We start from the raw sequence: 57,671 nt of genomic DNA on the forward strand, positions 1-57,671 counted from the left end.
CCTGCGCTTCGACGGCGGCCAGCGCCCCGACCGCGGCGCGGTGCTGCGCACGTCCGACACCGCGCCGCTCAACGCCCTGAAGTTCGAGGCCGGCTACACCATCGAGACGTTCTTCAAGCTGCCCGACCCGCTCGTCGGCGACCACGCGTGGATGGGCCTGCTCAGCTGGGAAGGCCGCGCCGGCGACGCCGGCAAGAGCAGCGGCTGGTCCGACGACGAGCCGACGTGCAGCCTCAACCTGTCCGGCGAGCGGTTCCTGCAGTTCGTGGTCTACCCGGTGCCCGTCGACGCCGACCCCACCTCCTGGAGCCACGCCGTGCCGGTCGGGCGGTGGACGCACGTCGCCGTGGTCAACGACGGCCGCCGCACCACGATGTACGTCGACGGCGCGAAGATCGCCCGCAACGCGGCCGAGGAGTCGCGCGGGATCTCCACGCTGGGCAGGCCGTTCGCGCTGGGCGGCACCCAGTTCGCGCTGCGCTACGGCCAAGGCTTCCACGGCTGGATCGGCGACACGCGGATCACCGCGAAGGGCCTGCGCCCCGACCAGTTCCTGACCGCCGTGCGGTGACCGTCATCGCCCCAACGAGGCGCGGAGTCCGCGCGTCGAACGCGGAGATCGCCGCCGAGCCGTTCCTCGGCACCGGCACGGTGAAGGCGCACCTGAGCCGGCTGGGCTGCGCGAACCCGGTGCAGGCGGCGATCGTCGCGCACGAAGCCGGGCTGCCCGCCCCACCCCCAGCAGTGACCCGCACCGCTGCCGGCCCACCGGTGCACCCAGGCGTCAGGCGAGGCCGAGCATCCGGGTGCACCGGTGGACGACGTCGGCGTCACCGTCCACCTTCAGCTCACCCGTGACGATCGCGTCGAACGGGGTCAGCAGGCGGGCGCCGATCTTGACGAAGGTGTCCGCCGCACACGTGATCGTCAGGTCCGGCTCGGCCGCGGAGGCGTGGACGAAGGAGACGGCCCCGCCCCGCACCTCGATGGCGAAGCTGTCGTCGTCCACTCGGAACTCGTAGGTCTCGTCCACGTCGGGGATCCGGTCGCGGTCGATCATCGACTGCAGCGCGAGGAAGCCCCACTCGGCGCGGACGACGTCCTTCGCGTCGCTCTCGCGCAGGAAACCCATGCCCCACTTGGCGATCGCCAGCACGGCGGGCCGCAGGCCCTCGCCCACCTCGGTGAGCCGGTACGACTTGCCCCGCCCGTCCTCGGCCACCGGCCGGTGCTCGACCACGCCCGCTTCGACCAGCGCCCTGAGCCGCTCGGCAAGCAGGTTGGGCCCGATGCCCGGCAGGTTGTCGGCCAGGCCGTTGAACCGCTGCGGTGAGATCATCAGCTCGCGCACGATGAGCAACGTCCACCGCTCCCCGATGATGCCGAGCCCGGCGGCCAACCCGCAGAACTGGCCGTAGTTCCGTCGGGACTTCATCGCGTCGCGCCTTCCGCTGGGACCGTCGGCTTCGGTTCACATCCTGAAGCGACCCGAGCCACTCCGCACCATTTCGACTCTCATCGTAGCGCGCTGACCAGCGGCTACCGGCTCTTGACACGTGGATAGACTCACTATCGAATTCGTAGCGATCTGGGGGTCGCGTCGAACCTTCGATGATTCCCCCTGTGCGAACGGGGGAAGCCATGGGGTCCGGAACCGCGCGCAGGGTGAGGGTCGTCGCCAGGGGTGTGCAGGTGATGGCGCTGAGCCTGGCGTGCTCGGGTGCCGCCGGAGTGGAGGCGGTCCGCCGCCGGGCCACCGCGGGCGGGCGAACCACCGGGCGGTCGTTGGCCGAACGGGTCACCGGGCTGCTGGGCGTGCTGGGGCCGTCGTTCGTCAAGGGCGGCCAGATCCTGAGCACCCGGCAGGACCTGCTGCCCGAGCACTGGCGGGCGGAGTTACGGCGGCTGTACGACGACGTGCCGCCGCCGAGCAGGCGCTCGATCGGGCACGCCCTGCGCCGGGCCTACGGCGAGCGGGAGTCCTGGCCCTTCACGGAGTTCGACCCGCGTCCGACCGCCTGCGGCAGCATCGCCTCCGTGCACCGGGCGGTGCTCGCGGACGGCCGCGTGGTGGCGGTCAAGGTCCGCCGGATGGACATCGAGCGGACCATGGGGCTCGACTCCGAGCTCCTGCGCGGCCTGGCCCGCGCGCTGCGCCGGGTGCCCGCGCTCAAGCGCGTCCCGCTGGACGACCTCGTCGGCCAGGTCGCCGACGCGATGGTCCGCCAGCTCGACTTCACCGCCGAGCACCAGGCACTGAAGACGCTGCGCCGCAACCTGGGCGGGCTGCCGTTCGTCCGGGTGCCCGAGCCCGTCGACGACCTGTGCGCGGACGGCGTGCTGGTGATGGAGTACCTGCCCGGTCTGGCGCCGTTCCGGCCGGACTCGCTCAGCCCGGACCGCCGTCGGGAGATCGCGACCCGCACGCTGCAAGTCGTCTACCGGATGCTGTTCACCGACGGCGTCGTGCACTGCGACCTGCACCCGGGCAACCTCTACCTCGACCGGGACCTCGACGTCGTCATCCTCGACGCCGGGTTCGTGGTCGAACTGCCGGACCGGGTCCGCCGGCTGTTCTCGGCGTTCTTCGCCAACATGGTGCTCGGGCGTGGCAGGCGGTGCGCGGACATCGTCATCGAGAGCGCGTCCTCGTGGACCGGCGACGGCAGCCTGGACGGCTTCCGCCGGGAGATGGCCGAGCTGGTCGAACGGGAGACCGGCGCGCGGTCCGGCGACTTCGAGCTCGCGGTGTTCGCCACCCGGCTGTTCGACCTCCAGCGCAGGCACGGCCTGTACGCGGCACCCGAGTTCGTCTTCCCACTGCTGTCCCTGCTCGTCGTCGAGGGAATGATCAAGAGCCTGGCCTCGGACGTCGACTTCCAGGCCGAGGCGCTGCCGATCCTGCTCGCGAGCCGCGCCGCGGGGTGAACCACCGGTCGCACTGGTCGACCGGAGCACGTACCTCCCACCGAACGGAGAACCACGTGAACGACAACCCTGCCCAGGACGACCAGACCGACGGTTCCGGGGACCGGGCGGACCGCCGCGGCTTCCTCAGGATGGTCGGCGCCGGAGCCGCCGCCGTCGGCGTCGGCCAGTTGGCCGGCCAGGCGACCGCGAGCGCCGCGCCGTCCGCCGAGGCGTCGTCGGGTGACCCGCACATCGCCCTCCGGGTCGTGGACTACGTGGACCGGCACTACGTGCTCGCCGCCGTGCCCGCGGGCGTGCGGCCCGGCATGTGGGACGGTCGGAACCCGTTGCGGCTCAGCGACGGGCTGCGCATCGAGCTGACCAAGGGCCGCGCGGAGGTCCGCCAGGACAAGTACACCGGGGCGATCCTGCTCAAGCCCGGTTCGGGTGAGGTGGTCGAGGCCCGCGCGGTCGCCGAGGCGGGCACCACCGCGGCCCGGCTGGCGGGTTCCACCGGCAGTCGCGCCGTCGCCGGCGAGCCGACGGCCGTCGGGTACGACGCCGGGGCGATCCCGGCGTACCAGCTCTCGGTCGTCGCCGCCGGCGGCGGCGCCTGCGCGTCCATGCTGTCGAGCGCGTCGAGCCTGAAGGCCGCCCTGGAACCGATGACCGCCCACCTGAGCGAGGACCGCCGGAAGGCCGTCTTCGACTCCCTGAAGGACGACTACCCGGTGAACCTGCGGGTGCGCGCCACCGTGCTCGGCAACGTGATCCCGGTGTCGCCGACCGAGCGGCAGATCCAGTGGCGGCACGCCCGCTACTACGGCGTCGAGGACATCCTCGGCCTGCTCAGGTTCACGTACGACGCGCAAGCGCCCTCGGTGCTGTCGATGAAGGCGGCGAACGGCGCGGACTTCTTCCCCTCCCAGGGGCTCAACTCGATCCACTGCCGGATCGAGATGCTCGACCTCGGTCTGACCGGGCTCACCTCGGGCCCGATGCTGCTGCCGAGCGAGAGCCTCACCTGGCCGCCCTACTCGACCCCCATGCACCTCTCGCAGCCCGTGACGTTCTACGACGAGCACGACTCGCAGCGCCCCCTGCTGACCGTGAACGAGAACACGATGTCGCTCTACGACTACAACGGCCTGACGATCAAGAAGATCGGCAGCCGGGTGCACGCGAGCGGCAGGATCGACCTCGCCTACGAGGTCACCAACCAGACCGACTCGGTGATGTCGGGCCGCTGGGTGCTCATCGGCGACCACACGGACACCAGCTTCGCCCACACCGACGCCGCGATCGACCTCGGCCCGGCCGGCTCGGCCAACAGCTCGAAGGTCGTCGAGATCCAGGCTCCCGTCCGCAAGTCGGAGCTGAGCCAGACGGTCGCGTTCGGCGTGATGTCGTTGACCGACCCCATGGTCGTGGGGGTCGACCAGACCACCTTCAAGTTCCCGAATGCGTGAAGATCCGAGCATGACCGGCTCGGCCCGGGGCGGGCGCACGACCCGCCCCGGGCCGACCGGCCGGTCGGAGGTGTGGTCGGGGGTGGACAGCGCACCCGGCCCGGAGGCGCTCGTCCTCCAGCTCGACGTCGTGGCGGGAGCGCTCGACGCCTGCCTCGCCGTCATCGGGGACCTCGCCGACGGGTTGCGGGAGATCGGTGTCCGGCCGGGGTTCGAACGCCTGCCGGGTGACGAGTCCATTGTGGACGGCACCTCGCTGATCGGCGCGTCCGTCCGGCTGTTCAAGGGCGAGTGGACCGCGTGGCGCGACGACTCCGACCACTCGCCCCGTTGGGGGCACGACGTGGCGTGCCCGCCGTCGCTGCGCACGATGCAGGCGAAGCGGGACGACGAGTTCCCGGCGTTCGCGACGGAACCCGATCGGGTCGGGCACGAGACCGACCTCTGCGTGGTGGTCGAGTCGCACGACCGCGCCGTGCTCGACGCCGTGCACGACGTCGTGGCCCGCTTGGAAGCCGGTCTGCGCCTGCGCCGGTCCCACCGCGGCACGCGCGACGCCGACGGCCGTGACCCGTTCGGCTTCCGCGACGAGATCAGCAACCTCCAGCACCTCCGCGAGCACGACCCGACCCGCTACCGCGGGCACGTGTTCACCACCGACCCGTCCGGCGAGGTCGACGGCTCGTACCTGGCGTTCCGCCAGTACCGGGCCCGCCCCGAGCGCCTGCCCGCGGACGGTCCGCTGCACCTGCCCGCGGGCCGCGGGCTGCCCGCGCGCTCGTTGTCCGCCGAGCAGGTCATGGGCCGGTGCCGCGCGTCGGGTCTCGTCGTGGAAGCCGACACCGGACGCCTCCTGCACCCCGAGCCGGACGAGGCACAGGGCAGCCGGGCGTTCCCGGTGGCCCACCTGCGCAAGGCCAACCCGCGCGGGCACGGCACGACGCCGTTCGGCGCCGACGTCCGGGTCCGGGACGCCCGCATCCTGCGCCGCAGCTACCCGTACACCAGGACGGTCGACGGGCGCGCGGAAGCCGGGATGCTGTTCCTGGCGTTCCAGGCCGACATCCAGGGCAGAGGCTTCGAGTTCATCCACAACGAGTGGCTGATGTCCGACTTCAACGGCGCGCCCGACCCGCTGCTGGCGCCCGAGTCCGGACTGGTGGAGCCGTTGACCGGCTGCTACTACTTCATCCCACGGGACCAGGCCGGCGTCGCCGGTGTGGTCCACCGCCTGCTGACGGAGCGAGGAGCATGACGGATCACGGCACTGTCGACGTGGTGGACGAAGGCCCGGCCATCCGCGCGACCGTCGACCTCACCGGCGTCGCGCCGCGTCAGGCGCTGCGCGCGTTCACCGACCCGGACCTCGTGCGGCGGTGGTGGGCGGGCGGCGCGCTCACCGCCCGGCTCGAACCCGGCGGCGAGTACGTGGTGCGGTTCGACGCGCTCGACCAGACCCTGCGCGGCTCGATCACCGAGTACGACCCCGAGCGGACCCTGGCGTTCACCTGGGCGTGGGACCACGAGCCGGACGAGCCCGCTTATGCCGTCACGGTCATGGCCGAGGAGACAGCCGACGGCGGCCGGATCACCCTCACCCACGGGACCTACGAGGATTCCGAGGCAGGCCGTGCGGCGGCGGCGTCGCACCGGGAAGGCTGGGAGTACTTCCTCCCCCGGCTGGCCGGTGCGCTGCCGCCGGCGGACGGGCCCCGCTGACGTCCTGTCGTAGGCGCACCGCCCGCTGTTCACCAGCGGGCGAGCGCGTCCACGAGCCTGCGCAGCCACGTTGCGGCGTCGCCCTCGACGCCGGGCCGCTCGGCGCGGAAGTTCTCCCAGTCGACGTGGAGACGGAGGTCGAGCACGGACGCCCAGGTGAAGCTGTCGGCCTCGGCGCCCAATTCGGGGCGGATCAGGTCGCGGACCAGGTCCAGTGACACCGCAGTCCGCTCGGCGAGCAGCACGGCGTCGTACAGGTCCTTGCCCTGCGGGTAGTTGTCGGTCGCCAGCCACTGGAGCTTCCAGGCCAGCGACAGGGCGGGCGACGCGGCGAGCACCCGCGTGCCGAGAGGCGGGACCTCGACGTCGACCGGCGCGTCGGGCAGGTCCTCGTTGAACACCAGGTCCACCTGCACCGCGCCCTGCGGGAGGCCGTCGACGTCGAACGGGAACACCAGCCGCCGACCCGGCACCCGCTCGTAGGTCCAGATGTGCTCGGCCACCACCTGGTCGGCGCGCAGGCCCGGACCGGGCTCGGCGCCGACGGCGGCCACCAGCCCTTCCAGCATCGCCCGCGCCTCCGGGCCGTCCGGGGCGAAGGTCTTCGGCACCACCACGAAGTCCAGGTCACCGGGTTCGCGGGCGACCTCGCCGAGCCAGGCGCGCAGGGCGACGCTGCCGCGCAGCACCAGGTTCCCCGCCCACGGCGAGGCGGCCAGGACCGCGAGCACGTGCGCCATCGCGGCCCGCCGTGCGGCCGACCAGCGGGCGCCTTCGGCCGGGTCGCCGAACACCGGCTCGCCCGCCCGGAAGGCGTGGTCGAAGTGCTTGAGCGCCGGGTCGAACACCTGCTGCTGCCGGACGTCCCGGCCCTCGGCCGCCAGCGGGCGGAAGGTCGACGGCGTGCCGCTGCCGTGGGACACCGCGCTCCCGAGCAGGTCGTCGCGCACGGTCTGCCGATCGCCCCACCGGGTGGGTTCGAGCCACCCGCGGTCGACGTGCAGCGCGTCGTCGTGGACGACGTACTCCTCCTCGACCTCCAGCACCTCGTACCCGCGGTCGCGCAGCACGGCCAGCAGCGCGTCGAGCCGGGTCCGGGCGGTGGCGAGGCCGACCCCGCGGCACCGCTGCGTGACGAACCGCTCCTCGTGCCGGCCGTGTCGCCGCCGGGCGTTGCGCGACACGTTCGCCCCGTTCTCGGCGATCGCCCACCTCAACCGGTCGACCGCGTCGCGGTCCCCGGAGGGCAGCAGCACCTTCACGTGGTGCTCGAAGTACAGCTCGTCGGAGGCGTCCAGGTCGGACGCGGGCACGCCCTCGTTCCACGGCGCGGCCTCGATCTTGACCCGCAGCACCCCCAGCCCTTCCGCGGCCAGGTCGGCCCGCCACCCGTCGACGAGGCGGTGCAGGTCGTCCAGCGTGCCGCTGCCCTGCACCGTCAGCATCGGCTGGGACGGCGTGTCGCCGCCGTCGAGCAGGATGTGGGTGAACTTCCCGCCCCGCCGCGAGGCGAACGCGGCCAGCGCGTCCGCCTCCTGCGCGGAACCGGTCAGGTGCACCTCGAAATCACCGGAGAACATGCCCCGAATACTGTCAGCCCACCTCGAACGGCCGGAAACGCCTTTTCGCCCGTTCCCGTTGGGCGACGGGACTTCGCGATCACAGCAGCCGCGGGTCGACGTGGACCTTCGGTCCGGGGCAGGCGCCCGCGACGGGCTGCCCGGCCAGCACGTCCGCGACCTGGTCCAGGCCGACGGTCGCGGCCACCAGCGGGCGGGGATCGACCGTGCCGGCCGCGTAGGCGGCGATGGTGTCGTCCAGGCCCGGTGAGGCGGACAGGACGCCGACGGCGGTCACGTCCTTGAGCGCCAACGTCCGGGTGTCGACCCTGCTGGGGCTGCCCGCCAGTCCGATGTAGACGATCCGGCCGGCCGGTTCGACCAGGTCGAGCGCCAACGCCGGGAGGTGGGCGGCGTTCGACGCGTCCACGACGGCGTCGAACGGCAGGTCCGGCAGCGCGCCTTCATCCCAGGTGTGCTCGAAGCCGAGGTCGCGCGCGAAGGCGAGCGACTCGGCGGTACGGCCCATCAGGTGCACCTCGGCGCCGGCGGCACGCAGGAACATCGCGGTCAGCAGCCCGATCGTGCCGGGTCCCAGCACCAGCGCCCGGTCGCCGGCGCCGACGTCGGCGGCCCGTGCGGCGCGCAGCGCGTTGCCACCGGGCTCGACCAGCGCGCCGAGCACCGCGTCGACCGGGTCCGGCAGGCCGTGCAGCGACCAGGCGGGGACGGCGATCCGCTCGGCCAGGGCACCGGGCCGGCCGTCGCGGATGCCGACTTCCTGCCGGCGCTCGCAGACGTGCCGCCGCCCGCGCAGGCAGCGGCGGCACGTACCGTCGCCGAGCATGGTGTCGCCCATGACGCGGCGGCCGAGCCAGGACGGGTCGACGCCCTCGCCGATCGCGGAGACGGTGCCCGCCCACTCGTGGCCCAGCCGCAGCGGGTAGGAGCTGTGGCCCTCGTGCAGGTAGGCCATCTCCCCGGTGAAGAACTCGACGTCCGTGCCGCAGACGCCGACCCGCTCGACGTCCACGACCGCTTCACCCGGGACGGCCTCCGGCGCCGGGACCTCCCGCACCTCCGCCTCCCGGGGTGCGGTGAGCACGAAGGCGCGCATGGTGCGAGGTCTCACCGGGGGCCGATCACGTGCTGCCGCTGCCTGCCCAGCCCTTCGATGCCCAGCTCCACCACGTCACCGGGCCGCAGCCAGAGCTGCGGGGTGTGGCCCATGCCGACGCCGGGCGGGGTGCCGGTGTTGATCAGGTCGCCGGGCTCCAGCACCATGAACTGGCTCAGGTGGTGCACGATGAAGTACGGGTCGAAGACCATCGTCGCGGTGGTGCCGGTCTGCCGGCGGATCCCGTTGACGTCCAGCCACAGGTCCAGCGCCAGGACGTCGCCGACCTCGTCCGGGGTGACCAGCCACGGGCCGGCCGGGTTGAACGTCTCGGCGGACTTGCCCTTGCTCCACTGCCCGCCGCGCTCCAGCTGGAACGTCCGCTCGCTCACGTCGTTGACCACGACGTAGCCGGCGATCGCGTCGCGCGCCTCCTCCACCGAGTCCAGGTAGCCGGTGCGCCTGCCGATCACGATCCCGAGTTCGACCTCCCAGTCGGTCTTGGTGGAGCCGCGCGGGATGCGGACGTCGTCGTTCGGGCCGACGAGCGTGTTCGGCGACTTGGTGAACAGGATCGGCTCGTCCGGCACCGCCTGGCCGGTCTCGGCGGCGTGGTCGCGGTAGTTCAGGCCGATGCACAGGATCTGGTGCGGGCGGGCGATGGGCGCGCCGATCCGCTCGCCCGCGAAGCGGGACACCCGGCCCGCCGCGGCGCGGTCGGCGACCACGGGACGGACGCGGTCCAGGCCACCGCCGCCGAAGAACTCCTCGTCGAAGTCCCGGACGACGTCGGACAGGTCGACGTAGGTCTCGTCGTCCAGGCGGGCGACGGGCTTCTCGGCGCCGGGCGCGCCGATGCGCATGAGGTACAAGGGGTTCGCTCCAGGGTCGGTGGTGAGGGGTTCAGGACGCGGCGGCGTTCACCGGGCACCGCCGAGGTTCCCGAGCAGGTCGCGGATCTCGTCCACGGCGTCGATCAAGGCCCGCAACGGCGTGCGGTAGGTCAGCGCGCTGACGCTCAGCGCACCCGAGGGTGTCGTGGGCGAGGTCGCGTACACGGGCAGCGCGACGCAGTTGACGCCGGGCTCGTTCTCCTGGTCGTCGGTCGCGTAGCCGTGCTCGCGGACCTCGACCAGGTCGCGGTGCAGCTCGTCGACCGTGCAGCGGGTCCGCGGGGTGCGGCGTTCGAGGTCCGCGGCACCGACCCACGCCGCGACGTCGTCCCGGGTCGGCAGGTGCTGGGCCAGCAGGAGCTTGCCGACGCCGGTCGCGTGCGCCGGGTTGCGCCCGCCGATGGTCGAGGTCAGCCGGACCGCGCCGGTGGGCGGGTCGACCTTCTCGCGGTAGACGACCTCGCGGCCGTCGAGGACCGCGTAGTGCGTCGTCTCCCCGAACCGGTGGGCCAGCGACTCCAGCACCGGACGCACGCGGACGTGGTCCGGGCGCGCCTCGTGGTGGGCGAACGCCATCCGCAGGAACTCGTCGCCGAGCAGGTAGCGGCCACGCGCGTCCTGGTCGGCCAGACCGGCGCGGCGCAACGACCCCAGCGCCCGGTGGACGGTCGGCTTGGGGCTGCCGATCACCCTGGTCAGCTCCTCCAGCCCGACGCCCTCGGGATACCGGGCCAGCTCCTTGAGGACGGCCAGCACGCGGTCGGAACCGACGAGCCGGCTCTCGTCTAGCGGAGCCACGTCCTCGGTTCGGGGTGCTGTCGCTTTCGCCGACAGGTGGTTATCGTTCATTGCATTCCACAAGTTAGACCATCGTGTCGATAGTTGGAAGGTGGTCGCACGTGACACTCCGGAGCGCCCAGTGGTACGCGGGAGACGACCGCAACGCCTACATCCACCGCGCGTGGATGCGGCGAGGCGTGCCCGACGACGCGTTCGACCGACCCCAGATCGCCATCGCCAACACCGCCTCGGACCTGACCCCGTGCAACGCCCACCTGACCGAGGTCGCCGCGTCGGTGCGCAACGGCATCTACGAGGCCGGCGGGATCCCGCTGGAACTGCCCGTGGTGTCGTTGGGCGAGACGCAGGTCCGCCCCACCGCGATGCTCTGGCGGAACATGGCCGCGATGGCCACCGAGGAGATGCTCCGGGCCAACCCGATCGACGGCGTGGTGCTGCTCGGCGGCTGCGACAAGACCATCCCGTCCCTGCTCATGGCCGCCGCCTCGGTCGACCTGCCCGCCGTGGTCGTGCCCGGCGGCCCGATGCTGACCGGCACGTTCCGCGGCGTTCCGCTCGGGTGCGGCACCGACGTGTGGCGGCTGTCCGAGGAAGTCCGCGCGGGCACGCTGTCGAACGAGCAGTTCACCCGGTCGGAATCGTCCATGATCCGCAGCCGGGGCCACTGCAACACCATGGGCACCGCCTCCACGATGGCCCTGGTCGCCGAGGCCCTCGGCACCGTCGTCCCCGGTGTCGCCGGCACCCCGGCCCCGGACAGCCGCCTGCTGGAGGCCGCGCACGGCACCGGCCGCCTGGCCGTCGACATGATCACCGCCGACCGCAGGCCCAGCACGTTCCTGACCAAGGCGTCCTTCCACAACGCCATCGTCGCCCTGGCCGCGATCGGCGGCTCGACCAACGCCGTCGTCCACCTGCTGGCCATCGCGGGCCGCCTCGGCATCGACCTGACGCTGGACGACTTCGACCGCATCGGCTCGGACGTGCCCGTGCTGGTGGACCTGCAGCCCGCGGGCCGGTTCCTGATGGACGACTTCCACCGCGCGGGCGGCCTGCTCGCCGTGCTGCGCGAGGTCCGCGACCTGCTCGACCCCGACGCGCTCACCGTCACCGGACGGCCGCTCGTGGAGCACCTGGGCGACGCGCCGATCTGGGACCCCGAGGTCATCCGCACCCGCGCGACACCGCTGGTCGAACACGGCGGCATCGCCGTGCTGCGCGGCAACCTCGCACCGCGCGGCGCGCTGATCAAACCGGCCGCCGCCTCACCCCACCTGCTCAAGCACCGGGGCCGGGCCGTCGTGTTCGACTCCATCGAGGACTTCCACGCCCGCGTGGACGACCCCGACCTGGACGTGGACGCCGACTCCGTCCTCGTGCTGCGCGGCTGCGGCCCCAAGGGCTACCCCGGCATGCCCGAGGTCTCCAACATGCCGTTGCCGAAGAAGTTGCTGGGGCAAGGCGTGCGCGACATGGTCCGGGTCTGCGACGGCCGCATGTCCGGCACCGCCTACGGCACCGTCGTCCTGCACGTCGCTCCCGAGGCAGCCGCGGGCGGTCCGCTCGCTTTGGTGCGCACCGGCGACGTGATCAACCTCGACGTCGAAGCCCGCCGCATCGACATCGAGGTGCCCGACGAGGAACTGGCCGCCCGCACGCCCGACGACGCCACGGTCGCCGGCTACGCCAACCCCCGCCGCGGCTGGGAACGCCTCTACGTCGACCACGTGCTCCAAGCCGACACCGGCGCCGACCTCGACTTCCTCCTCGGCTCCAGCGGCTCGGAAGTCAGCCGTGAATCGCACTGACCCGGCCGAGACGACCACCGCCCGGACCGCCCTGATCACCGGTGGCGGCAGCGGCCTCGGCGCCGCCACCGCCGCACGGCTGCGCACCGACGGCCTCCAGGTGACCACGCTCGACCTGACCGGAGCCGACGTCACCGCGGACGTCACCGACGAGGCCGCGCTGCTCCGGCTCGCCTCGCGGATCGGACCGGTCGACGTGCTGGTGAACTCCGCGGGCGTCGTCGGCCCCAACAAGCCCCTGGTGGAGACGACCGCCGAGGAGTGGCGCCGGGTCCTCGACGTGAACGTGCTCGGCACCGTCAACACCATGCGCGCCTTCGTCCCCGGCATGCGCGAGCGCGGCTGGGGCCGCGTGGTCAACATCGCCAGCATGGCGGGCAAGGACGGCAACCCGAACCTGTCCGCCTACTCCGCGTCCAAGGCCGCCGTCATCGCCCTGACCAAGTCCGCCGGCAAGGAACTGGCCACCACCGGCGTGCTGGTCAACGTCATCGCCCCGGCCGTGATCGCCACCCCGATGAACGACGCCACCGCACCCGAGGTCCTCGCCCACATCACCAGCCTGATCCCGATGAAACGCGTCGGCCGACCGGAGGAGGTCGCCGAACTGATCGCCTTCCTCTGCTCCGACCGCCTCACCTTCTCCACCGGCGCGGTCTACGACATCAGCGGTGGCCGCGCCACCTATTGAGAGGACCATCGGCCTACCCACGCGTTCCGGTGCGGCGTCGTGGGCGAGCAGGGCGATCTGGGTCCGGTTGTTGAAGTCGAGCTTGGTGAGCATCCGGGAGATGTGGGTCCGGTTCCGGGCTCCGAGGCGGTGCCAGCGAGGTGGTCTACCCCTGGAGGCACCTCTGGGACGACGACGGCATCGACGACCTGCGGGACAACTACGTGGACCTCGTCGAGTTCTTCCAGGAGACGGCGGCGTCGGGTGGGGCACTGATCCGGGAGATCAGCTTCTGACCGCGCAGGCCGTCGACGGTCACGGCTGCCGCTCGGCCCAGCCCCGTTCAACCGCCCAGTCACCCGTGAACTCGTCGGCGGCGGGCAGGGTGAGGAGCGAGACGGCGGACAGGGCGACGACGAGCCCGATCGACACGGCCCAAGCGCGAGAACGGGTTCCCGACCGTCCGGCGTGGTCCTGGACCGCGTCGGCAGGACGAAGCCGCGTCTGCGGCAGTCGGCGGTCGGCCGGCCTCAGCACCCACGACGCGACGGCGAACGCGGAGAACATCAGCGGCGGCCCCCACGACACGGGCCCGTCACCGACGGCCAGGTGCGACACCACGGCGCCCCACCACCGGAACAGGACGCCCGCGTAGGCCCATTCCTTGAGCACCACGAACGCGGGGACGGCGATGGCGACGGCCGCGCCGAACTGAATCCGCGCGGTCGTCGCGGCGTCGGCGGGCCCGAACCGCTTGCGCCGTGCCTGCACGTGCTCGCGGGCGCGGTGCGCCGCCTGCCGTGCCGTCGCCACGGACTTGCCCACCGCGGCGGCGATCTCGTCGTAGTGGAAGCCGAACACCTCGCGCAGCACGAACACCACGCGCTCGTCCGGTGTGAGCGTTTCGAGCACGACGAGCATCGCCATGGACACGGACTCGGCGAGCACGACGTCGGCCGACGCGTGGTCCTGCTCGATCAGCACGGGTTCCGGCAGCCACGGGCCGACGTAGTCCTCGCGCCGTCGTGCGCTCGCCCGCAACGCGTTGAGCGCCTGACGGGTCACCAGCCGCGCCAGGTACGACTTGGTGTCCCGCACCGTCGCGAGGTCCACCTCGGCCCACCGCAGGTAGCTGTCCTGCAGCACGTCGTCGGCTTCGGTCGCCGAACCGAGCACCTCGTACGCGATCGTGAACAGCAGCGGCCGCAACAGGGTGAACCGCTCGGCGTGGTCGTCGGTGGTCATGGCGACGTGACGCCCCGCTGCCGACCGGGCCGAGGGCCGCCCTTGGGCCAGATCGTGGAGCCGGGCTTGCGCACCTCGCGGCGGATCCTGCCCACCCACAACCTGCCGGCGAACTCCTTGATCGCCGCACCGGCGCGGCCGCCGACGTGGAGGTTCACCGGGTGGTCGTCCCGGGTCAGTGCGCTGTGCTCAGACATGCCTCTCAAGACACCGTGGGCACACCCGAACGTGACATCACGGGCTGTGACCCGACACACAGGTGCGGCCGACAGCGGCGATCAGGCCTCGCGCCGCTTCAGCTGTAGCGGCGTTCGAAGTTGTTGAACGCCGCTTCCTGCGCCCACTGCAAGGCTGCCTTCGCGTTCGCGTCCAGGAACGCCCGGCACGTCGCGCTCGGCTCGGGCGCGCCGAGCTGGTCCCGGGCGCACGGCGTGGCCGGCGTGTAGTCGTCCGGACCTCGCCACAGCCGCTCGCCGTCGAGGAAGGCGTGGTCCAACGACGTGCGGGCCAACGTCTTCAAATCCCCGTAGCGCAGCCGGTAGTCGGTGGTGGCGCGGGCGTACTCGCGGGTCAGGTCGGTGCGGGAGATGCCCTCGTCGTCGGTGGCCAGGGCGATCGGCACGTCGAAGGACCGGTAGGTCGGGAACGGGTGCTCCCAGCCGGAGACCTCCAGGATCTGGGCGTTGCTGGTCAACGGGCTCTCCACCATGACGTGCCGCGCGCGCATCAGGCGCATCAGCTCGGGCCAGTCGTCCTCGTGGAGCACGTCGACGGCGTGACCGACGCGCTCGGCCCGGCCCACCTCCACGGCCTCGCGGATGTGGTAGGTCAGCTCCTCGGGCTTGACCAGGCCGGGCACCAGCTCACCGGCGTGCAGCGTGATGTGCGCCTTGCCGTAGGCGCCGCGCAGGTAGGCCAACATCCGCATGTGCAGCCGGTAGTCGCGCAGCGACACCTCCCCGTCCTCCGGCTGCACGAGGTTCAGCGCGACGTTGCGGCCGTCGGCCTCGGCCAGCTCGAAGCCGTAGACCATCGAGGTGAACACCGCGTTCGGCTCGCTGTTGCGACTGACCTGGTGGATGTAGCGCACGGTCATCCCGCAGCCCGGTGACGCCTGCTCGGTGCCGCAGCCCAGCAGTTCGCGGTAGCGGGCCTCGTCGCGATCGGTCTCGGCACGGGCTGCGGCGACGATGCCCGCCAGCCTGCCCTCGGCCAGGACCTGCCGGTGCATGGCGGCGAAGTCCTCGTTGAACTCCACACCCTGGGCCAGCTCGAACACCGCGCCGCCCTGGCGGGTGGTCATGGTCTCCATGTACGACTCGTGCTGCCGGCCCGCCTTGTCCAGCACGTCGGCCAGCATCTCCGGCCGGTGCCCGCTCGTGATGGCGCCGGTCTTGCCGAACGCGGCGAAGAAGTGGTCGTGCCCGCTCTGCCCGGCGGACGGCCGGAAGCCCTCCATCGACCACTGGCTGATCACTTCGGCGCGGAACGCGGGGTCGGTCTCGGCGTCGGCCGCCGGGCGCTGTCCCGCACCACACGGTCCCGCCACGGCCTTGAAGTCGGCCAGGTTCACGCACATGCCGTCCGCCGCGGCCAGTGCGATCAGCGTCTCGGTGGTGACCGCCCCGGACAGGTGCGTGTGCAGGTCGCCACCCTTGGGCAGCTCCCGCAGGAACGCGTCCAACCGCGCCGGGTCGTCCCGGACGGTGTCCAGGTACCGCTCCACCCCGGACTCCCCCGCCACCGCGGGCGCCACACCGACGAGCAGGCTCGACGCCAGCAGCCCGACGGCCACGACCGACAGCCCGGCCAACCCGGTTCGCAGTGCCCGCACGGTGATCTCCCGAGGCTCTCGTGGCGTCCCGCCGCCGAAACGCGGCCCGATCCATTGAGTCCCAGCCGTGCGGGGGCCGCAATCCGCAACGGGAGGTTCAACAGGACGTGTCATCCGCCGGAGTTCGTCGGTGCGCTGCGTGTCCGACGGCCGTTCCCCGACGGAGGTTCACCACACCGCGGGTGGGTGAACCGTGCGAGTGTCGTCACCGGCATCCTCATGACACGGCACTTGGTAGAAAGACCGTCAACCCTTCCGGAAACACGCACACGCGCCGCCGAATGGAGATCATCATGGACGACACCGACCAGCGGGGCCCCGGGCGCGGGACGATCCAGCGGATGGACAACGTCGCCATCGTCGTGGACGACCTCGCGGCCGCGAAGGCGTTTTTCACCGAACTCGGACTGGAGCTGGAAGGCGAAGCGACCGTCGAGGGCAGCGCGGTGGATCGCCTCGTCGGGCTCGAGGGAGTCCGCTCGGACATCGCGATGATGCGCACCCCGGACGGCCACGGACGGCTCGAGCTGACCAAGTACCACTCGCCGTCGGGCCCGGCCGGCGACCCGCTCGCCCCGCCGAACACGCTGGGCGCACACCGCGTCATGTTCGCCGTCGACGACATCGCCGCCGTCCTCGACCGCCTGCGGCCGCACGGAGCCGAACTCGTCGGCGAGCTGGTGCAGTACGAGAACAGCTACCGGCTCTGCTACCTCCGCGGCCCCGGCGGCATCATCGTGGCGCTGGCCGAGCAGATCGGGTGACCGACCCAGCGTCGGAAACAGGGGCACACCGCTGCCGCTAACGACTCGACAGGAATCCCACAGGCGACGCACAGGAACCGGGTTCAGGGTGGACGGCATGACGCCGATCCACGACCGCGGGCTCGCCTTCGACCTGGCCACGTTGACCCGCAGGCGGGCGCTCACGCTGCTCGGCGGTGTGGGGCTCGCCTCGCTGACCGCGTGCTCCACCGGCGGCACCGCGCCAACCACCGCCCCGACCACCGCCGCGGACGAGTGCCGGGACGTGATCCCGCAGGAGACGGCCGGCCCGTACCCCGGCGACGGGTCGAACGGCCCGAACGTGCTCACGCAGTCCGGCATCGTCCGCGGCGACATCCGGACCAGCTTCGGCACGGGCTCGCGCACCGCCGAGGGCGTGCCGCTGCGCATCGAGCTGACCGTGCTGGACAACGGGTCGGGCTGTGCCCCGTACGCGGGCGCGGCGGTGTACTTGTGGCACTGCGACATCGACGGCAAGTACTCGCTGTACTCGGAAGGCCTGACGAACGAGAACTACCTGCGCGGCGTGCAGGAGGCGGACGCGTCCGGCCGGCTCGCGTTCACCAGCGTCTTCCCCGCCGCCTACCCCGGCCGGTGGCCGCACGTCCACTTCGAGGTCTACCCCAGCCTGGCCGAGGCGACCAAGGCCGGCACGAAGATCACCACGTCCCAGCTCGCCCTGCCGGAACAGGTCTGCAAGACCGTCTACGGCACCCCTGGGTACGTGCAGAGCGTGCGCACCATGGCGCGGACGTCGATCGAGGACGACACCGTGTTCCGCGACGGCCACGACGAGCAGCTGGCCACCGTCACCGGTGACGTCGACGCCGGCTACACGGCCGCGCTCACGCTGGCGGTGTGAAGGTTAGAACGCTCCTGCCACTTAACCACGGCCAAGCACCCATTTGACAGCGATAGAAGCATTTCTCACCGACATGACTTTAAACACCTGTTTCGTCGATTTGTCGGACTTTCCACGCCGACTTGTTCGAACCCGCCGGATTGAACCGCAGACTAAGCCACTCCCTCGCCAACTCTATCGCGCTATAGGGAGCAATTATACGAGATCCAAAGCATAGCACCTGGCAGTCATTTGAAAGAACGGATAGTCGCACTGAAATAATATCATGACATACTGCCGCTCGGACTCCTGACAGCCGGTTCACTGCGATACAAACACCAATCCCGGTCCCGCAAACTAGCAAACCACGGATACCCGAGGCCTCGGCAACAGATTTTCCCAGCCGACGAGCAATGACGGCGTAGTTGCCATCAGCAGGAGTGGGCAGGCGTGTCACAAGGAAAGATGCTCTTAGACTTTCACAAAGCACATCCGCTAGTTCAGTTCCCACAATATCCGAGCCGACCAAAAGGTTCTCCGGCTTTTTTGTCGCCGCATTATTGATGAACATTTACTACAACTCCCACGGGCTTGACCAGCCAAGAATGACCGTCATGCGAGAGTGCTCGCACAACGTCTACACCAATATTTTCACTTCGGCCAAGGTGCCGAAGCTCGACTTCAACAAAATCACCCTTGTTCTCGATGGCTCTAACAACTGCATCCCGACACTTGAACTCAATTGAAGGAACATCTAGGGACACTTCGCTAACAAGCTTAATTACGAGCTCATCTTTCTCGGTCGATACGAGAACTTCCAGGGTCAAGATAAGCGGCTCCATCAGGTTGAAGGAATGTTCCCACCGATTGTCGAACCCTTGTTCCAGATCACCGATCATGGCAGCGCTGGACTGTGTAGATCCGTCGAAAAAGATCGCGAAATTTTGATCACCACCCCGACCTTCACGTGACAAGGTGACAAGACACCGAGTTGTATCGCATACTATCAGTCCATAGTGAGGTGTGCTGTAGTAACCTCGTACCTGCAATCGGTCTCCCACGTTCTGCTCACCTCGTAGGCTAGCCAAAGGCAGGATAGTTTCTTCGACCAGGTTACGGATCGTATTCGGCGTGAAACCGATGTCTGCCTCGCGAAGCGATACGTGTGGCGAATATGGATGGATCAGAAGAATCCTGGCTTTAACGTCGACATTTTTCTTGAAGAGCTCTTCGAGAAGTTGCGTAAACTGCCATTTTTGTGACAATGAGATGGATTGAACCCTCAGCTCTTCGTGTACTGATGTAATATCTAGTTTAGAGAACAGTTTTCCTCTCGGACCAAAGTCGACCGCGCTCGCGGTCACCTGGCCGACTGCACGGACTACTTCCTCATGAATCGCTGAGCGAAAACTTCCTTCGCGCTCAGAGTCAGTATGGAGATCAAAGACCTCGTACACCGCATCTAATGTTGGGTTGAGTTTTTCCGACACTAAAGAGGTAACCGCGAATCCGATTAAGGCGCCAGCGAGGCCGGATAGCGCATTTTGAATGCCACGCTGGGAAGGGTCGGTAAACAACCAAGCCGGACTAGTAATCAAAAGGAGTCCTGAGGCTAATACAGCATATGCGACAGCGATCCGCACACGTCGTTCCGCTGTATACTCCCGATGACCTCTCATACTGCTTCACCGTCCGGGTTGTGGTCTGTTCGAAGCACATGGCAGGCCAAAATTTTGCCAAACACTCGACAGTCCACTAGTTTCTCCTGAAACGCGACAAATTATCCCGCTCAAGTGCGACTGCGACGCAAGCGGGGGTAGACCGACTATACGCCGTATGGCGCGAAGAATCGCCTCATGAGTCACCGTCACGGTCGCTCGGTTGTTAAAGACCGACGGCAGAGCCATGGCGACCCGGGAAATAATCGCTTCAGCGGACTCTCCACCTGGATAGCTTAGTAGACTTCCTATGCGCCACTCGGCATAATGTGTAGGAAACCGCCGCTTTATCTCCGATTCCTCTAGCCCGCTCAGTTCGCCAATGCGCGCTTCTGACAGAAGTGCTGAGGTCGTGATCTGGGAACCCCGCTGGATACCTTCGGCGAGGATTTCGGCCGTCTGGACCGCTCTAAGCATAGAAGAAGCTTGGAACTTCACGCGCTCTTCGTTGAAAATAGGATGCAACTCTGGTGCTGTCAATTTCGAAGCAGCGACCCCTTCTGCGCACAGGGGAGAATCAATCTCGCCGCCCTGCCAAATCCTATCCATGTTCATCTGAGTTGGAGCGTGTCGTAGTATCAGTGATACTAAGTTCATATGGCATACCCATCTTCGACAATAGGGACCCATATGTTGGGTCCATCTGTCGGTACCTTTATATGATCTACAGCCGTTCGCATTGCACGCGCTCCTGTACGCGGCCCTTCGGGATGATCAAAAATAGCCGATCCAGCTGTATACCCTGCCGGCAGACCGGGCGACAGTTTATGCAAGTAAGGAATGGTGGCTGGGGAAACAGATCCGGAATGAAGAGGAAGGCACTGGTTGAACCGTTCGATTGGATTTGCACATGCTTCCAAGAAAGATGACGTTTCCGTAGGCGAGTAGCCAAAGGATCCAAAAGTGGAAGGCAAAACCGCTGCTGACGCGCCCGCATACCGTTGAATTTTTAGCCAAAGAGCGAGCGACAGTCCATAGCTTTCCAGTCGGGACGCAACCGTTTGATAGGTGCCGTGCACGATAATAGGAGTTTCAGGTACCCTCGTCCGCAGGAATGAAACGACGTCTTGGCCCTGCAACGCTGGAGCTACTAGAAGCATATCAGCGCCGCATTCCATGGCAGCTTCGATCCTTTTTTCTAGGTCGACCATTGGGCATATCACGTTAGCGACATACCGTTTGGACTCACCTGTCTCGTTTTTAGTACGACTTATAGCTGCGGAAACCATTCGGTAGCGCTTCGCATAGTCAAACTCAGGATGCGTAGCCGATAGCTCGTCATCCTTAATTATGTCTGCACCGCCTAGCGCGGCTTCGTATGCCAAATATGCGGCTTCAGAAGGCTCAAGCGGGCCAGAAGGCTTGATGGGAGCGCAAACGAAAGATCGTCGACCGAAATCGGCAACCAGCCTGTCTACAAAATTCGGTGGCCCCTGGAACTTCGGGTTAGGCTCAACTGGCAGTGAAATGTCTTCCAAGCGCAGCGCGGACACCACCGCTAGATGTTGGCACTCGCCAAGTGCAACGTTCAGGATCTCTACTATTCCGGAATCAGGAGTCAAGTTTTCGTAATCTATAACGACTCTTGCCGCCGATCGCCCAACGAAGGTTTGATTGACCGGTCGAGCGTGATATAGCGGAAGCGAATTTCCGCGCGCTTCAACGGTATCGACTGATACGACGAAGGCCTTATTGGCCTCTCTGGATCGATTGGATATTCCGCCCCATGAACGGCTATGACCGCCGCTTTGTTCTCTAGCGATTTGCTCAGCGACGAATCTGGTGTTTAGACAAGATTCAAGATAGTATGTTGCGCGCACCTGCACTCTCCAATGCGGAATTCAATCGGCAATACTTTTCAGGCAGTGAAATTTTCCGCTATCGACACCTGCCTTCTATGTAGTTCAACTATCACAGTGATCGATCGATTGGCAAACTCGAAGTTCACGCGTATTGCAACGATCTGGACTGGTCGCGATAGTTCTGTGCTGGTCAAAGTTATCATCGTCTGTCGCGATGACGCGTTGCGGCCAGCAGGGAGTTATCACCCGATCGAGGAAGTCGCGGCCAGCTTCGGTAACAAGATGAATCGTCGCGTGCGCTGCGCGTAGTCGGACGTGACGCAGCGTTCACGTGCTGTTACTTAAACGTAGCGCCTCGTAGAACGGTGTAGATGCTTCTGTTCCGGACATCGGCAGCCTCGAAGCGGCATACCGTAGGAACCTGAATTGGTACTTCCTGTTCGCTGATGCAGATGACATCAAACTTAAGAGGGCAGTGCGGTTGCCGTAAGGACTGCTCGTCGCTCCCGCAGCGACCACTTACTCGCACGGTTGACTGGTAGAAAGCTCGACTATGCTCGAAGTGGATGTTGATGACATCCGAGAGTGCGCAAAATGGTTCGCGAGCACGGACCGCCGCCTCAGGCAGGCGAGAACGATGAACGGCTTGATCTCGATTCGACGAGCGCCGGAGTGGGTCACCTACCCACTGTGGGGGTGCAAGCACGGTGATTCGATTTCGACACACTACTCGGCTGAGCGACTGGCGAGGGACTACGGAGTTCCTGACGATCTCGCTGCATCCATCGACGCGTCAGGTGGTGAGTTCAGGACGTCTACGGCCCTGTGAGCGTCGCAGGTGCGGGTGTCACACCGCATACGGCGACCGCGCGCTCGGCGGTTGAGTTCGGCGTTCTTGCCGTCATTCACGCTGCCGTGTGTGGAGAACATTTGGAGCAGGTGGTGGAGTTGAACAGCGTGCGACGACTTCGAACGGGTGTGAACGGCACCGGTTGACTTGTTGGTTCTCCGTTTGCGCTGGTCGGAGCACTTGTCGAACAGCACTGGCGGGGTGAGGGGGTGGTGGATGATCCCGTCGCGACGGGTCAGGAGAGGGACAGCAGCAGGTGCAGGCCGACCAGCAGGCCGCACGTGACGGTGTGCACGACGGGGTTGTGGGCGAGCAGCGCGGCGAACTCGCGCAGGAACGCGCTGGGCAGGAAGTACCAGGCCGTGGGCGCGCCGATGATCTGCATGCGCAGCCGCAGCCGTCGAGCCAGGACGGCGGCGCGGAAGACGTGGAAGTTGTTGGTCACCGCGACCGCACGGCCGGTCCAGCCCCGCTCGGCGAGCAGTCGTGCGCTGTACTTCAGGTTCTCCTCGGTCGTGGTGGCGCGGTCCTCCAGCACGATCAGCTCGTCGGGCACGTCGCGGCGCAGCAGGTAGGCCCTCATCGCCGCCGCCTCGGACACCTGCTCGTCCGGCCCCTGCCCGCCCGAGACGACGAGCAGCGGCGTCCGGCCCGCGTCCACCTCGCGGTGGTACAGGTGCAGGCCCCGGTCCAGGCGGGAGGCCAGCAGCGGCGGCACGCGGTCGCCGATCAGGCCCGCGCCGAGCACGACGATCGCGTCGAAGCCCGTGCGGCGGCCGATGCTGCCGTACACGATCGAGTACAGCAGCAGGCTGACGAACAGGAACGCGACGTAGGCCGCGACGATCAGCAGCGACCCGATCACGGCGTCCACCACCGGCCCGGTGTGCGCGGTGGCGAAGCCGAACGCGAACACCACGCCGAAGATCGCGAGCCCGGCGAGCAGCGAGAGCAGGTTCGCCAGGCCGAGGCCTTCCCGGCGCAGCATCAGCACGCCGTTGGCGATCAACGCGCTCGGCAGCACGAAACCCAGCCCCAGCAGCACGGCGACGATCACGTACCCGACGACGACGGCGGACCACCCACCCTGCGCCGAGGCCCGGAACACCAGCCACAGCACGAGGAACACCAGCGTGACGCCGAGCCAGACGGCGTTGCCGAGCCGCCGCCGGTCGCGGATCACGCCGACCACGAAGAACAGGGCGGGCACGAGCGCCGCGATCCCGAAGATCATGCGGGCCAATGTAGACGGCCGGTGGTCACTCGAAGTCGTCGTCCCCGAGTCCGCTGTCGCGTTCGGACGCTTCCCGGTCCGGCAGCACGGTCGCCAGGTAGGAGCGCAGCGCGGCCGTGGTGCCGACGTCGCGGCCCGCGTTCTCGGAGAGGAACCAGCGGTGGACCAGCACCTCGTGGAACAGCTCGGCCGGCGCCAGCACGCCGAGGAGGTCGGGCGGCACGGCGGCAACGACGGGGTCGTAGACCTCGTTGCGCCAGAGGTGGCCGGCGGTGGTCTCGGGGACGGGTCCGCCGTCGCGCTGTTCGAGGTAGGCGCGGAAGGAGCGCAGGTCGTTGAGCAGGCGCCTGGCCTGGCCTTCCTGCACTTCCAGGCCGGTGAGCTTGAACAGCTCGCGGCGGCTCTGGCCGATCTCGGCGACCCTGATGTCGACGCGCAGGCGGGCGCCGCTGTCGGAGGTGACGAGTTCGACCTCGCCGACGTCGAAGCCGAGGTCGTTGAGCCGGCGGAGGCGTTCGGCGACGCGGTAGCGCTGCTCGTCGAGCCGGAAGAACTCCTCGCGCGTCACCTCGTCCCACAGGGCGGCGTAGCGCCGGGGCACGCTGTCGGCGACCTCGACCGGGTCGATGTCGGAGGGCAGCAGGCCACCGGCTTCGAGGTCCATCAGCTCGCCGCCGATGCGCTCCCGGGCCAGGTCCACGTCGTAGGTGCGCTGGCCGTCGGACAGCTGCGGGTGGCGTTCGACGGTCTCGGCGTCGACCAGGTAGGCGGCCAGGCCGCCCGCGTCGAGCCGGAACAGCGTATTCGACAACGAGCAGTCACCCCAGAACGTGCCCGACAGGTGCAACCGGACCAACAACTCCACTAACACGTCCACCAGCCGGTCGGCCGAGTGCTCGCCGCGCGGGCTGGAGAACAGGTACCGGTAGGACATGGAGTGCTCGAGGTAGCGGGTGACCAGGATGGCCTGCTGGTCGTCCGGCCGGTCGACGCACAGCCCGAGCACCGACACCGACGGCATGCCCTCCCGCTCCAGGTCGCCCAGCACGGCGTACTCGTGCCTCGCCAGCGACTCGGCGATCTCCTTGAGCGCGTACACCCGGCCCTCGCTGGCGACGAACCTCACGACGTGCCGCGAGATGCCTCGTTGGGGGACGGTCAGCAGCAGCTTCTCGTCCCACTCCTCCAGGGGCTGTGCCCACGGCAGCGAGAGCAGACCACCGGCCTCGCTGGCGGGTGGGCGGAAGAGGAATCGCATGTGCTCCCCGTGGGCCGGTGCGCGGACGACGCGAAACTACCCCGTTCGCGGCTCTCCGATCCAGCCGGCGTCCATGGAGAAACCTGTTCACATCATCATTCACCCGGACCCGCACACCCGCGGAAGTCCGACATGACCCAGCTCATACCCCGGCCGGTCGACCTACGCAGCTGACGACCACTGTCCGCCGCCGCCTCAGGGATCGTGGACCCGTAACCACCATGGCCGAACTATCGAGCCGGATTCGGGGCGGCCCTGCCCGTCGAACAGTTCACCGGACCGGGTCGACGTCGTCACCGCTCACTGCCGCGGTTCACAGAACCACGCGCCGCTGCGCGGTGTGCTGGAACCAGCCGTCGCACGCGATCCGCGGAACGCCGCGGTGACCTCGCGGGCACACGGCATCCCCGTCGGCTACGTCGTGCCGATGCACACGGACCCGCGGCCGCCGGCCCCGACGACCATTCGCAGCGCCGGTTCCCCTGGCAGCGCACCGCCAGGAGAAGAGGCCGACGCACCGACGGTTCTCCCGATTACCGGCTGTCACAGCCAGCAGTGCCACAGCCACTCGTAATGGGGAAGAGTCAGCGGAGCGCCGTTGGCATACCGCAGCACCTTGTCGTTCTCGTCCCGGACGCCCCGATCACGGGCATGATGAAGCAGATGCTCCATCAACGTGGGCGACATGGGCTGCCACCGCTGCGTCGAGCCCTTCTCCCGCAGCCGGACGAGTGACTGATCGGGATCCAGGTCGCGTGCCCGCAGCGCGAGCGCGCCACCGGTGCGGGCCGCGGTCTCGAGAGGGAACCGCAAGAGCAGGGCGTCCAACATCGGATCCGAACCCGTGCGTCGGGCCGCGGCCAGGACGAATTGGTTGCCGCGCCAGTACTCTGCCAAGAGCACCGACCCGTCCGGAGACGTGACTACCTCGAATTCGTCGCCGCGCGATTCGACAACGGTGAAACCGGTGACGACTTGGGTTCGGCACCCCGCCGCGAGCAGAGCGGCGGGGTGCGAGCCCACGTGGAGCGGTGTGGAAAGGAACGGTGCTCCGTTCGGACGTCCATCAGATCGACTCGACGGCGGTGGAGTACAGCCACCTGGCCAGTTCGGACCGCCGGTTCACCTTCAGCTTCCGGTACGTCCGCGTCAGGTGTTGCTCCACCGTGCTCACCGTGATGAACAGCTTGTCGGCGATCTGCCGGTTGCTGTACCCCCACGAGGCCAGCACCGCGACCCTTGTCTCCGCGTCGCTCAACGACCGGTTCCGGGCGCTCTCCGCCGGTGGCTGGTCGACCGCGGCCGCCGGTCGCGAGGTCCGACCGGGTGCCGGCGCGTCGCACTGCTTCGCGATCAGCGCGGCGCTGCGCAACGCCAACCGGGACTGGCTGAAGCTGCCCAGCTCGTGGTACGCCCACCCCAGGTCCGACAGGGTGTAGGCCAGTTCCAGCCGATCACCGGTGCTTTGCAGGGCCTCCACGGCCGTCCCGAGCATCACCACCCGGCGGTTGGGGTCGGTCGTCGCCGCGACGATCCGGATCGACACGGCGCGCAGCCGGGCGTCCTCCGGGTCGCAGAGCTCGCTCTGCTCCTCGGCCAGCTTGCGGGCGTAGTCGAGGTTGCCGAGCCTCAGCCACGTCTGGGCGGCGTCCGTGCGCCAGGGCACCAGCTTCGGCGAGTCGATGCCCCACTTGCCCATGAGTTCGCCCAACGACTGGAAGTCGTCCAGCGCCGCCTTGTAGCGGCCGGTGGCGTGGTAGTACAGGCCCCGCGCCCGCATGTAGTGCAAGCCGATCACGGTCTGGAACATGGCATCGGGCACCCGGGTGCGCAGTTGGTCCAAGGCGTCCTCGACCCGGCCTGCGGCCAGGTGCGTCCGGACCAGGGTGCCTACCGGCAGGCCGATGACCACACCCCAGCCCTCGGTCGGCAGGGTTTCCAACGCGACCTTGCCGTGGCGCTGGGCTTCCCCCAGTTCGCCGCGCCGCAAGGCGATCTCGGCGCGCATCGCGGACAGCAGGGCGTACCACGTCGGCACGTGACGGCCGGAGACCTCGTCCATCAGGCGCTTGCACGACGACTCGGCGTCGGCCAGCCGACCACCCGCCATCAGTGCGGTGAGAGCGCCGAGGGTCTGCATGAGGGTGTGTTCATCCAGCCTGCCGGTCTGGAGCACGCGCTCGGCGGTGGCCAGGCCCTTCGCGTCGGGTCGGCCGACCTCGTCACCGGTCGGCAGGAGGTCGGTCAGGGCGAGCGTGCGGGCGTGGTGAGGCCGGCCGGCGGTCTCAGCGGCGGCCGGCCTCAAGAGTGCCCTCGCCCGGTCGATGTGGCCGAACCACGCCAGGAGCTGGATCAGCATGCCCACGTGCCGCTCGGTGAGGTGGCCCGCGTGGGCCGCCTCGGTCAGCTCGTCGATGTGCGCCGCCGCGGCGGACGGGTCGGCGCGCCACTGGACGCGGGCGATCATGGCGGTGGTCGTGGCGCGCTGCCGCTCGCCGCCGCCGGACTGCCTCGCGAGCCACAGGAGGGCGCGCGCGTGGTCCACGTCGTCCTCGGTCAGCGCCTGCTCCGCCGCTTCGTGCAGCACGGGGATCAGGTCCGGCTCGACGGCCGCGCCGGCGTGGACGAGCTGGCGGGCGATGCTCGCCGCGCCCGAACCTTCGGTCCGCAGCAGCGTCGCGGCACGGCGGTGCAATTCCGTGTGGTGGGCGGACGGGATGCCGTCGAGCACGGCCGCGCGGGTCGTCGGGTGGCGGAACCAGCCACCGTCGAGGACGCCGCACTCGTTGAGCGCGACGGTCGCCCGGACCACCGACTCCGGCTCCACGTCCGCCAGTTTGCCCAGCAGCAGGGACGGGCACGGCTCGCCGAACACCGCCAGGCCGCGGGCCACCTCGCGCATCACCTCGCACACGTCAAGACAGCTCAGGACGGCGTGGGCGAACGTCGGGCCGATCTCCAACTCGCCGGCCGGTCCGGTCTCCCCGTTGTCCTCCGCCAGCGCGCGGATCAGCAGCGGGTTGCCACCGGTCGTGTCGTGGCAGGGTTCGGCCAGGGCACGCGCGCGGTCGACGCCGAGGTGTTCGGCCAGCAGCGCCGCGACACCGTCCTGGGACAGCGGGTCAAGCCGGATCCGGCGGCACAGCGGCAGGCCGGCGCGGAGCAGCGGGTGGCGCGCGCCCGCGAAGAGGCCCTCGTTGAGCACGATCATCACGCCGCCGGACCGCACCCGGCGCAGCACGGTGGACAGGCACTCCAGCGACTGGGCGTCGGCGTCGTGCGCGTCGTCGACCCCGATCAACAGCGGCGCGTCCGAGCCCTCGACGAGGTCCAGCAGCGCCATGCACAGCTCGTGGTGGACGACCGGGCTGACCGTCGTGCTCCGCGCGGCCTCCGCGAGCAGCCACGAGACGTGCACCGACGCCTGCGCGGACAGGTGTGCGCAACGGAAGATCTGACCCAGCACACCGAAGGGAACGGTGCGTTCGGCTCGGCATCCCGAAGCAGAGAGGAACACCGCGCCGCCGTCCACCGCCTCCTCGGCGAATAGTTCGAGCAGTTCGGACTTGCCGGTACCGACCGGCCCGCTGACGACCGCCATCCGCCCCTTGCCGCCTCGGCATTCGGCGAACAGCTCGCGTAAGTCGGATAATTGCGTTTCCCGTTCGAACAGCATTGAGGTCCCCTCCCCGAAACCACTGGATGGTCCATCTGCGTCGAATACTGCCTCGACTTACTTACCGCCACCACACCGGGCGCGACCACGGCCAATCCGCACACCACCGGGCCGGGCCATACACCCTGCGGGCAGCCGACCGACGGGGCGCCCTAAGCCCGACCCTATCCGGTCGACCTCCACCGTCGCCCTCATCACATGGATGTCTACCACAATTGCGACTTGCCGCCACGTGGTCCGCCAAACGAACCCGCCGTTCGAGAATCACCCGATCCGCCGACGCGGAGTAGCCACTCGTTCCCGCGAAAAGCGTCCGGGTATGACGACCATTCGGCCGCCATCCCGGACGCGAACTCGCGAAGTGGCGTTCACCCGTTCGCCGGCAGGCTCCTCAGACCGCGGCCTCCGGGGTGGCGACCGGGGGTGTCTCGGCGACGGGCGTCGGAGCGGGCTTCTTGAGCGTCAGCGCGAGCAGGCCACCCAGGAGCGCACCCGCCGCGGCGACGTAGCCCGCGACCTTCAGGCCGTCCAGGAAGGACGAGCCGGCGTTCGCGATCACCAGGATGATCGCCAGGCCGACCGCCGCGCCGATCTGCAACGCGGTGGAGCCCAGTGCCGACGCGACGCCCTGCTGGGAGGCGTCGACACCGGACGACGCGGCCACGAAGATCGCGGTGAAGGCGAGACCACCGCCGAAGCCGTACAGGACCACGCCCGGCAGCACGGCCCAGTAACTGCCGCCCGTGCTCATGCCCGCCACGAGCGCGCCGAGGCCGACGGCGTAGATGATCATGCCGACCGCGAGGCCCGCGCCGACGCCGAACTTCGTCAGCACGGTGGAGGCCACCTTGCCGCCCGCGATCATGGCGAACACGCCGAGCGGGAGGAACGCCAGACCCGCCTCGAGCGCGTTGTACTGCAGGGTGTTCTGCATGTAGATGGTGAAGATGAAGTAGCCGGAGCTCAGCGCGGCGTGGTGCAGGAAGGCCACCGCCATGGCGGTCACCAGGCTGCGGTTGCGGAACAGCGTCACCGGCGCCAGCGGGTCCTTGGTGGTGCGCTCGATGACGAAGAACGCGATCACCAGCACGACGCCGAGCAGGATGGCGCCCCAGGCGCGGATCGAGCCCCAGCCCACCTCGGGACCGCTGACGAGCCCGAACACGACCAGCGACACACCGACGGTGGCCACCAGCGCGCCGGGGAGGTCGAAGCCGCCGCCCGTCCGGACGGCGGCGTCGGGCGCGATGAGCTTCGGCGCGACGATCGCGGCGATGACGGTGACCGGCACGACGATGAAGAAGACCCACTCCCATCCCATGCCGTGCGTGATCACACCGCCGAGCAAGGCGCCGGCGGCCAGACCGCCACTGCCGGTGGAACCCCACACGGACAGGGCGCGGTTGCGCTCCTTGCCCTCGGGGAAGCGGGTCACGATGAGGGTGAGGACGGCCGGGAACAGCAGCGCACCGCCGATGCCCTGGACCGCACGGGCGGCGACCAGGACTGCCTGCTCGGTGGCCAGGCCGCCCACGAGGGACGAGATCCCGAAGACCAGCAAGGCGCCGATGAACATCCGCCGGGCGCCGAGGCGGTCGGCGGCACGGCCGCCGAGCAGGAGTAATCCGCCGAACGCGACCGCGTACGCGCTGACCACCCACTGCAACGACTGGTCCGAGAAGCCGAGCGCGCTGCCGATCTCAGGCAACGCGACATACACGTTGTTGTAGTCGATGGCGATGATGAACTGCGCCAACGCCAGGAGCGCGAGCCGGAGACCGGACCTGCTCGATGTCGGGTTATCGGTAGCGACCACAGCTAGGAACTCTCTTCGTCACAAGGGGTGCCCCCGCGCGGGTGCGCCCAGGGCCGGGAAGGGGTTGATCACGGCGTCTTCGACGGGACCGGACTACATGCCGTTCATTGACTAAATGCCGTTCAGTTCTTGTACCCCGGATACTATACGTACAGGGTAAGGTGTCAAGCATGGGACGAACGACGCCACGACGGCGGGACCGGATCCGGGCGGAGACGAGCTCGGAGATCAAGACCATCGCGCTGAAGCACCTCACGGCAGGTGGCGCGGAAGCGGTGTCGTTGCGCGCGATCGCCCGGGAGATGGGCATGACGGCCAGCGCGATCTACAGCTACTTCGACACGCGCGACGACCTGATCACCGCGCTGATCGCGGACTCGTACGCCTCGCTGGCCGGCGTCATGGAAGCGGCGGGCGCGGGCGGTTCGGACACCGGTGCGGCGGACCGCATCCTGGCCGTCGCGACGGCGTACCGGCAGTGGGCGATCTCGCACCCCGAGGAGTTCCGGCTGATCTACGGCGACCCCGTCGCCGGGTACCAGGCGCCGGAGGACGACGCGGTTCGGGAAGCCGAAGATCGCGCGTGCGCGGTGCTGCTACGACTGGTCGAAACGGGCTGGCCGGTGCCCGAGCACCCGGCCGCCGAGCCGTACGAATGGGCCGATTTCGGCGATGGCTACACCCGCCGCGTGCGCGAGCTGTTCCCCGACCTGCCACCGGCGGCGGTCGCACTGGCCCTGCGGACGTGGGGCCGGATGCACGGGCAGGTGGCCCTGGAGATCTACGGCCACCTGCGGGCGCAACTGGTCGACCCGGCCAAGCTGTTCCGGGCGGAGATGCTGGACCTGACCAGGATGCTCGGCGCGGACCCGACGACGTCGCGCTAGGTCGGTGGCCGGAACGTGACGAGGTCTCCGGTGAGTGGGTTGGCGACCAGGCAAACCCGAACACCGGAGACCTCGTGGCCGGCGTAGCGGCAGCGGGACGGGCCGACCGACCGACGCGCGCGGCGCACCGGGGTCCGGCAGACGATTCCCACCGCGTTGCCCGCCCATCGCAAGGCCAAAGGCCACCGGCGTTCGACCCGGGCGCACACAGGAACGCCCCGGCAGGAGGCCGGGGCGTGTCCCTTCCATGGGGCTGGTCGTGCGCGACAGGCGACACAGGAACGCCCGGATCGAAGCCGGGCGCGTCCCTCCATACGGCGGATCCCGCGCGACGGACGACTCTCAGCAGAGCTTGACCGGCAACGCGCCGATCACCCGCAGGAACGTGCCGGGCCAGCGTTCGAGCTCCTGGTCACCCCGCTCGAACGAGTACTCCAGCAGCGCCGTCAGGCCGACCTGGGCGATCATCTTGGCGATCGGCGCCGCCACGCAGAAGTGGATGCCGTGGCCGAAACCGAGGTTGCGGCCCATCGGGCGGGACAGGTCGAGCACGTCCGGGCGGTCGTAGGTGCGCGGGTCGCGGTTGGCCGCGCCCAGCATCACGATGACGTGCGTGCCCTCGGCCACCGGCCGGCCCAGGATGTCCGCGTCCTGCAACGCCATCCGGGTGGTGATCTGGAGCGTGGTGTCGAAGCGCAGCAGTTCCTCGACCGCCTCGGCGATCCGGTCCGGGTTCGCCCGCAGCCAGGCCAGCTGGTCGGGGTGCTCCAGGAGGTTGTGCACGGCGTTGCCGATCATCGCCGTGGTGGCGCCGAAGCCGGCCGCGAGCAGGTTCATCAGCAGCATCGCCAGTTCCCACTCGGTGAGCCGCTCGCCCTCCTGCTCGGCCCGCACCAGGTCGCTGATCAGGTCGTCGCCCAGGTTCGACCGGCGGGCCTCGGCCATCTCGATGCCCGCGTTGATGAACATGTCGCGGGCGAAGTCGCGACCCGCCTTCTGCTCCTCGGTCAGGGTGAAGCCGGGGTCGAGGCCGCGGCCGGACTCCTTGGCGCTGGCGAAGAAGATCGGGTGGTACCGCTCCGGGATGTCGAGCAGGTGGCTGAGCACCAGGGCCGGCAGCGGCCGGGCGAACGCGGCCATGAGGTCGACCTCGCGGTCGTCCGACCCGGCGGCCTTGCGCAGCAGGTTTTGCGCGAACCCGAGCGCGTGCGGGCGCAGGGCGTCCAGCGTGCGCGGGGTGAACGCCTTGTTCACCAGGCCGCGGATCCGGGTGTGGTCCGGCGGGTCCATGAACATGAGGATGCGGCCGGACTCGCCGTCCTTCTGGTTCTCCACGAACTGGTCGGAGATCATCGACTTCTTGCCGGGCCCGATCCCGAACCGCAGGTCCTTCATGACCGCCGAGACCTCGTCGAAGCCGAAGACCGCGAGCGAGTCCGCCGAGGTGCGCATCAGGCCGCCGTGCTCGGTCAGCAGCCGACGGTAGTGCGGGTACGGGTCCTGGTGGAACTGTTCGTCGAAGACGTCGAACGGCAGCATCCGGGCCGCGGTCTCCGGGTCGTAGGTGAGGACGTCGGGCGCCGGGCGTGGCGGCGTGGTCTGGGTCATCGAACGCCTTTCTCTCTCGCGTCTTGCACCGTGGGTACGAGTCGGACGGGTACGTCCAGCAGCACCGTGTGCTTGTTGTTCGGCGCGTGCACCACCGGTCCGGCCGGGCTGATGTCGGCGACCCGGTCGAGCAGTGCGGTCAGCACGAGCCGGAGTTGGAGCCGGCCGAACTCGTCCCCGGAGCACGCGTGCGTGCCCGAGCCGAACGCCATGTGCGGGTTGGGGTCGCGGCGGATGTCGAACACGTCCGGCGCGGCGAACACCTCGGGATCGCGGTTGGCCGACGGCCACCAGAAGGTGACCTTCTCACCGGCCCGGATCCGCTGTCCGCCCACGATGAGGTCCCTGGTCGCGGTGCGCCGGTTGTACGGGTTGGCGGGCGCCCAGCGCAGGACCTCCTCCACGGCGCCGGCCAGCAGCGACCGGTCCGCCTTGAGCAGCGCCCACTGGTCCGGGTGTTCGGCGAACACCCGGATCGCCGCGGCGATCGTGTTGCGCGGCTGCTCGTAGCCGGACACGAACAGCACCGCCGCGTGCGTGTCCCGCTCCAACTCCGACAGCGGCTCGTCGCCGGGGATCTCGCCGATCGCGATGACCGAACCGAGGTCCGGTCCGGGGTCGGCGTGCTTGGCGATCACGAACCGCTGGAAGTACTCGCGCACCGAGGCGAACACGGCGCGGGACTCGTCGGTCGCCCGGCCGGTGCGGCGGTCGGTGAACCCGAGCGCGGCGCGCACCCAGTCGAGCAGCCGGGGCCAGTCGTCCGGCGGCACGCCGAGCAGCGAGGCGATCGCCTCCACGGCAAGGGGTTCGGCGACCGCGGTGACCACCTCGGCCCGGCCCGCGGCCACGGCCGCGTCGACCAGTTCCTCGGCACGGGCGCGCAACACGGGCTCCAGCGCGGCGATCGCCCGCCCGGTGACGAACGGGTGCAGCACGCGCTTGATCAGCTCGTGCCGCGGGTCGTCCATCATGAACAGCAGGACGCCGGTGAGCATGCCGTTGGGCAGGTCCTCCAGGTGCGTGCCGCCGCCCTCGCGCCCGCCGCCGCCCTGCGCGGAGAACGCCGGGTCGGCCGCCGCGGCCTCGATGTCCGCGTGCCGGGTCAGCACCCAGAAACCGTCGTCGCGCGACGACCCGTGCGGGTGGAACAGCACGGGCGCTTCGGCGCGCAGCCGGGCGAGAAGCTCGTACGGCACGCCGTCGGCGAAGTTGGCGTGGTCGGTCAGGTCGATCCCGCCGAGCACGTCGGGCAGCGGGTCTGCGCGGGTGAGGTGTTCGGTGGTCATGCTCGCCTTCACGTGGTGGTGAGGAACTCGAAGGTCGATCCGGTCAGCCAGCCCCGGCTCATCTTGTGGTGCTCGGGCCGCCCGTCCGGGCTCAGCCGGCGCCACAGGCCCGCGAGCCGGGTGAGCGCGGCCGTGCAGTGCACGTCGGCCAGGTCCTGTGCCTCGCTCGTGCCCAGCGCGGCGGTGCGGGCCAACACGGCGGACGCGGCGACCAGCTCGGCCGCGATCCGGCCGGAGGTCACCAGGAACTCCTCGTCGGCGAACAGTTCGGCCTGCGGCGACTTCGTCGCCTCGGCGCAGGTCTGCGCGAACCACCGGGTCTGCTCGACCACGGCGTCCAGGTGGACCTGGTTGCGCGGCGCCAGGTCGAGCCCGGCGGTGTCCGTCGCGCACTCGCCCGGCACCGGACGTTCGCCGCGGTAGTAGGCCGTGAGCAGCAGCTGCGCGACCTGGCTGTCGAGCTGGAAGTCCACGTTGCCCGCCATGCGGAACCCGCGGGCGTCGCGCAGCGCGCGTTCGGCGGGCAGGACCGGAGCGCCGCGGCGCCGCTTGCTCGCCGCCGTCTCCAGACCTTCCGCGCCCATCAGCGCGACCGTGCGGTCGGCGAGCTTCCAGGCCGTGCGGGTGAGGACGTTCTTGGCGACGAACCGCTCCAGCCACCGGTCGGTGATACCGCCGCCGATCAGGCTCCACCGCGCCAGGCTGTCCATCGCGTAGACGTCGGCCATCGCGCGGGACACCATGCGCTGGATGCGGTCGTACTCCCCCAGCGGCCGACCGTCGATCATCCGCCGGTTCACGAAGGAGCGCGACCACTCCAGGCAGTTGCGCGCCACCGCCAACGCGGGCGCCCCCGTGAAGTAGATCCGGCCGAGGAAGGCGATGGAGTTGATCATCGCGGGCAGCCGCAACTGGCCTTCCCCGCCGGAGAGCACGTGCTCCTTGGGCACCCGGACGCCGTCGAAGCTCAGCGCGCCGTTGGGCAGACCGTTGCTGCCGATGAACTCGACGACCGAGTCGACGGAGAAGCCCTCGCTCGCGGTGTCCACGAAGCACACCCCGATGCCGCCGTCGAGCGTGGCCGACACGGCCAGCAGGTCGGCCACCGGACCGTTGCCGGTGTAGAGCTTGTCGCCGCGCAGCACGTAGTCGTCGCCGTCGAGCGTGGCGGTCATCGTCGGCAGCCGGTTGTTCTGGCCGGCCTGGTCGGTGTCGCCGAAACCGGACAGCGCCCCGCCCCTGATCCGGTCGCGCACCATGTCCCGCAACGGCCCTTCGGGCAGCGCGGGGTGCAGCGCGCCGACACCGACACCGGCCTGGATGGCGATGATCTGGCCCACCGGGACGGACTTCGCCGCCGCGGCAGCCACCACGCGCAGGACGTTGTAGGGGGACAGCGCCGCGCCGCCGAGCTCACCGGCGAACGCGACGGTGAGCAATCCCTCGCGCCGCAACGCGTCGATCAGCCCGTCCGGCAGCTCTCGGGTCGCGTCCAGCGCATCCGGGTCGGGCACGTGCTCGGTCACGAACGCCTCGGCCCGCGCGACCCACACATCGCCGACCGCCCGATCCGCGGCATCCTGCTCGGGGAAACCACCCAGCAGACCCGTATCCAGCCGACCCGTCAACAACCCCGTCTCCAGCGACTCAACGACCATCGGCGCTCCTCTCCTTCTCCTCGACGGCGGCCAGCGCCCGGATGCGGACCTCCACCTCGGCCAGGTCCGCGGCGGACGCGCCGGACGCGGCCACGTACCCGTCCGGGCGCAGCACCAGGAAGCCCTCGGCACGACCGGCGAAGTGGTCGTGCGTGACCAGCGCCCGGTTCCGCTCCGCCAGCGCCCGTGCTTCGGCGACCAGCAACGCCGAGGCGTCGCCCGTGGTCAGCAACCGCAGCCGACCGACGGTGTCACGTGCCGGCACCCAGTGCGGCGTGCGGGTTCCGGGCTTGGCCCGACCGCGCTTCGCGCCGACGCGCAGCAGCTCGTCGGTGTAGCGCACGCCCCAGCCCGCGAGCAGCGGGACGAACCAACGGCGCAGCGCACCGGTCCGCTCCAGGCCGCCCCACACCGCGTTGCGGACCTTCGCCGCGGCGGGCCCCAGCATGAACATCCTCATCATCCGGCCGGTCATGCCGACGATCTGCTCGGCCGCCTGCCGCCGCTCGACCTCGTAGCCCGCCAGCACCTGCGCCCCGAGCCTGCCGTGCACGACACCGGCGAGCTTCCACGTCAGGTTGTGCACGTCCTGCAGCCCGAGGTTGAGGCCCTGACCGCCCAGCGGCGAGTGGGTGTGCGCGGCATCGCCGACGAGGAACACCCGGCCGCGCCGCAGCGACGACGCGATGCGCTCGGAGCTGGAGAAGGTGCCGATGTGGTCCAGCGACACGATTCTCAGGTCACCGGGTCCACGCTCGTCGAGCAGGCGCTGCACGCCGGTCCGGTCGATCGGCAGGTCGGGCGGGACGGGCGCGGAGACCCGCACCCGGCCGCCGCTCATCGGCGCGAACACCAGCGAACCGCCGCGGCCGAGGAAGTAGTGCACCGCGCCTTCCTCGAAGTCGCCGTCGACGCGGCCCTCGGCGAGGATCAGGTTCGTCGGCACCCGCCGGCCGGGGAAGTCGATGCCCAGCCTCTCCCGCACGTCGCTGCGCACGCCGTCCGCGCCGATCACCCAGTCGGCCTCGATCAGCTCGGTGCCCGACGCGCCCGTCACCTGCACGGTCACCGAGTCCTCGCCGGCCGCGAGGTCCTCGAACCGCACGCCGCGCTCCACCTTGCCGCCGGCGGCCTCCAGCGCTTCCTCCAGCAGCCGCACGGTGTGCTCTTGCGGCAGCAGCAGCGGCTCGTTCTCCGCGCCCAGCGCCACGCGCAGCACCTTGCCGCCCGCCATGTTGTAGACGTTCGTGCGCACGGTGACGCCCAGGCGCTCGGCCTCCGCGCGGATGCCGACACCCCGGTAGATCTCCAGGGCGGGCGGCCACAGCTGCAACGCCCGCGTGCCGGTCATCCGCTCGGTCGACGCCTCCAGCAGCCGCACCTGCACGCCGAGCCTGAGCAACTCGACGGCGGCGGTGAGACCGCACGGACCGGCGCCGATGACGACCACCGTCGCCTTCGACTTCACAACCGCTCCATCAGTTCGTCGGCCAACCAGGAGTCGACCGCGCGGACGGCTCCGTCGACGTGCGCCGCGATGAGACTGAAGTGGTCGGCCTCGACGTCGACCACGGTGCTCGGCTCCGTCCAGCACGACTGCCAGCCGTCGACGGAGGTGACCTCGTCCGGCCACTCCCGCATCGGGTGGTCGGCCCGCACCAACAGCGTCGGCGCCTTGATGTCGGCGGGCTTCCACTCGTCCATCAGCCGCAGGTAGGCGCCCATCGCGGTGAGCTGGGTGTCGTCGACCTCGGTCAACCGCGTCGCGACGCCCGCGAACAGCTGCGGTCGGATCGCGGTGATGATCGCCGCGTCCCACGGGTAGGTGTCCAGCAGCGCCAGCCCGGCGGCCGGTGTGCCGCGCTCCTCGAGCAGCTTCGCGGCGGCGTGCGCGACCAGCCCGCCGGAGGAGTAGCCGACGAGCACGTACGGCTCGCCGGCCGCGACCTCGGCGACGGCCTCGGCGACGTGCTCGGCCAGCACCCGGAAGCTCGCCGGCACCAGTTCGCCCGGGACGAAGCCCGGCATGGTCAGCGCGACCACGTCCCGCTGCCCGGCGAACCGCTTGGCGAACGCCGCGTACTGGTGCGGCCCGGAGTCGGCCAGGGCGGTCGGCAGGCAGATGAGCCTCGGGCCGCGCGGGCCGGTGGCCAGCCGCAGCGGGGCGGCGGCCGTCGCGCCGACGGGCGAGTCGAACGCGGGCCGCCGGGTGCTGCCGGCGATGAGCGCCTCGGTGAACGCCGCCGCGTCGCCCGCCGCACGCGCCTGCTCGAACAACGTGCTGGTCGCCGAACGCGGCTCTTCGACCGCAGTGCCGTCCAACCGGGATCGCAGGTGCTCGACCAGCGCCTCGGGTGTGCGCAGCGCCAGGATCTCGCGGGCGGTGAACCGCAGGCCGGTCGCCGCGTTGAGCCGGTTGCGCAGCTCGACCGTGGTCAGCGAGTCCAGGCCCAGCTCCAGGAACGGCCGGTTCATCACCACGGCGTCCAGGTCGGGTTGTTTGAGCACGGCCGCGATCTCCACGCGCACCCGCTCCAGCACCAGCCGGGCCCGTTCGACCGGGTCGACGCCCGCCACGTCCAGCACGCCGGCCCGGGAGGCGGTGGACCGGTCGGCCACCACGGGGCTCGTGCCACCGCGGGCCCAGTAGCGGCGACGCTGGAACGCGTAGGTCGGCAGGTCCACCCGCCGCGCCGGGATGCGGCCGAACAGCGCGGACCAGTCGACCGGGACGCCGCGGGTGTAGGCCTCGCCCAGCGACGCGTGGAACCGTCGCAGGTCACCGGCGCCGCGCCGCAGCGTACCGACGACGACCGCGTCGACGCCCGCCTCCGCTGCGGTCTCGTCCACGCCCATGGTGAGCACGGGGTGCGGGCTGGACTCGACGAACGTGCGGAAACCGTCGACCAGCAGCGCCCGCACGACCGGCTCGAAGTTCACCGGGCGGCGGCAGTTCTCGAACCAGTAGCCCGCGTCCAGCTCCGAGCCGTCCAGCACCTCGCCGGAGACCGTCGAGTACAGCGGCACGGAGCCCTTGCGTGGCTTGACGAACGCCAGCAGCTCGGCGATCCGGTCGCGCAGCCGGTCGACCTGCGGGCTGTGCGAGGCGACCGTGGAGGCGATGACCCGCGCCCGGATCCCGCGCCCGGTCAGCTCGGCGACCAGCTCCTCCAGCGCCTGCGCCGGACCGGCGACGGTCACCGCGCCGGGCCCGTTCACCCCGGCGATCGACATCCGGTCGTCCAGCAGCGCCTCGACCTCGGCGCGCCCGGCCGCGATCGAGGCCACCGCGCCGCGGCCCACCAGCTCGTCGGCGAACAACTGCGAGCGCAGCACGATCAGCTTCGCCCCGTCCTCGACGGACAGCGCGCCGGACACGCACGCGGCGGCGACCTCACCCTGCGAGTGCCCGACCACGGCGTCCGGTTCGACGCCGTAGGACCGCCACAGCGCGGCCAACGACACCATCACCACGAACAGCACCGGCTGGAGCACCTCGATGCGGTCCAGCGCGGGTGCGCCGTCCTTCTGCCGCAGCACGTCCTCGACCGACCACGTGACGTGCCGCTCGACGGCGTCGGCGCACTCGCGCAGCCGCGCCGCGTAGACCGGGCTGCTGTCCAGCAGCTCCAGCGCCATGCCGGCCCACTGCGAGCCCTGGCCGGGGAACACGAACACCGTGCGGCCGGTGTCGGTGACGCTGCCGGACACCAGGTCGTCGGCCGACTCGCCGCGCGACAGCGCGTCCAGCGCACCGACCAGCGCGGCCCGGTCGGAGCCGAGCACGACGGCCCGGTGCTCCAGCGCGGCACGGGTGGTGGCCAGCGAGAAGCCGACGTCGGCGACCGGCACGTCGGTGGCGTCGAGGTAGTCGCGCAGCCTGCCCGCCTGCGCGGCGAGCGCCGCGGCGCTGCGGCCGGACACCAGCAGGGGCGGCACCGCGTCGGACACGGGCAGGTCCTCGGTCTCCTCGACGACCTGCTCGATGATCACGTGCGCGTTGGTGCCGCTCATGCCGAACGCCGAGACACCCGCCCGCCGCGGCCGTCCGGTGTCGGGCCAGTCCCGCGGCTCGGTCAGCAGGCGCACCGCGCCGCTGCCCCAGTCCACGTGCGAGGTCGGCGCGTCCACGTGCAGGGTGCGGGGCAGCCTGCCGTGCTTCATCGCCATGACCATCTTCATGACGCCGGCGAGCCCGGCGGCGGCCAGCGTGTGGCCGAGGTTGGACTTGACCGATCCCAGCCACAGCGGGTCGCTCGCGGTGCGGCGGCCGTAGGTGGCCAGCAGCGCCTGTGCTTCGATCGGGTCGCCGAGCATGGTGCCGGTGCCGTGCGCCTCGACCGCGTCCACGTCGCCCGCGGTGAGCCGGGCGTCGGCCAGGGCCTGTTCGATCACGCGCACCTGCGACGGGCCGTTCGGCGCGGTGAGGCCGTTGGACGCGCCGTCCTGGTTGACCGCGCTGCCGCGCACCACGGCGAGCACCGGGTGGCCGTTGCGGCGCGCGTCGGACAGCCTCTCGACCACCAACGTGCCGACGCCCTCCGAGAAGACCGTGCCGTCTGCGGCGTCGGCGAACGCCTTGTTCCGCGCGTCCGGCGCGAGACCCCGCTGGCGGCTGAAGTCCACGTAGGACACCGGCGTGGCCATCACGGTCGCCGCGCCGACGACGGCGAGGGAGCACTCGTCGCGGCGCAGCGCCTGCATCGCCAGGTGCAGCGCCACCAGCGACGTGGAGCACGCGCTGTCGATGCTGATGGCCGGCCCCTCCAAGCCCAGCGCGTAGGCGACGCGGCCGGACAGCACGCTCGGTGCCGCGCCGGTCAGCCGGTAGGCCTCGACGTCGTCGGTGGAGCCGGCCAGCAGCGTGGCGTAGTCGTTGGTCACCGCGCCCGCGTACACGCCGGTCCGGCTGCCGCGCAGGGTCGTCGGGTCGATGCCCGCCCGCTCCAGCGCCTCCCAGGTGACCTCCATCAGCAGGCGGTGCTGCGGGTCGACCACGAGCGCCTCGCGCGGCGAGACGCCGAAGAACTCCGCGTCGAAGTCGGCCGCGTCGTAGAGGAAGCCGCCCTCCTTGACGTAGGACTTGCCCAGCTCGTCGGGGTCGGGGTGGTACAGGCCCTCGACGTCCCAGCCGCGGTCCTCCGGGAACGCCGACACGGCGTCCACATCGGACTCGACCAGCTTCCACAGGTCCTCCGGCGACCGCACGTCGCCGGGGAACCGGCACGCCATGCCGATGATGGCGATCGGCTCGTTGTGCCGGTCCTGCAGGTCCCGCAACCGTCGACGCGTCTCCTGCAGCTCCACGGTCGCGCGTTTGAGGTACTCGCGCAGCTTCTGCTCGTCCGACATGGCACTCACTCCTCCTTGCGTCGCGGGCGGTCAGACCAGTTCGTTGTCGAGCAGGGCGAACAGGTCCTCGTCGCTGGTGTCGTCGCCGATGACGGCGGTGGCGACCGCGGGCGTCGAGGTCAGCTCGGTGAGGAAGTCGTGCAGCCGGCCGACCAGGCTCGCCCGCGCGTGCTCGTCGGGCGCCGCGGCCAGGGCGGCGCGCAGCTTGTCCAGGTGCTCGTCCACGGACACGGTCGGCGCCTGTGGCGTGACCTGCGTGGCGAGGAACCCGGCGACCGCGAGCGGCGTCGGGTGGTCGAACGCGAGCGTCGCGGGCAGCGACACGCCCGACACGGCGGTGATCCGGTTGCGCAGCGACACCGCGGCCAGCGAGTCGAAACCCATCTCCCGCAGCGCTTTGCGCGGCTCGACGGCGTCGACCGAACCGTGGCCGAGGATGGCGGCGACCTCGGTGAGCACGATCCCGAGCAGGTGCCGTTCGCGCTCGGGACCGGTCATCCCGGCGAGTGCCTCGGCCAGGTTCTCGCCGCCGTCGCCGTCGCCCGCCGCCAGCGCCTTGCCGACCTCGGGAAGCGCGGAGAACAACGGGCTGGGGCGTGCCGAGGTGTAGGCGGGGGCGAACCGCGCCCAGTCGACGTCGGCCACGACCAGGCCCGCACCGGCGCTCGCGACCGCGTCGGCCAGCGCCGCGACCGCTCGGTCGGCGTCCATCGGGACGAGGCCGGACCTGGTCAGCCGGTCGCGCCGCTCGACCTCCTCGTCGGTGTCCGCGCCGAGCGCCCAGGGGCCGAACGCGATGGAGATGCCCTTCCCGCCGCCGCGCCGCACACCGTCGGCGACGGTGTCCAGGTAGGCGCTAGCCGCGCCGGCGGCACCTTGGCCACCACTGCCCCAGACGCCCGCGATGGAGGTCAGGACGACGAACGCGCCCAGCGAACCGTCCAGCACGTGCTGAGGTGGTGCCAGGTCCGCCGGTGTGATGTCGGCGAGCGGGGTGGTGCCGCCGACCGGAGCGAGGTGCACAACGGAGTCGACGGGCCGCGCGAGCGGGTCGACCCGCGCGGTCACGGTCACCCCAACGCCATCGAGCACGTACCGCGGCGGCACGACCTCGCCCGGCGCGACACCGGCGAGCGGCGGGGTGCCACCGTCCGGCGCGACCGGGTCATCGGGCCCCACGAGCGAATCGGCCTGCGCCGACGCAGTCTCCCCGACACCGTCCAGTTCGGCCACGAACGCGGGCACCGAGCCGTCGGCGGTGACCAGCACCAGGTGCTCGGCCCCCGCACTGGCCAGCCACCGGGCGACCGGCGCGGCGATCGCCTCGTCGGCCCCGGTCACCAGCACCGTTCCGCGCGGCGTCCAGCGGGCGCCCGTGGGCCGGTCGGTCTCGGCCCGGACGAGGCGGCGGGCCAGTACGTCCCTGCCGCGGATCGCGACCTGGTCCTCTTCCCCGGCGGACTCCAGCACCGCGGGCAGCGCCGCCAACCCGGCCTCGTCCAGCACGTCCACCAAGCCGCCCCACTGGCGGGGCAGCTCCAGCGCGGCCGTCCGGCCCAGCGCCCACACCTGGGCCTGTGCCGGGTCGGCCGCGGGATCGGTGTCGGCGGTCGCGACCGCGCCACGGGTGGCCACCCACAGCGGGGAGTCCCAGTTCAGTGCGGCCGCCGCCTGGAGCACCGCCAGCGTTCCGGTCACGCCGGCGCCGGGGTCCAGCGCCAGCAGCGACAGCACACCGTCGAACGGCTGGCCGTCCACGGTCGCAAGCCGCTCGGCCAGCGCGCCGCCCTCGGCGGTGCCCGCGTCGACCACGACCGCGACGGTCCGCAGCCCTCGGGCGGCCATGGCCTCCACGCACGCCTCGGCGCCGTGGCCACCGGACGGCAGCAGCACCAGCCACCGGCTCGCCGCACTCGGCACGGACAGCTCCGGCAGAGCGGTCCAGGCGACCTCGTAGCGCCACGTCCGCGAAGCTCCGCCGCTCTCGGCCGCCAGCCAGTACCGCTCCCGCTGGAACGGGTAGGTAGGCAGGTCGACGCGCCGCGCGCCGGGCAGCAGCTCGCCCCACCGCACGTCCACACCGCGCACGTGCACCTCGGCCAACGCGGTCAGCAACGTCTCGGCCTCGTCCTTGTCCCGGCGCAGCGCGGCGCTCAGCCCCACCTCCGGGTCGTCGGCGAGCGTCTCGCGGCCCATGGCGGTCAGCACCGCGTCCGGGCCCAGCTCCAGGAACGTCGTCACGCCTTCGCCGCGCAGCCACCGCAGGCCGTCGGCGAACCGCACCGACTCGCGGACGTGCCGCACCCAGTAGTCCGGCGAGGCGATCTCCTCGGCCGACACCGCGCCGCCGGTCAGGTTCGACGCGATCGGGATGTCCGGCGCGCGGAAGTCCAGTCCCGCGGCGACCCGCCTGAACTCCTCCAGCATCGGAGCCATCAGGTGCGAGTGGAACGCGTGGCTGACGCGCAGCCGCCGCGTCTTGTGGCCGCGCGCCGCCAGCTCCGCCTCCGCCTCGGCCACCGCGTCGGCGTCACCGGACAACACGACCGAACCGGGCGTGTTCACCGCGGCCAGCGCGAGCCGGTCCGACAACAGGTCGGCGGTCTGCTCCTCCGACGCCAGCACGGACACCATCGCGCCACCCGACGGCAGCGCCTGCATCAGCCGACCGCGCGCGGCGACCAGCGTGCAGGCGTCCGCCAGCGACAGCACGCCCGCGACGTGCGCGGCGACCAGCTCGCCGATGGAGTGGCCCGCCACGAAGTCCGGCTCGACGCCCAGGCTCGCCACCAGCCGGTACAGCGCCACCTCGACGGCGAACAGACCGGTCTGGGTGTAGCGGGTCTGGTCGAGCAGGTCGCCGTCGCCGAACACCACCTCGGCCAGCGGCCGGTCCAGGTCGCGGTCGAGCAGCGCGCACGCCTCGTCGAACGCGGCGGCGAACACCGGGTGCCGGGCGTGCAGCTCGCGGCCCATGGCCAGGCGTTGGCTGCCCTGCCCGGTGAACAGCACCGCGAGGCCGCCGCCGCGGGTCACCTCGCCGAGCACCGCGCCGGCCGGGAAGGCCGCCAGTCCGGCGCGCAGCTCGTCCCGCGAGGACGCGAGCACGACGGCCCGGTGGTCCAGGCCCGCACGGGTGGTGGCCAGCGAGAAGCCCACGTCGGCCAGGTTCGCCCCGGGCTGTGCGTCGAGGTGGTCGCGCAGCCGTGCCGCCTGCCCCCGCAGCGCCTCCGGGCTCTTGGCCGCCAGTGCGAACGGCACGACACTCGTCGGTTCCGGCGTCTCCCGCGTCGGCGGCGCCGGCCGGTACTCCTCCAGCACTACGTGCGAGTTGGTGCCGCTGATGCCGAACGACGACACCGCGCCACGCCGCGGCCGGTCGCCGGCGGGCCAGGGCCGGGACTCGGTCAGCAGCGCCACGCCGCCGGACTCCCAGTCCACGAACGGCGACGGCTCGTCCACGTGCAGGGTGCGCGGCATGACGCCGTGCCGCATCGCCTGGATCACCTTGATGACACCCGCCGCCCCGGCCGCGGCCTGGGTGTGGCCGATGTTCGACTTGACCGAGCCGAGCCACACCGGTTCGGTGCGCCCGCGGCCGTAGGTGGCCAGCAGCGCGGACGCCTCGATCGGGTCGCCGAGCCGGGTGCCGGTGCCGTGCGCCTCGACCAGGTCGACGTCCTTTGTGGACAGACCGGCGGCCTTGAGCACGGCCTTGATGACGCGTTCCTGCGCCGGGCCGTTGGGCGCGGTGAGCCCGTTGGACGCGCCGTCCTGGTTGACCGCGGAACCGCGCAGCACGGCGAGCACGTGGTGGCCCAGCCGTTCGGCGTCGGACAGCCGCTCGACCAGCAGCACGGCCACGCCCTCGGCCCAGCCGGTGCCATCGGCCGACGCGGCGAACGACTTGCACCGACCGTCCGCGGACAGGCCCCGCTGGCGGGAGAACTCGACGAACGTCGCGGGCGTGGACATGACCGTGACACCGCCCGCCAGGGCGAGCGAGCACTCCCCCGCGCGCAGCGACTGCGCGGCCAGGTGCAACGCCACCAAGGACGACGAGCAGGCCGTGTCGACGGTGAGCGACGGACCCTCCAGCCCGAGCGTGAACGACACCCGGCCGGACAGCACGCTGCCCGCGCCGCCGGTGAGCCGCTGGCCCTCGATGCCCTCGGGCAGTTCGGTGACGCCCACGCCGTAGTCGTGGTACATGAGCCCGGCGAACACGCCGGTCCGGCTGCCCCGCAGCGACAGCGGGTCGATCCCGGCCCGCTCCACGACCTCCCAGGACGCCTCCAGCAGCAGCCGCTGCTGTGGGTCCATCGCCAGCGCCTCGCGGGGCGAGATGCCGAAGAACGCGGCGTCGAACTCGGCGGCCCCGTACAGGAAACCGCCCTGGTCCGAGGTCGACGTCCCGGTCCGCTCCGGGTCGGGGTCGTACAGGTGCGCGAGGTCCCAGCCCCGGTCGGTCGGGAACCCCCCGATGCCGTCGGCGCCGGCCTCGACCACCCGCCACAGGTCCTCCGGCGAGGCGATGCCACCGGGCAGCCGGCAGGCCATCCCGATGATCGCGACAGGTTCACCGGTCGAAGCGGCCAGCCTGGCGTTGACCTCCTTCAGCCGGGCGATCTCCTTGACCGAGTCGCGCAGTGCCGCGACCACGGCTTCGGTGTTCGTCATCCCACTCCCCACTACTCCGCCGGGTTGTCGACGGCTTCAGTCCTCGATGCTGGCGCGGGCCAGTCGGATCAGGTCGGCGACGTCCAGCGCGTCGACCTGCTCGACGGTCCGGGTGGTCTGCTCCTCGTCGTGCTCCTCGGCTTCGGGGAGCAGTTCGGCGCGCAGGTGCTCGGCGAGTTCCCGCGGTGTCGGGTAGTTGAAGATGACCGTGGGCGACAGCCGCAGGCCCGACGCCCGGTTGAGCCGGTTGCGCAGCTCCACCGACGTCAGCGAGTCGAGGCCGAGCTCCTTGAAGCCGCGCCGCACGTCCACGCTCGCCGGGTCCGGGTGGTCGAGCACCTTCGCCACCTCGGCGCGCACCAGGTCCAGCACGGCCTTGGCCTGCTCGGCGGCCGACCTGCCCGCCAGCCGGTCGCCGAACCCGACGTCCGGGGCGGCCCGCTCGACGCGGCGGGGTCGGGTCGGCACCAGACCGCGCAGCAGCGGCGGCAGGTCCTCGCCTTGGGCCCGCAGCACCGCCGGGTCCACCCGCAGCGGCACGACCTGCGAGTTGTCCAGCCCCAGCGCGGCGTCGAACAGCGCGAGACCGTCCGCTGTGGACAGTGCCGACATGCCGATCCTGGCCAGCCGGTTCAGCTGCGCCTCGTCGAGGGCGCCCGCCATGCCCAGCTCCGCCCACGGCGCCCACGCCAGGGAGGTCGCGGGCAGGCCGGCGGCGGCGCGCTGCCGGGCCAGGGCGTCCAGGAACGAGTTGGCCGCCGCGTAGTTCGCCTGCCCCGGCGCACCGACCACGCCGGACGCGGAGGAGAACAGCACGAACGCCTTCAGGTCCAGCTCGCGCGTCAGCTCGTGGAGGTGCCACGCGGCGTCGACCTTGGGCCGCAGCACGGTGTCCACGCGCGCCGGGGTCAGCGCCCCGATCGGCGCGTCGTCCAGCACGCCCGCCGCGTGCACGACGGCGGTGAGCGGGTGCTCGGCGGGGACGCCGTCGAGCAGCGCCCGCACGCCGTCGCGGTCGGACACGTCGCACGCGACCGTGCGCACATCAGCGCCGTTGGCGGTCAGCTCGGCGACCAGCACGGGGTCCTGCGGTCGCCGTGAGGCGAGCAGCAGGCGCCGCACACCGTGCTCGCCCACCAGGTGCCGGGCGATGAGCGCGCCGAGGGCGCCGGTCGCGCCGGTCACCAGGACCGTGCCGTCCGGGTCCCAGGTCCGCTCGGTCGGCTTGCGCGCGGCGGCGGCCAGGCGCGGCCGGAACACGACGTCCCCGCGCAGCGCCGACTGCGGCTCGCCGGAGGAGGCGAACGCGGCCACTTCGTCGTCGGTGACCTCCCGGTCGGTGTCCAGCAGCACGAACCGGCCCGGGTGCTCCGTCTGCGCCGAGCGCACCAGGCCCCACACGGCGGCGTGCGCCAGGTCCACCGCGTCACCGGTGCCGTCGCGGGTCACCAGCACCAGCGGTGTCTCGTCCTCGCCGGCGAGCCGTTCCCGCACGACGGCCAGCGCCTCGTCCACGGCCGCCCGCACGGCCCTCGGGACGTCGCCGGTCGTGGTGGCGATCCGCCGCACCGCGACCGGGCCGGTCCGACCGCCCTCCGGGGTCGGCGTCCAGGCCACCTCCAGGAGTGCGTCGTCGGCCTGGACGAGCCGGTCCGGCGCCACCTCCCGGACGGTCAGCGACTCGACCGACGCCACCGGCGTGCCGTGCTCGTCGGTCAGCAGGATCGACACGGCGTCGTCACCGGCCGGTGCGACGCGCACCCGCGCCGCGGCCACGCCGGTCCGGTGCAGCCGCACCCCGCTCCACGCGAACGGCAGCCGGGTCCGGCCCGGCACCGGCGGCAGGGCGCCGAGTCCGATGGCGTGCAGCGCGGCGTCCAGCACGACCGGGTGCAGACCGAAGCGCGCGGCGTCCAGGCCCTCGGTCAGCCGGACCTCGGCGAACACCTCGCGACCGCGCCTGCGTGCCGACCGCAGTGCCCGGAACGCGGGGCCGTAGTCGAAGCCGCCTTCGGCCAGGTCGCCGTACCAGCCGGCCAGGTCGACCGGCTCGGCGTCCGATGGCCAGTCCGCCACCGGCGCGTCCGCCACCGCGCCGAGGACGCCCTGGGCGTGCCTGGTCCACGGCCGGCCACCGGAGCGGAAGTGCACCTGGAACGCGCGCGACCCGGCCGCGTCCGGTGCGTCCACGGTGAGCTGCACGTCCACCGCGTCCTGTTCGGGCAGCACCAACGGCGCTTCGAGGGTCAGCTCCTCGATCCCGGCGCAGCCGAGCTCGTCGGCCGCGAGCAGCGCGAGGTCCACCATCGCGGCGGCGGGCACCACGACCGTGCCCATGATCGCGTGGTCGGCGAGCCACGGGTGGTCCCGCACGGACAGCTTCGCCGTGTGCACGAGCCCGTCGGTGGCGGCCAGCGGCACGCCCGTGCCGAACAGCGGGTGTCCGGTGGCCTGGTCGCCGCTCCGCGGAGCGAGCCAGAACCGGCGGTGCTCGAACGGGTAGGTGGGCAGTTGGACCGGCTTGGGCCGCATCGGCGCCAACAACGCCGTCCAGTCCACCCGGACACCGCGTGCCCAGACCTTGGCCAGCGCGTCGGCGAGGGTGGCGGTCTCCGGCTTGTCGCGGCGCAGCACGGGCACGAAGACGACCTCGTCGTCCGGCAGGCAGTCCTGCCCCATACCGGTGAGCACGGCGTCCGGCCCGATCTCCAGGAACGTGGTCGCGCCCGCCTCGCGCAGGGCTTGGACGCCGTCGGCGAACCGCACCGCCCGGCTGACGTGCCGCACCCAGTAGTCCGGCGTGCGCATCTCGTCGCCGGCGAGCAGGCCGGTGACGTTGGAGACGACCGGCACGGTCGGCGCGTGGTAGGTGAGCTTCTCCGCGACCCGGCGGAAGTCCTCCAACATCGGGTCCATCAGCGGCGAGTGGAACGCGTGGCTCACCCGCAGCCGCCTGCTCTTGGCGAACCGCGCGGCGACCCGCAGGACGGCCTGCTCCTCGCCGGAGACCACCGTGGACGCGGGTCCGTTGACCGCCGCGATCGTCACGCCGTCCTCCAGCGCGGCCCGCACGTCGGCCTCGGTGGCGAGGACGGAGACCATCGCGCCGCCGGCGGGCAGGGCCTGCATGAGCCGGCCGCGCGCCGCCACGAGCGCGGCCGCGTCGTCCAGGCTCAGCACACCGGCCACGTGCGCGGCGGCCAGTTCGCCGATGGAGTGGCCCGCCACGAAGTCCGGCTCGACGCCCAGGCTCGCCAGCAGCCGGAACAGCGCCACCTCGAACGCGAACAGCGCGGTCTGGGTGTAGGCGGTGGTGTCCAGGGCGTCCGGGTCGCCGTCGACCACGTCCTCGAGCGGCCGGTCCAGCTCGGCGTCCAGCGCCGCGCACGTCGCCTCGAACGCCCGCGCGAACACCGGGAAGCGCTCGCGCAGCTCGCGGCCCATGCCGAGCCGCTGGCTGCCCTGTCCGGTGAACAGCAGGGCGAGCTTGCCACCGGGGGTGCCGCTCGCGATCTCCCGGCCGTCGCGCAGCACCAGCCGGTGCGCCATGGCGGCGCGGGAGGCCAGGGTGTGGGCGACGTCGATCTCGCGTTGCCCGGGGTGGTCGGCCAGGAACGCGGTCAGCCGGTCGGCCTGTGCCGCGGCGGCCTGCGGCGTGCGGGCGGACACGATGTACGGCAGGCCGGGGAGGTCGCGGTGTTCCTCCTCGTCGTCCGGTGCCTGCTCCACGATGACGTGCGCGTTGGTCCCGCTGATGCCGAACGACGACACGGCCGCGCGGCGAGGCCGGTCCACCTCGGGCCACGGCCGGGCACTCGTGAGCAGCTCGACGCGGCCCGCGGTCCAGTCCACCTTGGGCGACGGCTCGTCCACGTGCAGGGTGCGCGGCAGGACGCCGTGGCGCATGGACAACACGGTCTTGATCACGCCCGCGACACCCGCGGCGGCCTGCGTGTGGCCGATGTTCGACTTGATCGAGCCCAACCACAGCGGCTCCGCGCGGTCCTGGCCGTAGGTGGCCAGCAGTGCCTGCGCCTCGATCGGGTCGCCCAGCCGGGTGCCGGTGCCGTGCGCCTCGACGGCGTCCACATCGGACGATCGCAGGCCGGCGTCCGCCAACGCCTGGCGGATGACGCGTTGCTGCGCCGGACCGTTGGGCGCGGTGAGGCCGTTCGAGGCGCCGTCCTGGTTGACGGCCGTGCCGCGGACGATGCCCAGGACCCGCCGACCGTTGCGGCGGGCGTCGGACAGCCGTTCCAGCAGGACCGTGCCGACACCCTCGGCCCAGCCGGTGCCGTCCGCCGCCGCGGCGAAGGACTTGCAGCGGCCGTCCGGGGACAGCCCGCGCTGGCGGGAGAAGTCCACGAAGGTGAACGGCGAGGCCAGGACCGTGACACCGCCCGCGACCGCGAGCGAGCACTCGCCCGCGCGCAGCGCGCGGACCGCCATGTGCAGCGCGACCAGCGACGACGAGCACGCCGTGTCGACGCTGACGGCCGGTCCCTCCAGGCCGAGGGTGTAGGCGACCCGGCCGGACACCACGCTGCCCGCGCTGCCGGTCATCCGGAAGCCCTCCAGGCCGGTGGCGGCGTTGCCCGTGCCGTAGTCGTGGTACATCACGCCCGCGAAGACGCCGGTGTCGCTGCCGCGCAACGACTCCGGGTCGATGCCCGCGCGTTCGAACACCTCCCAGGAGGTCTCCAGGAACAGCCGCTGCTGCGGGTCCATCGCCAGCGCCTCGCGCGGGGAGATGCCGAAGAAGTCGGCGTCGAAGCCCGCGGCGTCGGCGAGGAAGCCGCCGTACCTGGTGTAGGAGGTGCCGAGGCGTTCCGGGTCGGGGTCGTGCAGGGCGGCGAGGTCCCAGCCGCGGTCGGCCGGGAACGTGCCGATGGCGTCGCCGCCCTCGTCCAGCAGCCGCCAGAACTCCTCGGGGCTGTCGATGCCGCCGGGGAGACGGACGCTCATGCCGACGATGGCGATCGGGTCGTCCTGGTCGGCGTTCGCGGGTCGCCGGTGGACGGGTGCGCCTTGCGGCTCGGCTTGCTCGGCGCGCAGGAACCGCGTCACGGCGTCGGCGGTCGGGTGGTCGAACACCAGCGTCGCGGGCACCCGGACGCCGGTCACCGCGGTGAGCCGGTCGCCCAGCTCCACGCCCATCACCGAGTCGAAGCCCAGCGACTGGAACGTGCGGCCGAACTCGACCGACGCCGGGTCGGCGCCGAGGACCTTGGCGATCTCGTTGCGCACCAGAATCTCGACGTCCCCGCGTGCGGCGGCCTGTGTCGTTTCGGTCCTCTCTTCGGCGGTCCCACGGATCCAGTGCCTGCTCCGCTGGAACGGGTAGGTGGGCAGGGCGATCCGGCGGCCGGGCGTGAACCCCGTCCAGTCCACGGGTGTCCCGCGCACGTGGAGGTCGCCCAGGGCGTTGAGCACGGCGTCGGTCTCGGACCGGTTGGCCCGTGCGGTCGCCACGAACGCCGAGTCGGTCTGCCGCACGCCGTCCCGGCCCATCACCGCGAGGACGGCCTTGGGGCCGATCTCCAGGAACGTGCGGACGCCGTGGTCCTCCAGGCAGCGGATGCCGTCGAGGAACCGGACGGCCTCGCGGGCGTGTCGGACCCAGTACTCGGCGGTGGCGATCTCCCCGTCCGGCACGCCGCCGGTCAGGTTGGACACGACCGGGATGCGCGGCGGGTGGTAGGTCAGGCCTTCGGCGACGCGGCGGAACCGCGCCAGCATCGGGTCCATCAGGTGCGAGTGGAAGGCGTGGCTGACGTTGAGCCTGCGGACCTTGGCGAACTTCGCGGCGACCGCCAGCACCGCGGACTCGTCGCCGGAGACGACGGTGGAGGCGGGGCCGTTGACGGCGGCGATCGTCACGCCGTCTTCCAGCGCGGCGCGCACCTCGTCCTCGGTGGCCTGGATGGACACCATCGCGCCTCCGGCAGGCAGGGCCTGCATCAGCCTGGCGCGGGCGGAGACGAGTTCGGTGGCGTCGGCGAGGCTCAGCACACCGGCGACGTGCGCGGCGGCGAGTTCGCCGATCGAGTGGCCCATCACGAAGTCCGGGGTGACGCCGTGGTGCTCCAGGAACCGGAACAGGGCGACCTCGAACGCGAACAGGGCGACCTGGGTGAACTTCGTCTGCGCCAGCAGTTCGTCGTCCTCACCGAACACGACGTCCTTCAGCGGCCGCCCGAGGTCGAACCCGGCGCACACGGCGTCGAACGCGCCGGCGAACACCGGGAACCGCGCGTGCAGGGCACGCCCCATCCCGGCCCACTGGCTGCCCTGCCCGGTGAACAGCACGGCCAGCCCGCCGTCGACCACCGGCCCGCGCCCCGTGGCGTCGAACTCGCGCAGGGACCTCAGGTCGGTGGTCCACTCGACCGCGCGGTACTCGAAGTGGGTGCGCGTGGTGGCCAGTGAGTGCGCTACGTCCGCCACCGGCGCGCCGAGTCCGGCGACCCGTTCGGCTTGTGCCGCCAGCGCTTCCCTGGTCCGCCCGGACAGCAGCACGGGCACTGGCCACGCGGGCGGCTCGGGCGTCGCAACCGGCGCTTGCCCTGCGGCCGGCACGTCCTCCCACGCCGACAACACGACGTGCGCGTTCGTGCCACCCATGCCGAACGAACTCACCCCGGCCGTGACCCGACCGGCCAGCGGCAGCACCCGGTCGTTCACCCGCAGCCGCAACCGCTCCAGCGGAATGTCGGGGTTCGGCGTGGCGAAGTTCAGACTCGGCACCAACTCCCGCTCGCGCAGGCACAGCACCGCCTTGATGAACCCGCCGATCCCCGCGGCCCCTTCGAGGTGACCGATATTGGTCTTCACCGACCCGACCGGCAACGCTTCGGCCCGCCCGACCCCGAGCACCGCCCCGAGCGCCGCCGCTTCGACGGGGTCGCCGACCGGCGTGCCGGTGCCGTGCAGCTCGACGAACGCCACCGACGCCGGCTCCACCCCGGCCCGCGCGTACGCGCTGCGCAACACCCGCTCCTGTCCCTCACGCGAGGGCGCGGTGAGCGTGGTACCGCCACCATCGTTGTTCACCGCGCCGCCGAGCAGCACGGCGTGGACGCGGTCGCCGTCGCGAACCGCGTCCTTCAGCAGCTTGAGCACGACGAGGCCGCCGCCCTCGCCGCGCACGTAGCCGTTCGCGCGGGCGTCGAAGGTGTAGCTGCGGCCGTCGGCGGACAGCGCGCCGAACTTCCGGTTCACCTCGAAGGTGTCCGGGTGGATGTTGAGGTTCACGCCGCCTGCCAGCGCGGTCGTCGCCTCGCCGCGCCGCAGCGCCTCGGCCGCGAGATGCACGGCGACCAGCGACGACGACTGGCCGGAGTCGACCACCAGCGACGGCCCGTCGAGCCCCAGCAGGTAGGAGACCCGGTTGGCGATCATGCCCCGGCTGCCGCCGGTGGCGGTGTGCTGGGTGATCTCGCCGTTCAGGCGGGAGTAGTCGTCCCAGATGGCGCCGAGGTACACGCCCACACCGGAGCCTGCGTCGGTGCTCCCTTCGACACCTCGCCCTCGGACACCTCGCCCTTCGACGCTCCTCCCTTCGACACCCACGCCCGTGGGTGTCCCTTCGCCACTCGGGCCCGTGGGTGTCCGGCCGGCACCCGCGCCCTCTCCGGCCCGACGGTCGCCCGCGCCCTCTCCGGCCCGGCCATGACCCGCGCCCTCGTTCGTCCGACCGCCGCCCGAGCCTTCCTCCGCTCGGGCCGGGACCGTGTGTCCTTCGTTCGCCCCGTTTCCGCTTCCGTCATTTACGGAATGCTGTGAGACCCCTGTTTGGTTGTCATTTCCCCCATCTGTCGCCCGGTTGTGCGATGGGCGGCGGGTGCCGGGGGGCACGATGCCGGCGTTCTCCAAGGCTTCCCAGGCCAGCTCGAGCGCCAAGCGCTGCTGCGGGTCCACCGCGGCGGCCTCGCGCGGCGAAATGCCGAAGAAGGCCGCGTCGAACCGGTCGACCGCCTCCAGGAAACCACCGCGCACCGACAGCGGCAGACCCCGGTCGGCAGGCGGGGCGCCGATCGCGTCCCCGCCGGAGCGCAGCAGCCGCCAGTACTCGTCCGGGTCGGCCGCGCCGGGGAACCGGCAGGCGATCCCGATGACGGCGACGGCGTCATCGGGAAAGTCCGCGGGAAAGTCCGCGTTGCTCATCATGTCTCCACCCGTCACGGCTGGTAGATGTGGAAACCGCGGCCGGTCTTGCGGCCGAGCAGGCCGGCGTCGACCATGCGCAGCAGCAGGTGCGGCGGGCTGTAGTGGGGCTCGTGGAACTCGTCGTACATCGCGTCCGCGATGGCGGACACGGTGTCCAGGCCGATCAGGTCGGCCAACGCCAGCGGCCCCATCGGGTGCGCGCAGCCGAGCGTCATCGCCTTGTCGACGTCCTCGGCGCAGGAGAACCCGCTCTCCACCATCCGGATCCCCGCGAGCAGGTACGGGATCAGCAGGGCGTTGACGATGAACCCGGCCCGGTCGCCGGAACGCACGGGCTGCTTGCGCAGGGTGTCGGCGACGAAGGTCTCGGTGCGCGCGTACACGTCGGGGTCGGTGAGCAGCGAGCCGATCAGCTCGACCAGCGGCATCGCGGGCACGGGGTTGAAGAAGTGCACGCCGATGACGCGCTCGGGGCGCGTGCTGGCCTTGGCGAGCCGCGAGATGGGGATGGACGAGGTGGTCGACGCGAGGATCACGTCGGGCGCCTCCACCGCCGCGTCGATGCGGCGCAACACCGACAGCTTCGCGTCCTCGTCTTCGGTGGTGGCTTCCACGACGAGCTGCCGGTCGGCGAGGTCGGCGAGGTCGGTGGTGAACGCGACGGCGGACAGCGCCGCGTCGCGTTCCGCCTCGCTGATCTTCTCCTTGCGCACCGCCTTGTCCAACGACGCGGTGAGCCGCGCGCGGCCGGCCGCTTCCGACGCGGGCCGGGACACCGCGACCAGGACGTCGAGTCCGGCGCGGGCGGCGACCTCGACGATGCCGGCGCCCATCGTGCCGCAGCCGACGACGCCCACTTTCTTGATCTCGGTCATCAGGCCGCCCACCTCAGCAGGCAGGACCCGATCGCCATACCGCCGCCGAACCCGGCGAGCAGCACCAACTGGCCGGGTTCCAGCTGCCCGGCGCGGTTGGCCTCGTCCAGGGCGACGGCGACCGACGCGCTGCCGGTGTTGCCGTACTTCTCGACGGTGCGGTGCGTGGTGGCGGAGGTGAGGCCGCAGATCCGCACGAGGTCGTCGATCATCACGCCGTTGGCCTGGTGCGGCACGAAGTGGTCGACGTCGGCGAGGTCGACACCCGCACGGCGCGCGAGGCCCGCCAAAGCGGGCGGGACTTCGCGTTCGACGAACTCCCGGACCTTGCGGCCCTCCATGCGGAAGTAGTGGCCGCCGTCGGCGACGGTCTCGGCGGAGGCGGGTAGCCTGCTGCCGCCCGCTTCGACGCGGATCAGCCCGTGCGCGTCGCCGCGGCTGACGAGGCCGAACTCGATGATCCCGCCGTCGTCCGGGGCCGGTCCGACGACGGCCGCGCCCGCGCCGTCGGCGAACAGGATGGCGGTGCGCCGGTCGGACTGGTCGAGGATGCGGGAGTACACGTCGGCGGCGACGACCAGGGCGTACGTGCCGGGATTCTGCGCCACCAGGCTGTGTGCCAGGGCGAGCGCGTAGACGAACCCGCTGCACACCACGTTCACGTCGAGGCAGGCCGCACGGTAAGCGCCGAGGGCGTGCTGGACGACGTACGCGGTGGGTGGCTGCGGGTGGTCGCCGGTGGAGGTGGAGACGATCAGGTAGTCGACCTGGTCCACGTCGAGCCCGGCCTGCTCCAGCGCCGCGGTGGCCGCGTGCGCGGCGAGGTCCGAGGTGGCCTCGCCGGGCGCGGCGAAGCGGCGGGTGCGGATGTGCGTCTTGCGTTCGATCCACTCCGGTGTGACGCCGACCCGCTCCGCGATCTCGGCGTTGCCGATCTCCTCCTTGGGCAGGTACGAACCGGTCCCGAGGATGCCGACGGGCTGTGTGCGGTGCACGTGTCCACTCCTCATGAGCGCCAGGACCCGGGAGGGTGGAACCGCACTGGGGGGGTGCGGTTCCACCCGGCTCGGGGGCGTTCCGGGGTGCCGACGCGTCGCCGTGCGCCCGCCGCGAGGGCGAGCACGGCCGCGGTGAGCGCCGCGAGTTCGGTGTCGTCTGGGACACCGCCCCGGATCACCTGGATGGATGTCTGTCGCGCGGCCATCAGACCGGCGGGTTTCCGTGCTTGCGGGACGGGAGGTCCGCGTGCTTGCCACGCAGCATGTCCAGTGCCCTGATCAGGGTGAGCCGGGTGTGCCTCGGGTCGATCACGTCGTCGACCAGACCGCGTTCGGCCGCGTAGTACGGGTGGAGCAGCTCGCTGCGGTATTCCTTGATCTTCTGGGCGCGCATGGTGGCGGGGTCGTCCGCGGCGGCGATCTCGCGGCGGAAGATGACGTTGGCCGCGCCTTCGGCGCCCATGACGGCGATCTCGTTGGTGGGCCAGGCGAGGGAGAGGTCGGCGCCGATGGAGCGGGAGTCCATGACGATGTAGGCGCCGCCGTAGGCCTTGCGGAGGATGAGCTGGATGCGGGGCACGGTGGCGTTGCAGTAGGCGTAGAGGAGCTTGGCGCCGTGCCGGATGATGCCGCCGTGTTCCTGGGCGACGCCGGGGAGGAAGCCGGGCACGTCGACGAGCGTGACGAGCGGGATGTTGAACGCGTCGCACATCTGGACGAACCGCGCGGCTTTCTCGCTGGCGCGGATGTCGAGGACGCCGGCGAGCGAGGCGGGTTGGTTGGCGATGACGCCGACGACGTGGCCGTCCATGCGGATCAGGGCGCACAGGACGTTGTCGGCCCACGTGGGGCTGATCTCGAAGCACTCGCCGTCGTCCGCGATCTCGGCGACGACGGCGCGCATGTCGTAGGACTGCTGCGGGTCGGCGGGGACGAGGTGCAGCAGCGCGTCGGTCGGCCGGTCGGCGGGGTCGGCGGAGGGTGCGGCGGGCGGCAGTTCGCGGTTGTTGGCCGGCAGCATGCAGAGCAGGTAGCGCACGTCGGCGAGGCAGCTCTCCTCGTCGTCGTAGGCGAAGGTGGCGACGCCGGAGACGTCGGCGTGCACGTCGGCGCCGCCGAGGCCGTTCATGTCGATCTTCTCGCCGGTGACGGCCTGGACGACGTCCGGTCCGGTGATGAACATCTGCGAGGTGCCGCGGACCATGAAGACGAAGTCCGTGAGAGCAGGCGAGTAGGCCGCGCCGCCGGCGCAGGGTCCGAGCATGACGGAGATCTGCGGGATGACGCCGGAGTTGCGGGTGTGGCGTCGGAAGATGCCGCCGTACCCCGCGAGGGCGGTGACGCCTTCCTGGATGCGGGCACCCGCGCCGTCGTTGAGGCCCACCAGTGGGGCGCCCGCGGCGACCGCGAGGTCCATGACCTTGTGGATCTTCTCGGCATGTGCCTCGCCGAGGGCGCCGCCGAAGACGCGGAAGTCGTGCGCGTAGACGAAGACCTTGCGGCCTTCGACGGTGCCCCAGCCGGTGATGACGCCGTCGCTGTGCGGTCTGCGGTCCTCCATGCCGAAGCCGACCGCGCGGTGCCTGCGGAACGGTTCGATCTCGCGGAAGGAGCCTTCGTCGAGCAGGAGCCCGATGCGCTCGTGCGCGGTGAGCTTGCCCTTCTCGTGCTGGCGGCGGGTGGCTGCGGGGTCGTGGCCCTGGAGCACCGACTCGCGCAGCGCGGTGAGCTCCTCCACCCGCTCGCGCATGCTCGTCATGGCGTCACCCGTAGGAGGTTGAGGCGGTCTTCCCCGATGCGGGCCCGCAGGTCGGGGTCGGTCACGCCGAGACCGGGCTCGGGCGCCTGGCACAGCACGCCGACCTTGCCGACGTGCTCGTTGTTCTGGACCAAGCGGGCGGCTTCGCCGACGTCCTCGAGGGGGTACACGGCCGACAGCACGGGCACCAGGTGGCCGAGCTGGAACAGCCGGTTGCACTCCCACTGCTCCTGGAGGTTGGCCGCGTGGCTGCCGATGATCCGCTTGAGGTTCATCCACAGGTAGCGGTTGTCGAACTCGTGCTGGTACCCGGTGCTCGACCCGCAGGTGACCACGATGCCGCCCTTGCGCACGACGAAGACGGAGATGCCGAACGTGGCCCGGCCGATGT

General features: G+C 70.9%; 38 protein-coding genes and 2 pseudogenes (2 of these 40 running past the window's edge). 11 read left to right on the forward strand and 29 right to left on the reverse strand.

Annotated elements, in window-relative coordinates:
* Positions 1-571, forward strand: the 3' portion of a protein-coding gene (locus ADK67_RS25710) for a LamG-like jellyroll fold domain-containing protein (protein ID WP_053719062.1). It extends 1,253 nt beyond the left edge of the window; the window shows 571 of its 1,824 coding nt (coding positions 1,254-1,824); the start codon falls outside the window, past its left edge; its stop codon occupies positions 569-571.
* 213 nt (positions 572-784) lie between these two features.
* On the opposite strand, the gene ADK67_RS25715 is transcribed toward ADK67_RS25710, so the two are convergent.
* Positions 785-1,435 carry a winged helix-turn-helix transcriptional regulator gene (locus ADK67_RS25715; RefSeq protein WP_053719063.1) on the reverse strand — a complete coding sequence of 217 codons (651 nt, stop codon included), beginning with the start codon at positions 1,433-1,435 and terminating at the stop codon, positions 785-787.
* Positions 1,436-1,695: 260 nt separating this feature from the next.
* Between ADK67_RS25715 and ADK67_RS25720 the strand changes: the two genes are divergently transcribed.
* From ADK67_RS25720 to ADK67_RS25735, 4 genes are read left to right on the forward strand one after another with little or no spacing between them, the layout of a single operon-like run.
* Positions 1,696-2,928, forward strand: a complete 1,233-nt coding sequence (locus ADK67_RS25720) for an ABC1 kinase family protein (protein WP_197289608.1) — start codon at positions 1,696-1,698, stop codon at positions 2,926-2,928.
* A gap of 56 nt (positions 2,929-2,984) precedes the next feature.
* A complete protein-coding gene (locus ADK67_RS25725; RefSeq protein ID WP_053719065.1) occupies positions 2,985-4,379 on the forward strand; it encodes a hypothetical protein in 1,395 nt (464 codons plus the stop codon).
* Positions 4,380-4,389: 10 nt separating this feature from the next.
* A complete protein-coding gene (locus tag ADK67_RS25730; RefSeq protein WP_197289609.1) occupies positions 4,390-5,634 on the forward strand; it encodes a Dyp-type peroxidase in 1,245 nt (414 codons plus the stop codon).
* On the forward strand, positions 5,631-6,098 hold the full coding sequence (locus ADK67_RS25735; RefSeq protein ID WP_053719067.1) for an SRPBCC family protein: 468 nt from the start codon (positions 5,631-5,633) through the stop codon (positions 6,096-6,098). Before ADK67_RS25730 ends, ADK67_RS25735 begins: the two co-directional genes overlap by 4 nt.
* 29 nt (positions 6,099-6,127) lie before the next feature.
* Here the strand turns inward: ADK67_RS25735 and ADK67_RS25740 are convergent, their stop codons facing one another.
* From ADK67_RS25740 to ADK67_RS25755, 4 genes are all read right to left on the reverse strand, one after another.
* Entirely contained in the window at positions 6,128-7,678 is a 1,551-nt protein-coding gene (locus tag ADK67_RS25740; protein WP_053719068.1) for a nucleotidyl transferase AbiEii/AbiGii toxin family protein, read from the reverse strand.
* A 79-nt stretch (positions 7,679-7,757) separates the two neighbouring features.
* The gene (locus ADK67_RS25745) at positions 7,758-8,774 is read right to left on the reverse strand and encodes a zinc-dependent alcohol dehydrogenase (protein ID WP_053719069.1); all 1,017 of its coding nucleotides are present in this window, start codon (positions 8,772-8,774) and stop codon (positions 7,758-7,760) included.
* A gap of 11 nt (positions 8,775-8,785) precedes the next feature.
* Positions 8,786-9,646 carry a fumarylacetoacetate hydrolase family protein gene (locus tag ADK67_RS25750; protein ID WP_053719070.1) on the reverse strand — a complete coding sequence of 287 codons (861 nt, stop codon included), beginning with the start codon at positions 9,644-9,646 and terminating at the stop codon, positions 8,786-8,788.
* 48 nt (positions 9,647-9,694) lie between these two features.
* The gene (locus tag ADK67_RS25755) at positions 9,695-10,465 is read right to left on the reverse strand and encodes an IclR family transcriptional regulator (RefSeq protein ID WP_053719071.1); all 771 of its coding nucleotides are present in this window, start codon (positions 10,463-10,465) and stop codon (positions 9,695-9,697) included.
* A gap of 101 nt (positions 10,466-10,566) precedes the next feature.
* Between ADK67_RS25755 and ADK67_RS25760 the strand changes: the two genes are divergently transcribed.
* From ADK67_RS25760 to ADK67_RS54755, 3 genes are all read left to right on the forward strand, one after another.
* Entirely contained in the window at positions 10,567-12,276 is a 1,710-nt protein-coding gene (locus ADK67_RS25760) for an IlvD/Edd family dehydratase (RefSeq protein WP_053719072.1), read from the forward strand.
* Positions 12,263-12,967, forward strand: coding sequence for an SDR family NAD(P)-dependent oxidoreductase (locus tag ADK67_RS25765; protein WP_053719073.1), 705 nt, complete (start codon positions 12,263-12,265; stop codon positions 12,965-12,967). The genes ADK67_RS25760 and ADK67_RS25765 overlap by 14 nt, the downstream gene beginning before the upstream one ends.
* Positions 12,968-13,107: 140 nt before the next feature.
* Positions 13,108-13,242 (forward strand): DUF1877 family protein, encoded by a 135-nt coding sequence (locus ADK67_RS54755; protein ID WP_269436028.1) that lies wholly within the window; start codon positions 13,108-13,110, stop codon positions 13,240-13,242.
* 19 nt (positions 13,243-13,261) lie between these two features.
* Here ADK67_RS54755 and ADK67_RS53860 read toward each other — a convergent pair whose 3' ends face one another.
* From ADK67_RS53860 to ADK67_RS25780, 3 genes are all read right to left on the reverse strand, one after another.
* On the reverse strand, positions 13,262-14,191 hold the full coding sequence (locus ADK67_RS53860; RefSeq protein ID WP_157620831.1) for a sigma-70 family RNA polymerase sigma factor: 930 nt from the start codon (positions 14,189-14,191) through the stop codon (positions 13,262-13,264).
* A complete protein-coding gene (locus tag ADK67_RS25775) occupies positions 14,188-14,388 on the reverse strand; it encodes a hypothetical protein (protein WP_053719074.1) in 201 nt (66 codons plus the stop codon). The genes ADK67_RS53860 and ADK67_RS25775 overlap by 4 nt, the downstream gene beginning before the upstream one ends.
* Before the next feature lie 98 nt (positions 14,389-14,486).
* Complete coding sequence (locus ADK67_RS25780; protein WP_053719075.1) at positions 14,487-16,025, reverse strand: adenosine deaminase family protein; 1,539 nt, start codon at positions 16,023-16,025, stop codon at positions 14,487-14,489.
* 293 nt (positions 16,026-16,318) lie between these two features.
* On the opposite strand from ADK67_RS25780, the gene ADK67_RS25785 reads away from it, so the two are divergent.
* Together ADK67_RS25785 and ADK67_RS25790 are read left to right on the forward strand one after the other, a co-directional pair.
* A complete protein-coding gene (locus tag ADK67_RS25785) occupies positions 16,319-16,789 on the forward strand; it encodes a VOC family protein (RefSeq protein WP_157620832.1) in 471 nt (156 codons plus the stop codon).
* A gap of 97 nt (positions 16,790-16,886) precedes the next feature.
* Positions 16,887-17,672: an intradiol ring-cleavage dioxygenase gene (locus tag ADK67_RS25790; RefSeq protein WP_053719076.1), complete on the forward strand. Its 786-nt coding sequence runs from the start codon at positions 16,887-16,889 to the stop codon at positions 17,670-17,672.
* Positions 17,673-17,751: 79 nt separating this feature from the next.
* Here the strand turns inward: ADK67_RS25790 and ADK67_RS55400 are convergent, their stop codons facing one another.
* The 9 genes from ADK67_RS55400 to ADK67_RS25815 form a co-directional block, all read right to left on the reverse strand.
* Positions 17,752-18,222, reverse strand: a complete 471-nt coding sequence (locus ADK67_RS55400) for an RpiB/LacA/LacB family sugar-phosphate isomerase (protein WP_082403768.1) — start codon at positions 18,220-18,222, stop codon at positions 17,752-17,754.
* Positions 18,209-19,294, reverse strand: a complete 1,086-nt coding sequence (locus ADK67_RS51175; RefSeq protein ID WP_157620833.1) for a hypothetical protein — start codon at positions 19,292-19,294, stop codon at positions 18,209-18,211. The genes ADK67_RS55400 and ADK67_RS51175 overlap by 14 nt, the downstream gene beginning before the upstream one ends.
* Positions 19,295-19,336: 42 nt before the next feature.
* Positions 19,337-19,999 carry a histidine phosphatase family protein gene (locus tag ADK67_RS55405; protein WP_082403770.1) on the reverse strand — a complete coding sequence of 221 codons (663 nt, stop codon included), beginning with the start codon at positions 19,997-19,999 and terminating at the stop codon, positions 19,337-19,339.
* A complete protein-coding gene (locus ADK67_RS49330) occupies positions 19,963-21,189 on the reverse strand; it encodes a RuBisCO large subunit C-terminal-like domain-containing protein (RefSeq protein ID WP_197289611.1) in 1,227 nt (408 codons plus the stop codon). The genes ADK67_RS55405 and ADK67_RS49330 overlap by 37 nt, the downstream gene beginning before the upstream one ends.
* Positions 21,190-22,256: 1,067 nt before the next feature.
* Positions 22,257-23,255 carry a YdcF family protein gene (locus ADK67_RS25795; protein ID WP_053719077.1) on the reverse strand — a complete coding sequence of 333 codons (999 nt, stop codon included), beginning with the start codon at positions 23,253-23,255 and terminating at the stop codon, positions 22,257-22,259.
* 25 nt (positions 23,256-23,280) lie between these two features.
* Positions 23,281-24,513: a DUF4032 domain-containing protein gene (locus tag ADK67_RS25800; RefSeq protein ID WP_053719078.1), complete on the reverse strand. Its 1,233-nt coding sequence runs from the start codon at positions 24,511-24,513 to the stop codon at positions 23,281-23,283.
* A gap of 543 nt (positions 24,514-25,056) precedes the next feature.
* A complete protein-coding gene (locus ADK67_RS52715) occupies positions 25,057-25,536 on the reverse strand; it encodes a tyrosine-type recombinase/integrase (RefSeq protein WP_053719079.1) in 480 nt (159 codons plus the stop codon).
* Between the two features lie 43 nt (positions 25,537-25,579).
* Positions 25,580-28,189 carry a helix-turn-helix transcriptional regulator gene (locus ADK67_RS25810; protein WP_063797726.1) on the reverse strand — a complete coding sequence of 870 codons (2,610 nt, stop codon included), beginning with the start codon at positions 28,187-28,189 and terminating at the stop codon, positions 25,580-25,582.
* 391 nt (positions 28,190-28,580) lie between these two features.
* Positions 28,581-30,005, reverse strand: a complete 1,425-nt coding sequence (locus ADK67_RS25815) for an MFS transporter (RefSeq protein WP_082403772.1) — start codon at positions 30,003-30,005, stop codon at positions 28,581-28,583.
* Between the two features lie 170 nt (positions 30,006-30,175).
* On the opposite strand from ADK67_RS25815, the gene ADK67_RS25820 reads away from it, so the two are divergent.
* Positions 30,176-30,892, forward strand: coding sequence for a TetR/AcrR family transcriptional regulator (locus ADK67_RS25820; RefSeq protein WP_053719081.1), 717 nt, complete (start codon positions 30,176-30,178; stop codon positions 30,890-30,892).
* Between the two features lie 342 nt (positions 30,893-31,234).
* Here the strand turns inward: ADK67_RS25820 and ADK67_RS25825 are convergent, their stop codons facing one another.
* The 12 genes and pseudogenes from ADK67_RS25825 to ccrA form a co-directional block, all read right to left on the reverse strand.
* Positions 31,235-32,500: a cytochrome P450 gene (locus tag ADK67_RS25825; protein WP_053719082.1), complete on the reverse strand. Its 1,266-nt coding sequence runs from the start codon at positions 32,498-32,500 to the stop codon at positions 31,235-31,237.
* The gene (locus ADK67_RS25830; protein ID WP_053719134.1) at positions 32,497-33,789 is read right to left on the reverse strand and encodes a cytochrome P450; all 1,293 of its coding nucleotides are present in this window, start codon (positions 33,787-33,789) and stop codon (positions 32,497-32,499) included. Before ADK67_RS25830 ends, ADK67_RS25825 begins: the two co-directional genes overlap by 4 nt.
* 8 nt (positions 33,790-33,797) lie before the next feature.
* The gene (locus ADK67_RS25835) at positions 33,798-35,447 is read right to left on the reverse strand and encodes an acyl-CoA dehydrogenase family protein (protein ID WP_053719083.1); all 1,650 of its coding nucleotides are present in this window, start codon (positions 35,445-35,447) and stop codon (positions 33,798-33,800) included.
* Positions 35,437-36,915 carry an FAD-dependent monooxygenase gene (locus tag ADK67_RS25840; RefSeq protein ID WP_053719084.1) on the reverse strand — a complete coding sequence of 493 codons (1,479 nt, stop codon included), beginning with the start codon at positions 36,913-36,915 and terminating at the stop codon, positions 35,437-35,439. Before ADK67_RS25840 ends, ADK67_RS25835 begins: the two co-directional genes overlap by 11 nt.
* Positions 36,912-40,757: pseudogene (locus ADK67_RS25845) on the reverse strand (type I polyketide synthase); the annotation flags it as partial. The gene ADK67_RS25840 and the pseudogene ADK67_RS25845, both read right to left, overlap by 4 nt.
* A 72-nt stretch (positions 40,758-40,829) precedes the next feature.
* A pseudogene (locus ADK67_RS25850) lies at positions 40,830-45,395 on the reverse strand (type I polyketide synthase); the annotation flags it as partial.
* 120 nt (positions 45,396-45,515) lie between these two features.
* Positions 45,516-53,663, reverse strand: coding sequence for an SDR family NAD(P)-dependent oxidoreductase (locus tag ADK67_RS25855; protein ID WP_442974189.1), 8,148 nt, complete (start codon positions 53,661-53,663; stop codon positions 45,516-45,518).
* The gene (locus ADK67_RS25860; RefSeq protein WP_053719135.1) at positions 53,660-54,523 is read right to left on the reverse strand and encodes a 3-hydroxybutyryl-CoA dehydrogenase; all 864 of its coding nucleotides are present in this window, start codon (positions 54,521-54,523) and stop codon (positions 53,660-53,662) included. Before ADK67_RS25860 ends, ADK67_RS25855 begins: the two co-directional genes overlap by 4 nt.
* On the reverse strand, positions 54,523-55,518 hold the full coding sequence (locus ADK67_RS25865) for a 3-oxoacyl-ACP synthase III family protein (protein ID WP_231648355.1): 996 nt from the start codon (positions 55,516-55,518) through the stop codon (positions 54,523-54,525). Before ADK67_RS25865 ends, ADK67_RS25860 begins: the two co-directional genes overlap by 1 nt.
* Before the next feature lie 11 nt (positions 55,519-55,529).
* Positions 55,530-55,727, reverse strand: a complete 198-nt coding sequence (locus ADK67_RS49340) for an acyl-CoA carboxylase epsilon subunit (protein WP_082403776.1) — start codon at positions 55,725-55,727, stop codon at positions 55,530-55,532.
* A complete protein-coding gene (locus ADK67_RS25870; protein ID WP_053719089.1) occupies positions 55,727-57,280 on the reverse strand; it encodes an acyl-CoA carboxylase subunit beta in 1,554 nt (517 codons plus the stop codon). The genes ADK67_RS49340 and ADK67_RS25870 overlap by 1 nt, the downstream gene beginning before the upstream one ends.
* On the reverse strand, positions 57,277-57,671 hold the 3' portion of the coding sequence (gene ccrA / locus ADK67_RS25875; RefSeq protein WP_157620834.1) for a crotonyl-CoA carboxylase/reductase. It continues 913 nt past the right edge of the window; only the last 395 of its 1,308 coding nucleotides appear in the window; its start codon lies off the right edge, out of view — the gene reads right to left on this strand; it ends in the stop codon at positions 57,277-57,279. The genes ADK67_RS25870 and ccrA overlap by 4 nt, the downstream gene beginning before the upstream one ends.

The sequence above is a fragment of the Saccharothrix sp. NRRL B-16348 genome (genome assembly GCF_001280085.1).
GTDB lineage: Bacteria > Actinomycetota > Actinomycetes > Mycobacteriales > Pseudonocardiaceae > Actinosynnema.

Coding starts and splice junctions, on each gene's coding strand:
- ADK67_RS25715 (WP_053719063.1), bottom strand. CDS start 1,435: ATGAAGTCCCGACGGAACTACGGCCAGTTCTGCGGGTTGGCCGCCGGG.
- ADK67_RS25720 (WP_197289608.1), top strand. CDS start 1,696: ATGGCGCTGAGCCTGGCGTGCTCGGGTGCCGCCGGAGTGGAGGCGGTC.
- ADK67_RS25730 (WP_197289609.1), top strand. CDS start 4,390: ATGACCGGCTCGGCCCGGGGCGGGCGCACGACCCGCCCCGGGCCGACC.
- ADK67_RS25735 (WP_053719067.1), top strand. CDS start 5,631: ATGACGGATCACGGCACTGTCGACGTGGTGGACGAAGGCCCGGCCATC.
- ADK67_RS25740 (WP_053719068.1), bottom strand. CDS start 7,678: ATGTTCTCCGGTGATTTCGAGGTGCACCTGACCGGTTCCGCGCAGGAG.
- ADK67_RS25745 (WP_053719069.1), bottom strand. CDS start 8,774: ATGCGCGCCTTCGTGCTCACCGCACCCCGGGAGGCGGAGGTGCGGGAG.
- ADK67_RS53860 (WP_157620831.1), bottom strand. CDS start 14,191: ATGACCACCGACGACCACGCCGAGCGGTTCACCCTGTTGCGGCCGCTG.
- ADK67_RS25775 (WP_053719074.1), bottom strand. CDS start 14,388: ATGTCTGAGCACAGCGCACTGACCCGGGACGACCACCCGGTGAACCTC.
- ADK67_RS25785 (WP_157620832.1), top strand. CDS start 16,319: ATGGACGACACCGACCAGCGGGGCCCCGGGCGCGGGACGATCCAGCGG.
- ADK67_RS25790 (WP_053719076.1), top strand. CDS start 16,887: ATGACGCCGATCCACGACCGCGGGCTCGCCTTCGACCTGGCCACGTTG.
- ADK67_RS55400 (WP_082403768.1), bottom strand. CDS start 18,222: ATGTTCATCAATAATGCGGCGACAAAAAAGCCGGAGAACCTTTTGGTC.
- ADK67_RS55405 (WP_082403770.1), bottom strand. CDS start 19,999: ATGGGTCCCTATTGTCGAAGATGGGTATGCCATATGAACTTAGTATCA.
- ADK67_RS25795 (WP_053719077.1), bottom strand. CDS start 23,255: ATGATCTTCGGGATCGCGGCGCTCGTGCCCGCCCTGTTCTTCGTGGTC.
- ADK67_RS25800 (WP_053719078.1), bottom strand. CDS start 24,513: ATGCGATTCCTCTTCCGCCCACCCGCCAGCGAGGCCGGTGGTCTGCTC.
- ADK67_RS25810 (WP_063797726.1), bottom strand. CDS start 28,189: ATGCTGTTCGAACGGGAAACGCAATTATCCGACTTACGCGAGCTGTTC.
- ADK67_RS25820 (WP_053719081.1), top strand. CDS start 30,176: ATGGGACGAACGACGCCACGACGGCGGGACCGGATCCGGGCGGAGACG.
- ADK67_RS25825 (WP_053719082.1), bottom strand. CDS start 32,500: ATGACCCAGACCACGCCGCCACGCCCGGCGCCCGACGTCCTCACCTAC.
- ADK67_RS25830 (WP_053719134.1), bottom strand. CDS start 33,789: ATGACCACCGAACACCTCACCCGCGCAGACCCGCTGCCCGACGTGCTC.
- ADK67_RS25835 (WP_053719083.1), bottom strand. CDS start 35,447: ATGGTCGTTGAGTCGCTGGAGACGGGGTTGTTGACGGGTCGGCTGGAT.
- ADK67_RS25860 (WP_053719135.1), bottom strand. CDS start 54,523: ATGACCGAGATCAAGAAAGTGGGCGTCGTCGGCTGCGGCACGATGGGC.
- ADK67_RS49340 (WP_082403776.1), bottom strand. CDS start 55,727: ATGGCCGCGCGACAGACATCCATCCAGGTGATCCGGGGCGGTGTCCCA.
- ADK67_RS25870 (WP_053719089.1), bottom strand. CDS start 57,280: ATGACGAGCATGCGCGAGCGGGTGGAGGAGCTCACCGCGCTGCGCGAG.